Source organism: Thermomonas haemolytica, assembly GCF_004346265.1.
In the GTDB taxonomy this organism is placed as follows: Bacteria; Pseudomonadota; Gammaproteobacteria; order Xanthomonadales; family Xanthomonadaceae; genus Thermomonas; species Thermomonas haemolytica.
On record NZ_SMAP01000001.1, the window covers coordinates 277,463 to 334,257 of the forward strand.

The window sequence follows — 56,795 nt, forward strand, 5'->3', positions numbered from 1 at the left end:
CACGTCGTCGCGCACCACGCGCTGCACCCGCAGGCGGCGGCCGATGCGGCTGAACAGCCGGTCCAGCCACACCGCGCGGGTGCCGCCGGTCATGCGCGCGTAGATCAGCTCGTTGCCCATGAGGGCCAGCCCGATGCCGGTGGCGTCGTGCAGGGCGCGCAGGGCATCCAGCGCGGCCACGCTCAGGTGTTGGGCCTCATCGATCACCAGCAGGCCCTCGCTGCCCTGCAGCCGCGCCACCAGCTCGCGCTGCATGCGCGCGCCACCGCCCGGCAGCTCGCGGAAGCCCAGCGCCAGGCAGACTTCCTCCAGCGCGGTGGTGACGCCGGCGGTGGCCGGGGTCATGGTGGCGATCCAGATGTTCGGGAAGCGCGCGGCGTACTCACGCGCGGCCGTGGTCTTGCCGACCCCGGCGCCGCCGTAGATCACCGCCACGTCGCCGGCCATGTGCGCATAGGCCAGCGCGGCCAGGATGCGCTCGGCGGTGGGGGTGGACACCCAGCCCGGGGCCTGCGGCATCACCGGCTGCGCGCGCTGCTGCGACAGCCGCGCCAGCCACTGCGCCAGCCGCACCGTCATCTTGCGCGGGTTGGCGGCGTAGGTGCCGCCCAGCAGCTGGGCCAGGCTGCTCTGGCTGATGCCCGCCTCGCGCGCCACCTGCGCCTGGCTCAGGCCGCGGCGGCCGATCTCGTCGCGGACGCGCGCGATCACCGCCTCCGGGGACTCCATCGCAATCACGTTGTCGTTCGTGCTGTCGTTCATGTACCCTTTCTCCTCGCGTTGAAGGGCCGTCATGGCCCGGTTGCACCGCCCGCCCCGGGGGCATCCGGGGCGGGTGATTTCTTCAGTCGATCGCCTTCAGCGGCCGGGGCCGCGCGGCCAGTACGGCCAGCACGGCGCGGTCGGCGGCGGCCACGTAGTCCTCGGTCCCGGTGGCGGCCAACGCGGCCGCACTCCGGCGCCCCGCGCGCTTTCGCCCATGCACCAGCTGCACGGCGGCGGGTGCGGGCGGCTCGGTATGCGGGCTGTCCTGCACCGGCAGGCGGGCCACCGCCTCCAGCGCCTCCATCCGCACCGTGGCGTCGCGCAGCTCGCGCGCGGCGCGCTGGCGCTGGCGATGCGCGCGGGCGTGTTCGCGCGCGGTATCGAGGTCGTCGAAGCGGGCGCTGGTGCGCTCGGCGGCGCCGACGTAGGCGCCCTCCAGCGTGTACACGTGCACCGGCTGGTCCAGCCGGTCCGGGTCGAAGCGCACCACCACGTGCTGCCCGGCCAGGGCGCTGACCGCCTCGCCGAAGTAGGCGTTGCCGGCGATCACCACGTAGCCCTCGCGGCGCACCTTCAGCCCCTCGGCCGCCAGCAGCCACAGCCGGCGCTGTTCGGGGCTGGCGCGGCGGATCACGCTGGCGGCATAGCTGGCGTTGAACACGTCATCGAAGCTGCGGCCGCGCGCGGTCGCGCTGCGGCGGTCGGGGCGGGCGTTGTGCGCGGCGATGCCGGCGTCCACCAGCCGCACGAACTCATCCCACGCCAGCGCCCGGCTGCCGTAGTTGGCCGGCTTGGCCAATGGACTGTTGCCGGTGTAGGCCCCGGCGGCCGCAGGGTGCTTGCTGATGCCCTCGCACAGGTCGCGGAAGGCGCGCTCGATCGGCTTGGCCTGGCCGTGGTAGGGCGTGGTCCAGTGCACCTGCACGCCCAGCTGCGGAAACAGACCGATCGGGTCTTCCTCGCGGATGCGGAAGCGGAAGCGGGTCTTGCTGCCGCCGGTCAGCAGCTTGGCGGCGAACTCGCGGCCGTTGTCCAGGTAGGCGTGGCCGGGGATGCCGTAGCGCTCCACCACCTCGCCGAAGGTGGTCTGCACCAGGTGGCTGGAGAGCGTCTCCGCCACCCGCCAGGCGAGGATCTTCCCGCTGTAGATGTCCTGCCAGGCCACCAGCACCGGGCGGCCGACCGCCCCGCTGGGCAGCTGCACGCGCAGGTCGAAGATGTGGCCGTCGGCATTCACCGCTTCCAGCGCGTGCAGGTGGTCCTTGGTGCGGGTGATGTGCGGCAGGCGGCGCGCCAGCGCCTCGCGGCCCTCGCGCGCCAGCACCCGCACCTGCCACGGCAGCGCCTCGATCCGGCGGGCCAGGGTGGCGTAGCTGGGCACCGTCCAGCCGTGGTTGGGCGCCACCTCGCGCAGGCGGCGCACGCAGGCCCACAGGGCCGGCTGCTCCGGGCGCAGGTAGTCGGATTTCAGGACCTCCCAGGCCTCGGGGCTGATCTCGGCCTCATGGCCGCTGCCCTGGTGGCGGGGCGCCAGCAGTGGCAGGTAGTCGGCCGGCGCGGCGTGGTCCACGCCGGGGCAGCTGCCGCCGCCGTACCACCACCGGCGCAGGGTGGCCTCGGGCAGGCCGTGGGCCTGTGCGGCCTCGCGGATGGCCTGGCGCGCGCGCAGGCCGCTGTCGATCAGACGGCGCACTGTCTGCACCGGCACCAGCCGGCGCCGGGCTTCGGCCTTCACCGTTTCCGGGCGGCCGTCGAACCTGCGCCACAGCGCCGCGCTCGCCTCCGGGCTCAGCGGGGCAGCAGGTGCACGGTGGGCGCGTGTGCCAGCCGCGATGTGGCCCACAGCACCGCCATCGCCTCCGCCTCCTGCCGGTAGCGCACCGGCGCGATCGCGGGCGCGCCGAGCCGGACGGCGATCTCGCTCCACTGGACGTGGTAGCGCACCGGCGTCGCCGGACGGCCGTTGCCCGTCCGCAGGATGGTGGCGATCAGCACCGGGCCGGCCAGGATGTGGGAGATGGCTTTCATGGGTGGACTCCTGGGTGAGGTGGAGGATCAGCCGGGCTTGCACGTCGGCGGGCAGGTCGGCCAGCCGGTACACCCGCCGCCGTCCGCCCCGGCAGGGGAGGTCGGTGTGGGGCCAGGATTCGCGGACTGCGCGCTTGTTCGCGCCTCTGACTGAGATGTGCAGCGCTCTGGCCACGTCCACGATTGTGTAATCGGTCATTCCACCACCCCGTCCTTGAGGCCCAGGAGGACCGCTGCCCTGTGCGCGGTGCCGCGCCGACCGCGAATGCGGCCGCGCATCAGTTCATAGACGATCCGCTCGGAGATGCCGTGCTGCTGCGCCCAGCCCCGGATCGTCCATCCATGCCGGTCGAACTCACGCCTGACCTCGGCGATGGTCAGCGTGCGTTGGTTCCTCTGTTGGGGTATCTTCGGTGCGACATCGTTCAGCATGGTGCGAACAATGCGCTCAATTGTGGAAATTGTCAACCACGATCGTGGAAGTTTTTTTTGGTTCCAGCTTCCAGTTCCCGCTGCCCAGCCTCATCCGGCGAAAAAATCATGCGAAACAAGTACTTATAGAAAGCTGGAACTCATTGCGTGGGCGATCTGGCAGTTCCAGCTTTCCCACCGAAAGCTGGAACTGGAAACGCATGAACATCCCTGACCGCCTCCGTGCCCTGCGTGACTGTCTCGGCCTCACGCAGGTCCAGATGGCGGAGCGTATCGGGCTGCCAAAGCGGACGATCGTCGGATATGAGAACGGCGAGCGCGAGCCTGGATCAGCGGCCCTCGCCGCCTACGCCCGCACTGGCGTCAACATGAACTGGCTGCTCACTGGCGATGGTGAGATGTTCCACCGCAAAGCGGAGCCGAAGCCAGAAACATCGCAGGAACAGGCGTTTGCGGGCTTTCTGCCGCCCGACCACCCCCATGCCAGGCGCTGGGCCGCGCTGATCCAGCTGGTCGAGGAAGAGCCGGATGAGGCCCGCCGCGACTCAATCCTCTCCGATCTGCTGACGCGCGCTCAGGAGGCGGCGGAGCTAGCGCAGCTCAGGCGCGTCGTGCAGGCGCTGGCGCGCGATCGCAAGGCCGGCTGATCGTCTTTGCGGCCGCTTCAAACTCCACTTGAACACTCAAGCGCGCCGGCCTGAGTGTCTCAAATCAGCTGCGAAAAAGCGCCTCCAGCGCCGATTTCCGGCTTCATCGCTTCTCACCGGTTTGAGACACCTAGATCATCGCAACCCATTGCCTGCACTGAAATTTCCCGCCTGATCCCGGCTCTTCCCGGGTGTCTCAAATCAAGTGATCACCCACAACGGCCGCACGCGGTTTTGGCTTCGCCCGCTGCTATCTGGAGACCCTGACCGGCATGGACGCGGCGATGCGCCTGTACGAACGCAGCGGCTTTACCCGCATCGACGCCCCGCTGGGCGCCACCGGGCACGGCGGCTGCAACCGCTTCTACCTGCTGGACCTCGCTTCGGCATAGCCCGCGTCGGGTCTGCCGCCGGGGGCTGCTTGCGGCTCGATGCGAACATCCTGTTCGATGTCGCCGACGTGCGCCATCCATGGCGCACTCTGCGCAGCCCCCGGCGGCAGACCCGACGCTCATCGCAATTGGCTAAAATCGCGGTTTTCCGCCCGCAGGATTCCCCATGCAACTCGCTTCCGTTCGCGCCGTGGTCACTGGCGGCGTCTCCGGCCTCGGCCTGGCCGTGGCCCGGCACCTGGTCGCCCAGGGCGGCAAGGTCGCCCTGTTCGACCTCAATGACGAAAAGGGCGCGGCCGCGGTCGCCGAGCTCGGCGAGGCCAATGCCCGCTACTTCAACACCAACGTTACCGACGAAGCCCAGGTCGATGCCAACGTCGGCGCCGCGCAGGCTTTCCTCGGCGGGCTGAACGCCTGCATCAACTGCGCCGGCATCCTCGGCTCCAACCGGGTGCTGGGCAAGACCGGCCCGATGCCGCTGGCGCAGTTCCAGGGCACCGTGATGGTGAACCTGGTCGGCAGCTTCAACGTGGCCAAGGCCTGCGCCGACCGCATGCAGCACAACGCCGCCGGCGACGACGGCGAGCGCGGCGTGATCGTCAACACCGCCTCGGTGGCGGCTTACGAGGGCCAGATCGGCCAGGCCGCTTACTCCGCCAGCAAGGCCGGCGTGATCGGCATGACCCTGCCGATGGCGCGCGAGCTGGCGCGCTTCGGCATCCGCGTGATGACCATCGCCCCGGGCGTGTTCTGGACCCCGATGGTGGACGGCATGCCGGAGGACGTGCAGAAGTCGCTGGCGGCGACCATCCCGTTCCCGTCGCGGCTGGGCAAGCCGGAGGAGTTCGCGGAGCTGGTGGCCTGCATCCTCACCACCGGCTACCTCAACGGCGAGACCATCCGCCTGGACGGCGCCACCCGCCTGGCGCCGAAGTGACCACTTTCCCGCGGGAGCGGATCTCACCGCTCCCCTGCGCTCTTCCGCCCATGGAAGAGGAGAGAACCGCATGAAGGCTTACGACATCAAGAAAGGCAACGTCGTCGAACACAACGGCGGCGTGTACCAGATCCGCGACATCGAGCGCAGCAGCCCGCAGGGCCGCGGCGGCAACGTGCGCTACCGCTTCACCATGTACGCCATTCCCGGCGGCAGCAAGCTGGATGCGAGCTTCGATGCCGATGACGATCTGCGCGAAGTGGATCTGGTGCGCCGGGCCTGCACTTACTCCTACCGCGATGGCGATGCCTTCGTGTTCCTCGACGACGAGGACTACACCCCGTACACGCTGGATGCCGACGCGGTGGGCGACGCCGCCGGCTACATCGTGGACGACCTCACCGGCATCTACGTGCAGCTGATCGAGGACGCCCCGGTGGCGATCCAGCTGCCGCAATCGGTCGCCATCGAGGTGATCGACACCCCGCCGGAACTGAAGGGCGGCACCGCCACCAAGCGCCCGAAGCCGGCCCGGCTTTCCACCGGCATCGAGATCATGGTGCCGGAGTACATCGGCAACGGCGAGAAGGTGTGGGTGAACACCACCACCGGCGAGTTCGCCGGCCGCGCCGATTGATCCCCGGCCGTGATCCCCGCACGCGCGGGGATCACGGGTGGAACCGCATGCCCGGACACCTCTCCCCCGTCGCCCTTGCCGGCCACGGCATCCGCCTGGAGCCGCTGGCGCGCGAGCATGTCGCCGCCTTGCAGGACGCGGTGGACGACGGCGACGTCGGCGCACTGGCCTACGTCAGCGTGCCGCCGCGCGAAGGCATGGCGGCCTGGGTGGAGCACGCGCTGGACATGCGCGAGGCCGGCCGTGAGCTGCCGTTCGCCATCCTCGCCGGCGACCGCGTGGTCGGCAGCACGCGCTTCTACGATATCGACCTGTCGGTGCCGACGCTGGCGATCGGCTACACCTTCCTCGCCGCCTCGGTCTGGCGCACCCATGTCAACACCGCAAGCAAGCGGTTGCTGCTGGGCCACGCCTTCGACACCCTCGGTGCGCAGTCGGTGCATTTCCACACCAGCCACCTCAACCTGCGCTCGCAGGCGGCGATCGAACGGCTGGGCGCGCGCAAGGACGGCATCCTGCGCGCGCACAAGCGGCACAAGGACGGCAGCCTGCGCGACACCCATTCCTATTCGATCCTCGCCGCCGAATGGCCGGCGATCCGCGCCCGGCTGGACGCCCGCCTGGCCGCGGGTTGAGCGCAGGGCGCCGGTTCAGTCCAGCAGCTTCCCGGGGTTCATCACCCCGTTCGGGTCCAGCGCGGCCTTGATGCCGCGCATCAGGGCGATCTCCGCCGGGCTGCGCGTGCACCACAGGTAGGGCTTCTTCACCAGGCCGATGCCGTGCTCGGCGGAGATGCTGCCGCCGTGCCGCTGCAGCACCTCGGCCAGCAGCTTGGTGACGCGCTCGCAGTCGGCCACGAAGTCGGCCTGCGCCGCGGCCTCGGGCTTGAGGATGTTGATGTGCAGGTTGCCATCGCCGATGTGGCCGAACCAGACCACCTCGAACTGCGGGTACTCGCGCGCCAGCAACGCCTGCGCCTCGGCGAGGAAGGCCGGCATCGCCGCGATCCGCACCGACACGTCGTTCTTGTAGGGCACGTGCTTGGCCAGGCTCTCGGTGATGCCCTCGCGCAGCCGCCACAGCTGGGCCGCCTGCGCCTCGTTGGCGGCAATCACGCCGTCGCTGGCCAGCCCGTCCTGCACGCACTGTTCGAACGCCGCCAGCGCCGCGGCCTCGCTGGCCTCGTCGGCGGCGAATTCGGTGACGACGTAGAAGGGATGGAGCTCGTCGAACGGTGCCTGCGCGCCGTGGGCCAGCACATGCTTCAGCGCAATATCGGTGAAGAACTCGAACGCCTGCAGCGGAAGCCGGCGGCGGAAGGCCGCGAACACCTGCATCAGCGCCTCGAATGAGGGCAAGGCCAGCAGCATCACATTGGTCGGCGGCGGCGGGTCGGTGAGCCGCAGCACCGCCTCCACCACGATCCCGAGCGTGCCTTCCGAGGCGATCGCCAGGTGGCGCAGGTCGTAGCCGCTGGAATCCTTCACCAGCGCGCGCCCCAGCCGCAGCACCTCGCCGCTGCCGGTGACGAAGGTGAGCCCGGCAATCCAGTCGCGGGTAGTGCCGTAGCGCACCACGCGGATGCCGCCGGCATTGGTGGCGATGTTGCCGCCGATGGTGCAGGACCCGCGTGCGGCGAAATCCACCGGGTAGTACAGCCCGTGCGCGCGTGCCGCTTCCTGCGCAGCTTGCAGCGGGATGCCGGCCTGCACGGTGAGGGTGCGGTCCACCGGATCGAAGCCCAGCACCTGGTGCATGCGCTCGAGGCTGACCACCAGCTCGCCGTTGGCGGCGACCGCCCCACCCGACAGCCCGGTGCGCCCGCCCGAGGGCACCAGCGCCACGCCCTCGGCATTCGCCCAGCGCACCACCGCCTGCACCTCCTCGACGCTGCCCGGCAGCGCGATCGCCAGCGGCGCCGGGGTCCAGCGCCGGGTCCAGTCGCGGCCGTAGTGCGCAAGGTCGGCGGGATCGGTGAGCAGGCGCAGGCCCGGCAGGGCGGCGCGCAGCGAGGCAAGGCGGGCGTCGGTCATGACAGGGCGCAGGGCCATCTGGACAGGGCCGGAACATAGCATGCCGCAGCGCAGCAACGCGGGTGGATTCTGGCTATAGTCGACGCTCGTTTCCCCATCGCCGCACCCGCACGCCGCCATGCCGCCGAAGAAGAAAACCTCGTTCCCGAAACAGGACATCCGCGTGCTGCTGCTGGAAGGCATCAGCGCCAGCGCGGTGGAGGCCTTCCGCGCGGCCGGCTACACCCAGATCGAAGCCCACCCCAAGGCGCTGCCGGAAGACAAACTCAAGGAACGCATCGCCCAGGCGCACATCCTCGGCATCCGCTCGCGCACGCAACTGACCGCCGAGGTGCTGGCCGAGGCCCGGCGCCTGATCGCGGTCGGCTGCTTCTGCATCGGCACCAACCAGGTGGACCTGGACGCGGCCGAGTTGGCCGGCATCCCGGTGTTCAACGCGCCCTATTCCAACACCCGCAGCGTGGCCGAACTGGTGGTGGCGCAGGCGGTGATGCTGATGCGCGGGATCCCGGAGAAGAACGCGAAGTGCCACCGCGGGATCTGGGACAAATCCGCCGCCGGCAGCCACGAGGTGCGCGGCAAGACGCTGGGGATCATCGGCTACGGCCACATCGGCACCCAGGTCGGCGTGCTGGCCGAGGCGCTGGGCATGCGCGTGATCTTCCACGACATCCAGACCAAGCTGGCGCTGGGCAATGCGCAGCCAGCCGCCGGGCTGGACGACCTGCTCGCGTGCGCCGACGTGGTGACCCTGCACGTGCCGGAGACCCCGGCGACGCAGTGGATGATCGATTCCGAAAAGCTGGGCCTGATGAAACCCGGCGCGCACCTCATCAACGCCTCGCGCGGCAGCGTGGTGGTGATCGATGCGCTGGTCGCGGCGCTGGGCGCAGGCCATCTGGCCGGGGCCGCGGTGGACGTGTTCCCGGTCGAGCCGGAGGCCAACGGGCCCGGCTTCGAATCGCGCCTGCGCGGCTTCGACAACGTGCTGCTGACCCCGCACGTGGGCGGCAGCACGCTGGAGGCGCAGGACAACATCGGCACCGAGGTGGCCGCCAAGCTGATCCGCTACAGCGACAACGGCAGCACGCTCTCCGCAGTCAATTTCCCCGAGGTGGCGCTGCCGGAGCACGCCGGCAGCCGGCGCTTCCTGCACATCCACCGCAACGTGCCGGGCATGCTCTCGCAGGTCAACGAGGTGTTCGGCCGGCATGCGCTCAACATCGACGGCCAGTTCCTGCGCACCCACCCGAAGGTGGGCTACGTGGTGATCGACGTGGCCGCCGACGAGGCGCAGGCCGCCGCGCTGCGCGAGGAGCTGGCGGCGATCCCGGGCACGCTGCGCGCGCGCGTGCTGTATTGAGACCCGCCGCGCGGCCTACCGCCGCGCCATCCACTTGCCCGCCATCCGGCGCAGCGAGGCATCGGCTTCGGGATCGGCCGCCAGCGCGTCGATGCGGCGCCAGGCGAGGTCCAGCGACTCGGGGCTGACCACGAAGTCCTCGCATTCGCCGGCATGCACCACGTAGCGCACGTCGTAATGCCAGTGGCCCGGCACGCCCTTGTGCTCGGGGATCCAGTGGCGGTCGAGGTCGAAGATGCCGGGCGCAAGCCGCAGCCCGGGCAGGCCGGATTCCTCCTCCGCCTCGCGCAGCGCGGCCTGGCCGAGGTCGCGCTCGCCATCCGCATGCCCGCCCAGTTGCAGCCACATCCCCAGCTTGCGGTGGTGGGTCAGCAGCACGCGCTCGCCGGCGCGATCCACCAGCCAGCACGAGGCGGTGAAATGCCCGGCCAGGCGCTCGCGCCGGAACGGATCCTGCGGGTCGTCCAGCAACGCGCGGAACAGGGCCAGCGTGTCCTGCTCGTCCGGATGGCGGCGGGCGTAGGCATCGAAATCGGCGGCAAGCGCGGCGTCCGCGTTGGGCATGGGCGGTGTTCCCGGTCAGGAGGATGAATGGGCGGCATTATCCCGCGCCATGACCGCAGGCGCTTGTGCCGGCGCCCCCCGAGCGTATAAGGTCGGCGGCTTGTGACTGCCCCTCGCGGCCGTCATCCATGCACCAGCTAGAAAGGGGAGCCACCTGATGCTGTTCCAGCGAGTCAAGCCGCTCGACAAGATCCTCGAGACCGCCGAAAAGAAATCCCTCACCCGCCAGCTGGGTGCGTTCCAGCTGACCATGCTCGGGATCGGCGCCATCATCGGCACCGGCATCTTCGTGCTGACTGCCGCGGCGGCGCAGAAAGCCGGCCCCGGCATGATGTGGAGCTTCGTGATCGCCGGCGCGGTGTGCGCGGTGGCGGCGCTGTGCTATTCGGAAATCGCGGCGATGGTGCCGGTGTCCGGCTCCGCCTACACCTATACCTACGCGGTGATGGGCGAGATCCTGGCGTGGATGGTGGGCTGGGCGCTGATCCTGGAATACGCGGTGGCCGCCTCCGCGGTTTCGGTCGGCTGGTCCGGCTACTTCATGGGCCTGGTGAAAAGCGCGACCGGGTTCGAGCTCCCCGCGGCGCTGGCCGCAGGCCCGGCGTGGTCGTTCGCCAACGGCATGCCCCACGTCGATTTCAGCCACGGCGTGTTCAACCTGCCGGCGGTGGTGATCGCGCTGGCGGTCACCGGCCTGCTGGTGATCGGCACCACCGAGAGCGCGCGTGTCAACGCGATCCTGGTGGCGATCAAGATCACCGCGCTGACCGCGTTCATCGCGCTGACCCTGCCGGTCATCAACGGCGCGCACTTCGAACCCTTCGCGCCCAACGGCTGGTTCGGGCATGGCAACGGCTCGGGCCTCGGCATCGTCGGCGCCGCCGCCTCGATCTTCTTCGCCTACGTCGGCTTCGACGCGGTCTCCACCGCGGCCGAGGAAACCAAGAACCCGCAGCGGAACGTCCCGATCGGCCTGATCGGCAGCCTGGCGGTGTGCACCATCTTCTACCTGCTGGTGGCCGCGGGCGCGGTCGGCGCGATCGGCGCCCAACCGACGGCCGTGGGCGTGCAGCCCGGCACGCCGGAGTTCGTCGCCCAGTGCCAGGCGCTGCTGGCGCAGGGCCAGCAGCCGCTGGTCTGCTCGAACGAGGCGCTGGCGCACGTGTTGCGCATGCTGAACCACCCGCGCGTGGGCGACATGGTCGGCCTGGCCGCCAACCTGGCCCTGCCCTCGGTGATCCTGATGATGCTGTACGGGCAGACCCGCATCTTCTTCGTGATGGCGCGCGACGGCCTGCTGCCCGAGACCCTGTCGGACGTGCATCCCAAGTGGAAGACCCCGCACAAGGTCACCATCATCACCGGCCTGTTCGTGGCGATCGCCGCGGCCCTGTTCCCGGTGGGCCAGCTGGCCGACATCTCCAACTCCGGCACCCTGTTCGCCTTCTTCATGGTGGCGCTGGCGGTGCTGATCCTGCGCATCAAGGATCCGAAGCGGCACCGCCCGTTCCGCACTCCGCTGGTGTGGATCGTGGCCCCGCTGGCCGCGGCGGGCACCGTGTTCCTGTTCGTCAACCTGCCGTTCGAGGCGAAGATGGTGCTGCCGGTCTGGGGCGGCATCGGCCTGGTGCTGTACTTCATCTACGGCTTCCGCAAGAGCCACCTCGGCCGCGGTGCGGTGGAAGTGCACGAAGTCGATGCCGGCCTGCCGCCGAAGCCGGTCCCGCCGATCAAGGATTGACCGGCTCCGCCTTGGGCGGAGATCGAAAAAACGAACGGCGCCTTAGGGCGCCGTTCGTTTTGGACGCGGCGAAAACGCCGCAACCCTGCCCCGGGATCCAGCCCCTGTCAGGCCTTCTTGGCCCAGGCGCTGCACCAACCCTTGGCCGCCACGCTGTTCTTCGGGAACAGCTGGCAGGGGCCATAGGCCGCGCCGGCGGCCCCTTTGAAGAAATTGCAGTTGGCGCAGTGGCTTCCCGGCTTGAACGCCGGATGCTTGACGGTGGCCGCATCCTCGGCATACGCCAGCGCCTTGGCCGCAGGATCGGCCGGGGTCAGCTTCGGCAGGTCGGCCGCCTGGGCCGATAGGGTGCGCAGCACCAGCGGGGCCGCAGCGGCAGCCGCGGCGAGAGTGACGAAGCGGCGGCGGGAAAGATCGGTTGGCATGGCTAGACCTCGCAAAGGGAGAGAACCAGACGCAGGATATGCCGCCGATACGACGCAGACGCTGATCCGGATCAATCCGCCCCGGCCTTCATCTGGATTATCCTAAGTGGCTCCCTGCCCCATCCCGCCCCGCATGCACGACCACGAGCGCGCCGCCCGCCAGTCGCTGATCGACCACTGCCGGGCCATGAATGCCAGTGGCCTGTCCCTGCACAAATCCGGCAATGCCAGCCTGCGCTGGGGCGCGGGCCTGCTGATCACCCCCACCGGCCGCGCCTACGATCGCCTGCAGCCGGAGGATATCGTGTACCTGGAGGCGGACGGCACCTGCCCGCCGGGGCAGCTGATCCCGTCCAGCGAATGGCGCTTCCACGTCGACATCCTGGCCGCGTTCCCGGACATGAATGCGGTGGTGCACGTGCATTCCACCCATGCCACCGCGCTGGCCTGCCTGGGCCAGGGCATCCCGGCCTTCCACTACATGGTGGCGGTGGCCGGCGGCACCCACATCCCCTGCGCCGACTACGCCACCTTCGGCACCGCCGCGCTGTCGGACAACGTGCTGCGCGCACTGGACGGCGGCCTGCGCGCCTGCCTGATGGCCAACCACGGCCAGGTGGCGACCGGCCGCACCCTGGCCGAGGCCTATGCGCTGGCCGAGGAAGTGGAGAACCTGGCCCGCCAGTACCTGCTGGCGCGCAGCCTGGGCCCCACCCGCGACCTGCCGCCGGAGGAAATGGCCCTGGTGCTGGAGAAGTTCAAATATTACGGCCAGCAGCGCGGCACCGAGCGCGCCTGAGCGGCGTGGGCGCGCCCGGCACCGCGCACAACATCACCGTGGAAGCGCCCACGCGGGCGCTGGCCACCATCCGAATCGTCATTTGGCAGCCACGCCGCAGCCGCTACACTGCGCGCATGGACACCCCCGCCTTCGACCACACCCTGTTCGCCGGCTGCGCCGCGCAGATCATCCAGCACACCCGCGAACTGGCCGCACGCGGCTGGACGCCGGCCACCGCCGGCAATTTCTCGATCCGGATGAGCCCGGAACACGCCGCCATCACCATTTCCGGCAAGGACAAGGGGCGCCTGACCGAGGCCGACATCATGGTGGTGGACATGGCCAACAACCCGGTGGCCACCCACCACCGGCCGTCCGCCGAGGCCGCCCTGCACACCCACCTGTACCGCAAGTTCCCCGACGTGGGCGCGGTGCTGCACACCCACTCGCCCACCCAGACCATCGCCGGCCTGCTCTACGCCGACGAGGGCCGCGTGCGGCTGCGCGGCTACGAGCTGTTCAAGGCCCTGCGCGGGCACACCACCCACGAGATCGAAGTGGACCTGCCGGTGGTGCCGAACGCGCAGGACATGGACGTGCTGACCGCCAGCGTGGACGCCGTGCTGGAGCACCCCAACACCTGGGGCTACCTGATCGCCGGCCACGGCCTGTACGCCTGGGGCCGCGACATCAACGAAGCGCGCCGGCACCTGGACGCGTTCGAGTTCATGCTCGGCTGCGAGCTGGAAATGCGCCGCCTGGGCGCGCGCTGAGTTTCGAGGACGACTGCGATGAGCCGTTTGCGCATCTTCGACGACCACAGCCCCGACTCCCCGCTGCTGGCCACCACCGCGTTCGAGGCGATGGCGGCCGAGCTGGCGCGCATTGGCGTCCAGCTGGAACGCTGGCAGCCGGCGCATCCGGTCCAGCCGGGTGATCCGCCCGAGGCGATCATGGCCGCCTACCGTGCCGACATCGACCGCCTGGTGGCGCAACGCGGCTTTCAGAGCGTGGACGTGGTCAGCATCGCGCCCGACAATCCCAACCGCGAGGCGCTGCGCGCCAAGTTCCTCGACGAGCATTTCCACAAGGAAGACGAAGTGCGCTTCTTCGTGGCCGGCAGCGGGCTGTTCACCCTGCACGTGGGCGGCAAGGTGTACGAGGTGCTGTGCGAGGCCGGCGATTTGATTTCGGTGCCGGACGGGATGACCCACTGGTTCGACATGGGCCCGGCGCCCAGCTTCGTGGCGATCCGCTTCTTCACCACCCCGGACGGCTGGGTCGGCCACTTCACCGGCACCGACATCGCGCAGCGGTTCCCGCGCTACGAGTGAAGCCCCTCTCCCTACGGGAGAGGGGTGGGGGTGAGGGTACGGATTCCCGCACCACCCGCGATCCGCTGCCGCTCCCCATCTGCCCCGGGCCTTTCGTTCGCGGCGATGAATAACCCACCAAACCCGATGCAACCCGCGACCATCCTCACAGATATCGAAGGCACCACGTCCTCCATCGCGTTCGTGCGCGAGGTGCTGTTTCCGTACGCACGCGCGCGACTACCCGCGTTCATCCGCGAACACGGGCACGAACCCGAGGTACGCCGCTGGCTGGATGCAGTGGCCATCGAGATCGCCGCCGGCGCCTGCGACGACGCGGTGATCGCCGAGACCCTGCAGGGCTGGATCGACCAGGATCGCAAGCACACCGCGCTGAAGGCGCTGCAGGGCATGGTGTGGGAGGCCGGCTACAGCGACGGCGACTTCACCGCCCCGCTCTACCCCGACGTGCTGCCCGCGCTGCAGACCTGGCATGCGGCCGGGCACCGGCTGGCGGTGTATTCCTCCGGCTCGGTGCCGGCGCAGAAGCTGCTGTTCTCGCACACCGAGGCGGGCGACCTGACCCCGCTGTTCGCCGGGTTCTTCGACACCGAGGTCGGCGGCAAGCGCGAGGCCGCCAGCTACCGCGCGATCGCCGCGCGCCTCGGGCAGGCGCCGGACACGGTGCTGTTCCTGTCCGACGTGGTGGAGGAACTGGACGCCGCGCGCGCCGCCGGGATGCGCACCACCCTGCTCGACCGCGCGCAGGACTATCCGCAGCCGCGGCTGGGCGACGCCACCCATGGGCACCCACGCGCGGAATCGTTCGCACAGATCACGCCCTGAAGCCGCCCGCCGGCAATGCGGCCGTCCCCGTTCGTCCCGTTCGTGGCGCGCCTGTCGAACCACGGGCAGAGATGCAGACGAAGCGGAAACGCCGCGCGCCAGCGGGAAATGGACTCGCCTACGGCGCGGCCTCGTCGAGGCGATAGGTGGTGCTGGCCTGCACCGCACCGCGCCAGCGATCGAACGCGCGCACCTCGACGCGGTGCTCGCCCGCGGCAAGTTTGGTCGGCAGCGCGCCGCGCCAGAGATGTTGGGAAATCTCCGCTTCCGGCGAGCGATCGTAGCCGCGCAGCGCGGCGGCCTCGTCGTCGCGCCGGTTCTCGGCCTGCAGGCGCGGATCCGGCAGCAGCACCTTCTTCATCGGCATCCAGTCGCCGCCATCCACCCGGAACTCGACGCGGGTGGCCTCATCGCCCATGTACACGTTGGCGAACACGCCCCAGGCCGGATACGCCCCGCGCCGCAGCACCTTCGGCGCCCACAGGCCGATCTGGGCATCGTCGGGGTCGCGCGCGGCGTGCCAGGCCAGCGCATAGTCGCCGCCCGGCTTCAAGCTGAGCACCGCATAGCCGTTCGGGGTGCCGTCGGCCATGGTCGCGTCCGGGATCCCGGCGGCGTCCTTCACGCCCGACCAGTACGCCCCGCAGGCCGCGCCCAGGTTGAACTCATGCAGCGGCGATGCGCCCTGCCAGCCGTCGGCCGCGGTATGCCAGTAGTGGCGCTGGGTATGGGTGTGCGCGCTCAGCACCAGCACGTGCGGGAACGGTTGCAGCAGCGCGAACAGGCGGGCGCGGTCGGCATCGCGGAAGTTCTTCTTGCCAGGCTGGTCGAACAGGGGGATGTGCAGCGCCAGCACCAGCAGCCGGTCCTTGGGCAGGGTCGGCAGCCAGCGTTCGAGGAAGGCGAACTGGTCCTCGCGCAGGCCGCCGATGTAGGCCGGCGACTGGCCGGGCAGCGGAATCACGTCGTCCAGCACCACCACATTCGCCAGCTCCGCCTGCCGCGCCTGGGTGTCCGGGCCGATCGCCGCGCGGAACGCCGCCAGCGCGGCATCCGCATTCCCCGCCGCAAGGTCCAGGTCGTGGTTGCCCGGCGCATACATCCACGGCACCCCGAGCGACTCGGTGACCCGGCGCACCGCCGGCAGCAGCGCCGGCACGTCGTCCACCAGATCGCCCAGGGTCAGCCCCAGGCGCACCGGCAGGCGGCCCTGCAGCGGCTGCACGATGTCGCGGCGGAAGTAATCCACGTCGGCGTCCGATTTCACCTGCGGATCGCCCAGCACCAACACCTGCGCCTCGGCCCCGGCCAGCGCCGCCGGCGCGCGGCGATAGTCGATGCAGCCCGGGCCGCGCCAGCCATCCGCGGCGGGCAGCGCCTGCGGGGCTTCCACCACCACCGGGACGCAGGCGGGCCGGTCGCCACCGGCCTGCACGGCGGCGGCGGGGGGAAGGGCCGCCATCAGCGGCAGCAGGCAACACAGCAGAAGGCGCTTGCGCATGGCCCATTATGCGCAGGCCGCCGACGCCCGGCCAGCCGCGCCGCTGCACGGTGCCACCGCCGCTGCAGCCACGCCCGCCCTGTCCTAGAATGCCGGCATGGGGATGCATCGGGGGACATGGCGCAGGCGCGCCCGCATGTCGTGGCTGGCCGCGTTCGCGCTGCTGGCGCTACTGGGCTGTGCGTTCGCCAGCGCGGCGGCCACCCCGGCTGCGCTGCGGCTGGCACCCGGTGATTCCAGCTTCCCGCTTTCGCCCAGCCTGACCTACTGGCACGACACCCAGGCCAGCGCCGGGGTGGAACAGGCCTTCCGGCGCGCCGAGGCCGGCGCGTTCGCGCCGCTGCCGGGCGGCAACCCCGCGTTCGGCTTCCAGAGCGGCGCCTACTGGTTCTACCTACCGATCGAGAACGAGCAGCCCGACGAGCCGCGCTGGCTGCTGGTGCAGGAATACGCGCTCAGCGACAGCCTCGACCTGTACCTGCGCTATCCCGACGGCCACATCGAGCACCAATCGGGCGGCGACCACGCGCCATTCGAGGACCGCTTCGTGCGCTACCGGCACCCGAACTTCCGGGTGGACCTGCCGGCCGGCCAGCGGGTGGAGCTGCTGCTGCGGGTGCAGAGCGAGAGCTCGATGCAGGTGCCGCTGGTGCTGTATTCGCCCAAGGCCTTCGCCGAGCTGATGCGCGATGCGCAGTTCTCCAACGGGCTGTACTACGGCATCGTGCTGGCGCTGCTCTGCTACAACCTGGTGCTGTGGCTGACCCTGCGCGACGCCAGCTACTTCTGGTACCTGCTGCACACCGCCGCGTTCGGGCTGGTGCTGTTCACCCTCAACGGCTACGGCTTCGAGTACCTGTGGTCGAACTCGGCCTGGCTGGCGGATGCGTCGGTGCCGCTGTCGATCTGCCTGGCGCTGATCGGGATGCAGCTGTTCTCGCGCAGCTTCCTCGACCTGCCGCAGCGCTGGCCCGCCGGCAACGTGGCCTGCCTATGCCTGGTTGGCTTCTTCGCCCTGCTCGGGCTGGCGTCGCTGTGGCTGCCCTACAGCGTGGCTACTCCGATTGCCTCGCGCGCGGTGCTAGTGGGCGTGCTCTGGATCATCACCGCCTCGCTGGTGATGATCTACCGCGGCTACCGCCCGGCGCGGCTGTTCCTGCTGGCGTGGGCGCTGTTCCTCACCGGCACCACCGCGTTCACCCTGCTCGCCTTCGGCATCCTGCCGCAGAACTTCTGGACCCAGAACGGCGTGCAGGTCGGCTCGGCGCTGGAACTGCTGCTGCTCTCGCTGGCGCTGGGCAACCGCTACGCCAGCCTGCGCGAGGAAAACATCCGGATCGTGCAGGAAACCAACGAGAAGCTGGAGCGCGGGCTGATCGACCGCACCCGCGAACTGCGCACCACCATGGCCCAGCTGGGCGAAGCCAATGTGCAGCTGCGCGAGTACAGCCGACGCGACCCGCTCACCGGCGCGTTCAACCGCCGCCACTTCCACGAGGCCCTGCGCGAGGCGATGCAGGCGCGCGGCAGCGGCGGCCAGCCGCTGGCGCTGCTGCTGCTGGACCTGGACCACTTCAAGCAGATCAACGACGCATACGGCCATCTGGCCGGCGACGACTGCCTGAACGCGGTGGCGCGCTGCCTGGAGGAGGTCGCGCAGGCGCGCGGCGGGCTGGCGGCGCGCTTCGGCGGCGAGGAGTTCGTGCTGGTGCTGCCGGGCGCCGACGCGCAGGCCGCGCTGCAGGCGGCGGAAGCGGTGCGCCTGCGCATCCAGCAGCAGTGCGTGGACAGCCAGGGCCACAGCATCCGGCTCAGCGCCAGCATCGGCGTGCATACCATCGATGGCGGGCAAACCGTGTCGCCGGAAGATGCGATCCGGCTGGCGGACGAGGCGCTGTACCGCGCCAAACGCGAGGGCCGCAACTGCGTGCGGCATTCGATCAGCGTCGCCTGATCCGCCGCGCGGCCGTCAGCCTCCCCGCGCGGCGAGCACGCGCCGGGCATCGTCCAGCCCCAGCCCGCGCGCGCGCAGCAGCACCAGCAGGTGATACAGCAGGTCCGCGGCCTCGCCCAGCAGCGCCGCGTCGTCCTGCGCCACCGCGGCCAGCGCGGTTTCCACGCCCTCCTCGCCGACCTTCTGCGCGATCCGGCGAATGCCGGCCTCGAACAGCCGTGTGGTGTAGCTGCCCTCCGGGCGCTCCTGCGCGCGGCGGGCGATGAGGGCATCCAGCGCGGACAGCACGTCGCCCGGCGCCTCCGGGAAACAGCTGGTGCGCCCGAGGTGGCAGGTCGGGCCGTGCGGACGCGCCTGCACCAGCAGGGTGTCGGCATCGCAATCGGCCTCCACCGACACCAGCGCCAGCACGTGGCCGGAGGACTCGCCCTTGGTCCACAGCCGCTGCTTGCTGCGGCTGTAGAAGGTCACCCGGCCGCTAGCCAGGGTGGCCTGCAATGCCGCGCGGTCCACGTAGCCCAGCATCAGCACGCGCAGGGTGTCGGCATCCTGCACGATGGCCGGCAGCAGGCCGCCCTGCTTGTCCCAGGCCAATGCCTCGATGTCCAGCGTGGTCGTCGTAGTCGTGTTCACAGCCGCACCTCGATCCCCTGCCCGCGCAGGAATTGCTTGAGCGCGGGGATCTCCACCGCGCCGGAATGGAACACGCTGGCCGCCAGTGCGGCATCCACGTCCGCGTCGCGGAAGGCCTGCGCGAAATGCGCGGGCGCACCGGCCCCGCCGGAGGCCACCAGCGGCACCTGGCAGACGGCGCGTGCCGCCTTGAGCTGTGCGATGTCGTAGCCGGCGCGCACGCCGTCGCTGCCCATGCAGTTCAGCACGATCTCGCCAGCGCCCAGGCGCTGCGCCTCCGCGATCCAGTCCAGGGTGCGCTTGCCCGGCGCGCGCATCGCATCCGGGCTGCCGGTGTGACTGCGCACGCGCCATTCGCCGTCGGCCTCGCGCACGGAATCGATGCCGACCACCACGCACTGCACGCCGAAGGCGTCGGCCAGTTCGGCGATCAGCGCCGGCCGCTCCAGCGCCGGGGTATTGATGGAAATCTTGTCGGCGCCGGCGTGCAGCACCGCGCGCGCATCCTCCACGCTGCGGATGCCGCCCGCCACGCAGAACGGGATGTCAATGAGCCGCGCCACCCGCTCCACCCAGCCGCGGTCCACGCGGCGCCCTTCCGGGCTGGCGGCGATGTCGTAGAACACCAGTTCGTCGGCGCCGGCATCGCGATAGCGCAGCGCCAGCTCGACGATGTCGCCCATGTCCACGTGGTCGCGAAAGCGCACGCCCTTGACCACGCGGCCGTCGCGCACGTCCAGGCAGGGAATCAGGCGGCGGCTCAGCATGCCAGCGCCTCCGCCAGCGCCAGCCGCCCGTCCAGCAGCGCCTTGCCCAGCACCGCGCCGGCGCAGCCGGCGGCGCGCGCCGCGGCCACGTCGGCGGCATCGCGCACCCCGCCGCTGGCCTGCACGCGCACGCCTGGATGGGCCGCGCACAGGCGGCGGTAGAGGTCGATGTTCGGCCCGGCCAGCATGCCGTCGCGGGCGATGTCGGTGCACAGCAGGTGCACCAGCCCGGCCTCCGCATAGCGCGCCAGCAGGCCCTCCAGCGTCTCGGAGGCGACCTGCGTCCAGCCGTGCACCGGCAGGCGCCACGTGCCCGTCGCGTCCTGCCGCGCGTCCAGCGCGACGGTGATGCGCTCGCTGCCGAACCTCGCCAGCCAGCCCATCACGGTGTCGGGCGCGGTCACTGCGAGCGAGCCCACCACCACGCGCGCCGCGCCGGCCTCCAGCAGCGCCGCCACGTCGGCCTCGCTGCGCACGCCACCGCCGGTCTGCACCTGCAATCCGGTCTCGGTCCGGATCTGACGCAGCAGTGGGTACAGCGTGTAGCCGCCGGCCTTGGCGGCGTCCAGATCGACCAGATGCAGCCACGCCGCCCCGTCCTCGGCATAGCACTGCGCGAACGCCAGCGGGTCGTCGCCGTAGCGGGTTTCGTTGGCGTAATCGCCCTGGCGCAGGCGCACCACCTTGCCGGCGCGGATGTCGAGGGCGGGATAGACGGTGAAGCTCATGCGGGCATCCAGCGCAGGAAGTTGTCGAGCAGGCGCGCGCCGACACTGGCGGAACGCTCGGGGTGGAACTGGGCGCCGGCGATACGGCCACGCGCGACCACCGCGGCGAAACGCTCGCCGTGGGTGCATGCGGCGATGCAGTCGGCGGTCACCGGCGCCGCGTAGCCGTGCACGAAATAGGCGCTGGCACCCGCCGCGATGCCCTCCAGCAGCGGCGAGGGCGCGACCATCTCCAGCGTATTCCAGCCCATGTGCGGCACGCGCAGTCCGGGGCCACCCTGCAGCTTGCGCACGCGCCCGGGCAGCAGGCCGAGGCAGGCCACGTCACCCTCCTCGGAGCGTTCAAACAGCAATTGCATGCCCACGCAAATGCCCAGCAACGGCACCTCCAGACGCGGCAGTACTTCAATAAAGCCGCGCTCGCGCAGCAGCGCCATCGCGGGCGCCGCGGCGCCGACGCCCGGCAGCAGCACGCGCGGCATGCCGCGCAGGCCGTCGGCATCGCGCACGACCCGCGGGGCCGCGCCCAGCCGTTCCAGCGCATAGCAGACGGAGCCGAAGTTGGCCCCGCCGGCATCGATGACCGCCACCTCCATCACAGCACGCCCTTGGTGGACGGCAGCTCCGCGCCCTCGCGGCGGACCGCCTGCCGCAGCGCGCGCGCCACGGCCTTGAAACAGGCCTCCACCTGGTGGTGGTCGTTCTCACCACGCACCTGCAGGTGCAGGTTCAGTCCTGCCGCATCGCACAGCGAGCGGAAGAAATGCGGCACCAGCTCGGTGGGCAGGTCGCCCACGCGCTCGCGGCGGAAGGCGCCGGTGAACACGAAGTACGGCCGCCCGCTGCAATCCAGCGCAGCGCTGGCCAAACTTTCGTCCATCGGCAGGGTGAAGCCGTAGCGGCCGATGCCGCGCTTGTCGCCCAGTGCCTCGCGCAGCGCCTGGCCCAGCGCCAGCGCGGTGTCCTCGACGGTGTGGTGCTCGTCGATATGCAGGTCGCCCTCGGCGCGGATGGTGAGCGCAAAGCCGCCGTGTTTTCCGAGCTGCTCGAGCATGTGGTCGAAGAAGGCCAGCCCGGTGGCGACCTGCGGCTCGGCCGCGCGGTCCAGGTCCACCTCCACGCGGATCTTCGTTTCCTTCGTGTTGCGCACCACCGTCGCCTGGCGCGGTGCATCCGCCAACGCGTGCGCGATGCCGGCCCAGTCCCACTCGCCGCCGAACTGCGCGGTGGCGAGCTGAAAGCCGCGGATGCGCAGATTCGCCGCGAACTCCATGTCGGTTGGACGGTCGCCCACCATCGCGCTGCGCGCCCAGTCGATGCTGCGGTCCTGCAGGTAGGCGGTGAGCATGCCGATGCCGGGCTTGCGGTTGGGGCTGTGGTCGGAAGGCAGGCTGCAGTCGATCAGCTCGTCGCGGAACACGATGCCCTGGCTTTCGAACACCTGCCGCATCAGCGCGTGCGGGCCGTCGAACGCCGCGCGCGGGAACGCGTCGCTGCCGAGGCCGTCCTGGTTGCTGACGATCACGAACTCGTAGCCGGCATCGCGCAGCTTGAGCAGCGCGGGAATGACGCCGCGCACGAAGCGCAGCTTCTCGTAGGCATCGATCTGGAAATCCGCCGGCTCCTCGATCAGGGTGCCGTCGCGGTCCACGAACAGGATCGGACGCAGGCTCATGCGGCGGCCTCCACTGGCAGCCGATCCAGCGCCGCCAGCACCCGCCGGCATTCCTCCGCGGTGCCCACGCTGATGCGCAGGGCATCGCCCAGCTGCGGCAGCGCGCGCATGTCGCGCACCACCACCCCGGCAGCGAGCAGCGCGGCAAACGCGGCACCGGCATCGGCAAACCGCACCAGCAGGAAATTACCGGCCGAGGGATACACCCGCCGCACCTGCGGCAGCCGGCGCAGGCCGTCGGCTAGCCGCGCGCGCGCTTCGCGCACCGCCTCCATACGGCTGCGGGTCAGCGCCAGCGCCTCCGGCGCCAGCGCCGCCAGCGCGGCCTCCACCACCGGCTGCGGCACCGGGTATGGCGCCTGGCAGCGGCGCAGCGCCTCGATCAGTGCCGGCGCGCCCAGCACGCAGCCCACCCGCGCCGCGGCCAGCGCGTGCGCCTTGGACAGGGTGCGCAGCACCGCGAGGTTGTCGTGGTCGGCCAGCAGCGTGCTGGCCGAGGGCGCATCCGCGTATTCGAGATAGGCCTCGTCCACCACCACCAGGCAGCGCCCGCGCAGGCGCGCGGCCAGCGCGGCGATGGCATCGCGCGCCAGCAGTTCGCCCGACGGATTGCCGGGCGTGCACAGGAACAGCAGACTTGCCCCGCTCTCCAGCGCGGCATCGCCCATCGCGTCCAAATCCGCCCGCAAACCGTCCGGTGCGTCCACCAGCGGCATCTCGACCACACCGGCGCCGTGCAGTCGCGCGCACACCGCATACATGCCGAACACCGGCGGGGCGATCACGATGCGGCCGCGCCCCGGCGCGCAGAACGCGCGCACCAGCAGGTCGATGCCTTCGTCGCTGCCGCGCCCGATCAGCAGCTGCGCCGGCGCAACGCCATAGAGCTGCGCCAGCCGCGCACGCAGCGCCTCCGGCTGCGGTGCCGGGTAGCGGCGCAGGGCCGCGCCCGGGTCGGACGGGTTGGCCCAGGCCGATTCATTGGCGTTGAGCCAGATCGTGCCGGACAGCGCCTCGCTGCGCGCCGACTTGTAGCCGCCGAAGTCGCGCAGGTCTTCACGCAATAGCGCGTTCACCGTGGTGCTCATGCTGCCTGCTCCAATCGCAGTTCGACCGCGCGCGCGTGCGCCTGCAGGCCTTCCGCATGCGCGAGGATGGCCGCGCACGGACCGGCGTTGGCAATCCCGGTGCGGCTGGCTTCCTGCACGGTGATGGCTTTCTGGAAGCTGGCCACGGACAGCCCGCTCCATGCGCGCGCCGCACCGCCGGTAGGCAGGACATGGTTGCTGCCGCTGCAGTAGTCGCCCAGTGCCTCCGGCGTCCAGTCGCCGAGGAAGATGCTGCCGGCGCTGTCGATGCGGTCCAGCCAGGCGCGCGGCTCGCGCACGGCCAGGATCAAATGCTCCGGTGCGTACGCATTGCTGATGGCGATGGCCTGCTCGATGTCGCGCACCCGCACCAGCCGCGAGGACTCCAGCGCGCGGCGGGCGATGGCCGCGCGCGGCAGCGTGGTCAGCTGGGCTTCGACTTCCGCCGCCACCGCCTCCAGCAGCAAGTCGCTATCGGTCAGCAGCAGTACCTGCGAATCCGGCCCGTGTTCGGCCTGCGACAGCAGATCGGCGGCGACGAACGCGGCATTCGCGCCGCTATCTGCGATCACCAACACTTCCGAGGGGCCGGCCGGCATGTCGATGGCGATCCCGCCCGGGCGCTGCGCGGCCTGGCGCTTGGCTTCATCCACCCAGGCATTGCCCGGGCCGAACAGCTTGTCGCAGCGCGGCACGCTCGCCGTGCCCAGCGCCATCGCGGCGATCGCCTGCGCGCCGCCGAGCTTGAACACGCGCACGCCCGGTGCCTGCCGCGCCGCCAGCAGCACCGCCGGATCGGCGCTGCCGTCGGCCCGCGGCGGCGTGCACAGCACCACCTCGGCGCAGCCGGCCAGCCGCGCCGGCACGCACAGCATCAGCGCGGTCGAAGGCAGCGGCGCGCTACCCGCGGGCACGTACAGCCCGACCCGGCGGATCGGCCGCTGCACGCGCTGGCAGGTCAGACCCGGCGCGGTTTCCACTGCATACGGCGACGCGATGCCGGCGCGGTGGAAGGCCTCGATCCGCGCGGCCGCCTCGGCGATCGCCGCCTGCACGTCGGCGGGCACCGCGTCAGCGGCGCGCGCGAACTCGTCCGCACCCACCTCGAAATCCTCGAGCGCCACGCCGTCGAACCGCGCGGTGAAATCGCGCAGGGCATCGTCGCCGCGTTCCGCGACCGCCTCGAAGACCGCCTGCACGCCGGCGCGCACGGTGTTGGACACCGCCTGCACCGGCCGCTGCAGCACGGCCGCGCGCGTGGGCTCATCCAGCTGGTTCCAGTCGATGCGCTTCATGCCAGCATCCGCTCCACCGGCAACACCATCAGCCCGCGCGCACCGGCGCGCTTGAGGTCTTCCAGCCGCTGCCAGGTCATCGCGCCGTGGCACAGCGCCTGCAGCGCCAGGGTCTCGCTGCCGTCCACCGGGCACATGGTCGGCGGCTCCGCATCCGGCAGCAGCTGCAGCACCTGCGGCAGCGCCTCGCGCGGGGCCTGGAACAGCAGCAGCTTGCTGTCGCGGATGCGCAGCACGCCGTCCATGCGCCGCAGCAGCAGGTCGGCCAGCTCGGCGCGCACGTCGCCGAACGGCTGCACCGGCCCGGCCAGCACCGCCTCGCTCTGCAGGATGTCCAGCACCGGCTTGAGCTGGTTGGCGGCCAGGGTGGCGCCGCTGGACACCAGGTCGCAGATGGCATCGGCCTGGCCGAGGCGCGGCGCGATTTCCACCGAGCCGCTGAGCACCACGATGTCGGCCTCCACCTGCTGCTGGCGCAACCAGGCGCGCAGCTGGTTGGGATAGGTGGTGGCGATGCGCTTTCCGGCCAGCTGCGCCGGGCCTTGCCAGTCCCAGCCGTCGGGCACCGCGATCGACAGCCGGCAGCCGCCGAAGCCGAGCGCGCGCCATTCGCGGAACACCGGCGGCAGGCCGGCCTCGCTGCGCTCGCCGGCCTGTTCCAGCAGCACGTTGCGGCCGACCACGCCGAGATCGCACACGCCGTCGGCGATCAGGCCGGGGATGTCGTCGTCGCGCACCAGCAGCAGGTCCACCGGCAGCGACTCGCCGTAGCAGAACAGGCGGTCGCGGCTTTCGCGCCAGCTCAGGCCGGCGGAGGCCAGCAAGGCACGGGCCGGCTCGCTGAGGCGACCGGATTTCTGGATGGCGATGCGCAGACGGTCGCGCACCGCCGGAGTGGCGGGAGGGCTCATGGCGGGGCTGTTCAGTGGGAGTCGTTGGAAAGGCCGAGGCGGCGGGCGGCGGTCTGGTAGCCGCCGGTCCCGCGCTCCAGGCAGCGGGCGACGCGGCCGATGGTGGTGACGCTGACCTTGGTGCGTTCGTGGATCTCGCGGTAAGGCATGCCCTGCAATAGCTGCGGCACCACCCGCCAGCGGTCGCCCATCGCCTCCAGCTCGGCCGGCGTGCACAGGTCCTCGAGGAACGCACGCACCTCGGCCGCGCCCTGCAGCGACGCCAACGCATAGGCCAGCGCGTCGATGGCGACGGCGGCATCGTAGGGCGGCAGGGGCTCGGGGCGTTGCTTCATCGGAAGGCCATCGAAAGATCTGGACTGCGGGATCCCGCCGGGGCGGGACGGGCTTGGGCTGTTGCGCCGGGCTTGCTTCGGGCTTGCTCCGGGCAGGGAAATCGAATGCACTAATGTATTAACGCGCTAATACATTAATTGACGAAAAAGGGCGCGTCAACCGCGCCCTGCTTGTCCCGTGCGTCCGGCTGGGGTGGCGTTCAGCCGGCAGCGCCCCATGGACGCCCTTGCCGGCCGAAGCACCGCCTATCCTTCCGCCAACGCGCGCCGCGCGGCGGCCAGCAGGCTGCCGTCGGCCACCATCGCCACCGCCGCCGCGACCTCGCCGTCCAGCGCGCGGTCGCGGTCCAGGTAGGGAATGCGCGCGCGCAGCGCCGCATGCGCGGCCGCCACTGCCCGCCCCGGGCGGAACTCCGGCGCCGCGGCCAGCTGTGCGCGCAGGGCGTCCACCTCGGCCAGGAAGCCATCGCGCTCGGGCGCGCCCGGCAGCGGGCCGCCCGCCACCTTGGCGGCGAACGCCTCGGCGTCCACCCGGCCGGCCAACGCGCGCGCCGCGTTGATCATGTCGCGCCGCAGGTCCAGCGCCTGCGCGGCGGTGAACAGCTCCAGCGCCAGCACCTTGCCGAGGTCGCTGGCCATCGCGAGCACGTGGCGCGCCTCGTTGGCACCCATCGAGACATGGTCCTCGGCGTTCGCAGAGGTGGGGATGGAATAAACCGAGGCCGGCATCGCCCGGCTGGCCAGGTCGTTGACGATCGCCGCCGCGGTGTACTGCACGATCATGTGGCCCGACTCGGTGCCGTCCTCGTTGCCGATCAGGAACGGCGGCAGGCCGTCGTTGGTGGCCGGGTCCACCAGCTTGTTGAGACGGCGCTCGCTGATCGAGGCCAGCACCGGGATCGCCGCCTTCAGGTAGCTCATCGCCAGCGCCAGCGGCATGCCGTGGAAATGGCCGGCGGAAATCACCTGCTCTTCCACGTGCGCGGCATCCACCTTGTCGGGGAACACCAGCGGGTTGTCGGTGACCGCGTTCAGCTCGACGTCCAGCACGCGCTTGGCCTGCTCCAGCGCATCGCGCACCGCGCCGTGCACCTGCGGGATGCAGCGCAGCGAGTAGCTGTCCTGCGGCTGGTGCTTCTTGCCGCCGCGGAACGGCAGGAAACGCTGGTAGAACTTCTCGCGGCCGTGGCGCTGGGTGAACGGCACCCAGTCCCAGCCGATGTCGAAGCCCAGCGCCTGCGCGGCCGGCGTGTCCCAGCTGGCCGGCAGCCAAGGCCGGAACTTCGGCACCAGGTGGTAGGCGATGTCGGACAGGGTGGAACCATCGAGCAGGCGCAGCAGGTGCGCGGCGGTGGCTACCTGCCCCGGATGCGGGCGCAGCGCGTGGACCTCCGGCGCGAACGCACCCAGGCGGCCGGCGAAGGCATCCAGGGTCATCGCCGCGGCGAGGTCGGCGGTGTCGAGCAGGTCCTCGAGCTGCTGCACCGCCAGCACGCCGGTCGCCAGCATCTGCGCGGTGCCGTTGTTCAGCGCCAGACCTTCCTTGTAGGACAGTTCGACCGGCTGCAGGCCCTTGCGCGCCAGCGCATCCGCGCCGGGCATGCGCTGGCCATCGACGAAGGCCTCGCCACCGCCGAGCAGGACGATGGCCAGGTGCGATAGCGGCGCCAAGTCGCCGGAAGCGCCCACCGAGCCCAGCTGCGGCACCACCGGCACGATCCCGGCATTGAGCATCGCCGCCAGCGCCTGCAGCGTCTGCACGCGGATGCCGGAATGCCCGCGCAGCAGCGTGTTGATGCGGATGCACAGCATTGCCCGCACCACTTCCGGCGCGAACGGCTCGCCGACGCAGACGGCGTGGGTGACGATCAGGTTGCGCTGCAGTTCGATGTGCGGCGAAACCCCGGACGGCGCCGCGCCCGGCAATTCGTCGCGCAGGCGGTGCGCGCCCAGCAGCTTGTCGGCGTTGCTGCCGAAACCGGTGGAGACGCCGTAGATCGGCTCCTGCTTCTCCACCTGCGCGGCCAGGAAATCGGCGGCGTGCGCCACCCGCTGCAGCGCCGCCTCCTCCAGCTCGACGCCGGCGCCGCGCGCCACCGCCACCAGCTGCGCGCGCGTCAGCGAAAGCCCGTCGAGGCGGACCGTGGCCGTCATCGCGCGCCCCCCGCCCCGCTGCGCAGCTGCTCGCGCTCCACCAGCAGCGCCGCCGCCAGCTCGGGCTCGGCAACCTCGAACTGCTCGCCGCGACGCAGGTCCTTCACCGCCACCACGCCGCGCGCGGCCTCGTCCTCGCCGCGCAGGACGACGAAGCGGATGCCGGCCTTGTCGGCATATTCCATCTGCTTCTTCAGCTTGCGCGGCTCCAGCTGGGTCTCCACGTTCAATCCGGCGGCACGCAGCCGCTGCGACAGCGCCAGCGCGTGCTCCAGCCCGGCGTCGTCCAGCAGCGCCACCAGCACGTCCACGGAACTGTCGGCGGTCTGCACCAGCCCGGCGTCCTTCAGCTGGAAGAACAGGCGGGTCAGGCCGATGGAGATGCCCACGCCCGGCAGCTTCGACTTGGTGTAGTGCCCGGCCAGGTTCTCGTAGCGCCCGCCCGAACAGATCGAGCCGATCTGCGGATACGCGTTCAGCGTGGTCTCGTAGACCACGCCGGTGTAGTAGTCCAGCCCGCGCGCAATGGAAAGATTCAGCGCATAGCGCGACTCCGCCACGCCCAGCGCCTTCATCTGGTTGAGGATGTCGCGCAGCTCCGCGCGGCCCTCCTCGAACAGCGGCGTGCCGGCGCCCAGCGCGTCGAGCTTGGCCAGCGCGTCGGCATGCCCGTGCGAGCGCACTTGCGAGAACGCCATCAGGCGATCGATGACGTCGGCGGCCAGGCCGAAGCCCTCGCCCGCCAGGGTCGCGCGCACGGCATCGCCGCCGCGCTTGTCCAGCTTGTCCAGCTCGCGCAGCACCAGCATCTGCGCCTCACCGATGATGCCAAGCCCCTCGAAATAGCCGCGCAGCAGCTTGCGGTGGTTGAGCTGGATGGTGAACTCGCCGATCGCCATGCGCTCGAACACGGCCGCGATCACCGCCGGCAGCTCGGCATCGAAGCGCGGCGACAGCGTGTCCTTGCCGATCACGTCGATGTCGCACTGGTAGAACTCGCGGAAGCGCCCACGCTGGGCGCGCTCGCCGCGGTACACGCGCTGCATCTGGTAGCGGCGGAAAGGGAAGGCAAGCTCGTGCTCGTGTTCGGCCACGTAGCGCGCCAGCGGCACGGTCAGGTCGAAGCGCAGCGCCAGCTCGGGCAAGCCCTCGCCGCCCTTCTCCAGCGCGCCGGTGGACTGCACGAAATAGACCTGGCGCTCGGTCTCGCCGCCGGACTTGGTCAGCAGCACCTCCGAGAGCTCCATCACCGGGGTCTCCACCGGCAGGAAGCCGAAACGCTCGAAGGTCTGGCGGATGATGTCCAGCATGCGCTGGAACGCGATCTGGTCGCGCGGCAGCAGTTCCATCACCCCGGCGGGGGTACGCGGCTTGATCAAGGCAAGGCTCCGGGAAGGTCGCGGAAAGCCGCTAGTTTAGCGGGCACGGCCACCTTCCCGCCGCCGCCGGCAGCGACCGGCACCGGGAAAATCACGCCCACCCCCTTGCCGTCGACGCGGCATGCCCCTAGAATGCGCGGCTCTGCCGTCGGGGTGTAGCTCAGCCTGGTAGAGCGCTACGTTCGGGACGTAGAAGTCGCAGGTTCAAATCCTGTCTCCCCGACCAACTCCCATCCCGGATGGGACACGAAAAACCGCCGCAAGGCGGTTTTTTCATGCCCGTGGCATGGCCCGCCTCCCGGCCGGCACGACACCGGCATGACCCGCTACCGCCCGCTTTTGCGTTGCCTGAAGGCAACCGCAGCGCAGGCATCCCCGTGCAGGCATCCCCTTCCGTTCCTCCCCGGCTGTACCGCGCCTCGCTGCTGCGCCAGTGGACCTTGCGCGTGGTGGTGCCGCTGGCGCTGGCCACGGTGGTCGCATTCGCGCTGCTGGCCTATGCGGCATGGCCGGAAGGCGCGCCGCCGCTGGCGCTCTGGCGCGGCGGGCTGTTGCTGCTGGCGGCCTTGGCCTGGGTGGTGGCCCTGAGCTGGGGCATCGCCATGCGCGTGGCCAAGCCGCTGGCGGAGCTCACCGAGGCCGTGGAACGGCTCGGGTGCGGCGAGTGTGTGTACCTGCAACCAGCAGCGCAAGGCGGCGCGATTGCACGCCTGCAGGCCGGCATCAACCAGGCGTCGCAGGCCCTGGCCAGTGCCCGCAACCGGATGCAGAGCGAGCTGGGACGCACCAGCATCGAGCTGGCGGACAAGCACGCCAAGCTGGAAGCCGCCAGCCGTGCGCGCTCGCGGCTACTGGCCGCCGCCAGCCACGACCTGCGCCAGCCCCTGTATGCGCTGACCCTGTTCTCTTCCACCCTGCGCGCCGGCGAGACCGACCCCGTGCGGCTGGAGCGGATCCGCCACATCGAGGAATGCGTGGCCTCGCTGGACCAGCTGTTCTCGGAACTGCTGGACCTGTCCCGGCTGGAAGCCGGCAGCATGCGTGCGCAGCCGGTCGCCGTGCGGCTGGATGAGGTGTTCGACGAGGCCAGCCGCAACTTCCGCATGCTGGCCGAGTCCCGCGGCCTGCGGCTGGTGCTGCGCAAGACCGATGCCTGGGTGTACTGCGACCGCACGATGCTGGCGCGCATCCTCAACAACCTGATCAGCAACGCGCTGCGCTATACCGACAGCGGCGGCGTGCTGGTTGGCGTGCGCCACCAGAATGATGGGCGGGTCCGCATCGATGTCTGGGACACCGGCTGCGGGATCGCCCCGGAGCACCAGCAGCGGGTGTTCGAGGAGTTCTACCAGGTGCGCTCGCCGGCGGGACGCACCGGCGAGGGCGCGCGCGGCCTGGGACTGGGGCTGGCCACGGTACGCCGGCTGGTCGATCTCATCGGCGGTCGCATCGCGCTGGCATCGCGGCCCGGCAAGGGCACCCGGGTCGCGCTCTGGCTGGACGCCTGTGCACCGGCGCAGCGCACTCCTGCTCCTGCACTCGACATGCCTCTGGACATCAGTGGTCTGCGCGTACTGGCCATCGACGACGAGCCCGGCATCCTGCAGGGCCTGCGCACCCTGCTCGCGGAATGGGGCTGCGACGTGCGCGCGGCCGCCAGCCCGGCCGAGGCGCTGGAACAGTTGCGCGGCTGGTTCGGCCCGCCCGACCTGGTGATCAGCGATCTCCACCTGGGCGATGGGCCGGACGGACTGGAAGCCCTGCAGGCGATCGCCCGCCAGCTTGGCGAAGACCCGCACCGGCCCAGCTTCGCCCGCCTGCTGGTGACCGGCGAAACCCGGCGCGACCGGGTGGACGCGATCGCCGCCCGCCAGATCCCGGTGCTGTTCAAGCCGGTCCAGCCGCCGCGCCTGCGTGAAGCCATGCTGGCCGCGGTGCTGGCGGCGCGCGCACGCCGCGATACGCCCCTTACGGAGCACGCATGAGTCAGGCCTTCAGCTACGACGCGGTGGAATACCCGGCGCACGTCTATCCCCAGCTGCATCCGTCGCGGCTGGCCGCGATCGCCCGCCTGCACGGCGTGGAGGCGGCCTCCCCGACCGGCTGCCGGCTGCTGGAAGTCGGCTGCGGCGACGGGCTGCAGTTGCTCACCCTGGCGCTGGCCTATCCAGGCGCGCGCTTCGTCGGGATCGACCTGTCGGCCACGGCCATCGCCCGCGGCGAAGCGCTGCGTCAGGCGCTGGGGCTGGACAACCTGCAGCTCGTCGCAGGCGACCTGCTGGCCTGGTCGCCTGCCCCGCCCGGGTTCGACTACGTGATCGCCCACGGCTTCTACTCCTGGGTGCCGGAGGCTGTGCGCCAGCGCCTGCTGGAAGTGTGCCGCGACCACCTCGCCCCCGCCGGCATCGCCTGCATCAGCTACAACGCCCTGCCCGGCTGCCATCTGCGGCGGATGCTGTGGGACGTGCTGAAGTTCCATGCCGGCGCCAGCCCCGACCCGGCCACGCGCATCGCGCGCGCACAGGAATGCCTGCAGCTGCTGCAGGCCGGCCTGCCCGCCGACAACCGCTATTCCACCGCGCTGGCCGGCGAGATCGAGGAATTGCAGGACCGGCTCAACCCCAGCGTGCTGTTCCATGACGACCTGGCCGAGCTCAACCAGCCGTTCACCCTGGACGCCTTCATTCGCGAGGCACGCGCGCACGGGCTGGAGTTCGTGGCGGAAGCCTCCTACCACGAGATGTCGCTGCGCAACGCCGGCGAAGCCGTGCGTCCACTGCTGGAAACCCTCGCAGCCGACGACGTGGTCAGCAAGGAGCAATACCTGGACTACCTCACTGGCCGCCGCTTCCGCCAGACCCTGCTGTGCCGGGGCGAAGCCGCGCCCGCGCCGCAGCCGCGCGCCTCCGAAGTGGAACGATTGGAGCTGGTCTCGGCCCTGATGCCGGACGCAGTTACGCCCGACGCGCAGGGCGCGCTGCGTTTCTCGCGCCCCGGCAGTGGCGGCGTGCGGACCGACCATCCGGTCATGCAGGCCCTGTTGAAACTTGCTGGGCCGCGCCATCCTCAGCCACAGCCGTTGCCTGCGCTGCTCGACGAGGCGCGCGCGGCCGCCGGCAGCCAGCAACCGCGCGAAGCCGACCTGGAGACCGCTTGCCGCTTCCTGTTGCGCGCATTCGAAGTCGGAATCGTGGAACTGCACTGCGATGCACCGCGCTTCGCGGCGGACGCCGGTCCGCGCCCATTGGCCAGCCCGCTGGCACGTCTGCAGGCACAGGCCGGGGCCAGCCTGGTCGCCAGCCTGCGTCCAAGCATGGTCAGCCTGGACGACGCCTACAGCCGCGCGCTGCTGGCGCTGCTGGACGGGCAGCGCGACCGCGCGGCGCTGCTGGACGCACTGCGCCCGCTATTGGAAGCGAATACCGGCGACGGTCGCAAAGCGCAGTCGCAGCATGCGCAGGAACTGGAAACCACCCTGCAGGGCATGGCCTCGCTGGGCCTGCTGTGCGCGACCGCGTGAGCCCATCCCATCCGCAAGCACCAGCGCATCGACGCATGCAGATGCCCACCGGCACGCGTGCACGATCGGATGCGAAGCCCGTTGACCGGCGCCCGACACATCGCAGGCGCCTCGCGGGACCAGCCGCGACCCGCCCGCATCAGCGCACGATGTAAGTCTGGGTATTGAGCTGCAGCACCGCGTCGAACTGGACCTTCTCGTTGTCTTCGCCCAGCTCCATCAATGCATCCACCCGGAAGCGCAGGGCGCGATCCAGCTCCTTCTGCGGTTCCAGGGTCACGCGCACCCGGGTCAGGCGCGACTCGTGCAGCGCAATGGCCTGTTCCAGCGCGCGCCGGATGCGGTCGCGATCGTGCGGGCTGAGCAGGCTGTATGACGAAAAATCCGGGATGCCGTACGTCAGCGAGGAGCCACGGCATTCCTTGAAGACCTCCGGGATCAGCCGAGCCCCTTCCGAGCGCGTATTGAGCAGCGCCTCCAGGTCGCGAGAGACCTCATTGCGCATCTCCAGCATCGATGGCCGGCGCCCCCCGTCTTCCGGGAGGGCGTCGGCCACCAGCCGATTGATCAAGCCGCGCATGGCCCGCGCCCCGACCCCGGCTCAACCCGCCGCCGCGTCACGCGGCGGTGTTCTTGGCGCGGTCCACGGTGACCACGGTATTGCCCTCCAGGCTGCCCTTGTCGCCCTGCTTCTTGTACTCCCACTTGAACTTGGTGGGCGACAGGGTGAGGGTTTCGTAGAACTCGCCGTCCTGGCCACCGCTGATCGCCAGCCCGGTGACGTAGATCTTCTCGAAATCGTAGGTCTGGTAATCCTGCTGGCCGGCCGAACCGCCGGCCTTGCGGAAAATCACCTTGCCCTTGGCGATGTGCTCGCCGGTCGCGGCGAACTTGGCCAGCACCGGCGAGGCAAGGTCCACCTTCTTGGTGACGGTGAAGTCGCTGAACACCGCCTTGCCGACGCCGCCACCACCGCCGGTGGCCATGTTGGAGGCACTATGCACGCCCCACTGGAAGCTTTGGATCTCGATCTTGTCCTTGTGCTTGGCGTCGGTGGACTCGCCCTTCACGCCGTCGAGCTCCAGGAACCCGTCAACTGTTGCCATGGCTGTTTCTCCTGACTATGGGAATGGAATAGGAAATGGGGAATCGGGAATGGATTGGCTGGATTTACCGCGGGAACCGGGTCAGCGCGCCGACTTGGGCAGCTCGGCCACCAGCCGCAGCGAGACGCTCAGCTCGTCCAGCTGGTAATGCGGCCGCAGGAACGCGACCGACTTGTAGGCGCCCGGCTTGCCCGGCACCTCGGCCACCTCGATCCGCGCTTCGCGCAGCGGGTACATCGCCTTGGATTCCTGCGAGGCGTTGTCGTCCAGCAGCACGTACTGCGAGATCCAGTTGTTGAGGAACAGCTCGACGCTGGACTTGCTGGCGAAGCTGCCGATCTTGTCGCGCATCATCGACTTCAGGTAATGCGCGATGCGGCTCACCGCGAAGATGTACTGCAGCTGCGAGGACAGCCGCGCATTGGCGTTGGCGGCGTCGGTGTTGTACTCCTTGGCCTTCTGCACCGACTGGGTGGAGAAGAACGCCGCGTAGTCGGTGCCCTTGCAGTGCACCAGCGGGATCAGCCCCAGGTCGGCCAGTTCCTTCTCTCGGCGATCGGTGATGGCGATCTCGGTGGGGCACTTCAGCGCCACCTCGCCGTCATCGGTGGCGAAGGTGTGGGTGGGCAGGCCCTCGACCAGGCCGCCGCCCTCCACGCCGCGGATGGCGGCGCACCAGCCGTACTTGGCGAACGCATCGGTCACCTTGCTGCCGAGGGCGTAGGCGGCGTTCATCCACAGGTACTTGTTGTGCTCGGTGCCGTCGGTGCGCTCGACGAAGTTGAAGGCCTCCACCGGCGCGGTATCCGGGCCGTACGGCAGGCGCCCCAGCACGTGCGGCAGGGTCAGGCCGACGTAGCGCGAGTCCTCGGAGGCGCGGAAGCTCTTCCACTTCGCGTACTCCACGGTATCGAAGATCTTGGCCAGGTCGCGCGGGCCGGAAAGCTCGGTGAAGTCGTCGAAGCCCAGCAACTCCGGCGAAGCTGCGCTCAGGAACGGCGCATGCGCCGCCGCGCACACGTGGGAGATCTCCTCGAGCAGGTACATGTCCTCGGGATGGCGGCCGAACTCGAAATCACCGATCAGGGTCGCGAACGGCGCGCCGCCGAAGGTGCCGTACTCCTCCTCATAGAGCTTCTTGAACAGCGTGCTCTGGTCGAAATCGGCGGCGTTCTTGAAGTCCTTGACCAGCTCTCTCTTGGTGGTGTTGAACACCTTGATCTTCAGGTTGGTGCCGGTCTCGGAGTTCTCCACCAGGTACTTCAGGCCGCGCCAGCTGCCCTCCAGCTGCTGGAACTCGGGCGCATGCATCACCGCCGAGAGTTGCTCGGACAGCACCCGGTCGATCTCGGCGATGCGCGCATCCAACGCGCCGATGGCGTCCTTGGAGACGGTCATCGCACCCTCGCTGACCTGCGCCACCAGCTCCGCGATCAGGTCGCGGGCGCGGGTGCGCTCGCTGTCGGAGCGCGCGATCTTGCTCTGGGTGAGGATCTGGTCCAGCAGGCCGCCCTCGGCGGCGTCCGCGGTCGCGGCCGGAGCCGCCAGGGTTTCGGTATTGGCCATGTGTGCTGATCTCGCTGGCTGGTCGTGGTCGGATGCCCTGGCGGGCGATCACTCGTCGGATTTCGCACCGACTTCCCTGCCCAGCTGGGCGATCTTGTCGGTGTTCTGCAGGACTTCGTTGAGCAGGTCCTCGAACTTGTCGTTACCGGCGGCCTTGTTGCGCAGGTCGGCCAGCTTCTGGCGCGCCTCCAGCAGCTTGCGCAGCGGCTCGATCTGGTTCACCACGCGCTCGGGGGAGAAATCCTCCAGGCTGCGGAAGGTGAGCTCCACGCTGAGCTTGGAGCCGTCCTCGGCCAGCTTGTTGTCCACTTGCATCTGCACGCGCGGCTTCATGCCCTTGAGCACGTCGTCGAAGTTGTCCTTGTCCACGTTGACGAACTTGCGGTCCTTCAGCTTGCCCAGCGGCTCCGCCGGCTGCCCGCTGAAATTGCCGACCACGCCGGCAACGAACGGGAGTTCCTTCTTCTCGATGGCATCGCCCACCTCGACGTCGTAGGTGAGCTGCACGCGCGGGGCGCGCACGCGATCGAGCTTGTGCTGGGTGCTTTCCTTCTTGGCCATGGGAGTCCCCGGACGCGTTGGTGGATGCGGGTGGCAGGACCGGAACGACACCGCATGGGTAGGTCTTTCCGGGATGTGCCAGCGAGTCTAGGAAGCCGCCTGCAATCGCAACATCCCTCGGACGGCCAGACTTCGGCATATGCCGTTCGGCGTGGACCGATGCAGCGATCCGCGGGCCGGCACTGCTTCATTCGCTGGGCGACAGGCCCACGCGCTCGCGGATCGAGGACAGCGTGCTCTGGTCGCGCACCACCTCCTCCAGCCACTGCTCCAGCGGCATGTTGGCCCAAGCCACCGCGCGCTCCAGCAGGTAGGCCACCGGGCTATGCGGCTCGGTGCGGCGGAAGAACCCGGCGATCTCCCCGAGCGCGCGCAGGGCGGCATCCTTGGAGGCCAGGCTGGAAGCATTCAAGTCGAGCGCCGTGGCTCCCGATGCAGCGACGCCCTGGACCACCCCCGTCTCGCCCGCGGCAGGCTCGCCATCGACCGCTGCGACCCCGCCCAGGCCCTTGGCGCTGGCCAGCCGCGTATACACGGTCTGGATCTTCTTCAGTGCATCGTCAATCGCGGCCAGGCTGGGCGCCTCACGGCCCAATCGCGCGTCGCTAACCGCCGCCAGCCGCGCGAACGACTCGCGCGCTGCCTGCACCTGCTCGAGCCGCTCGCGCAGCATCGCCTCGGGCACCCCCTGCATGCGCGCATCGAAGGTCTCGCCATTGATGCGGCCCTCGTCCAGGGCGGCCTGATAGGCCTCGGCGTTCTGGCGGCCGAGGTTGTCCACCTCGCGCGAATCGATCCAACCGGCCAGGGTCAGCGGTGCCTGCGGATCGTCGTTGAGGCGCACGCCCAGCAGCGCCTTGCTGCCCCAGGCGGCGAACCACGCCAGCTTGCCGGCGCGCTCCTCCAGGTCGCCATCCTCGGCACGCGGGTACAGCCCATCCCAATAGGTCTCCAGCAGGCCGGTGAGCAGGTCGAAGCCGTCACGCGCACCTTCCAGCCCATGCCGCGCGATCAGCGCCTCGCCCAGCCAGACCGCGGCCTGCAAATCTTTGCTGATCCGCCGCAACACGTCCTCGGACAGCGACTGGGCTTCCCGCCAGTCGGCCACCTTCAGCTCCGTCTGCCAATCCCCCTGGGCCAGGTTGGGATCGTCCGCGCGGCGTGCCTCGCGGATGCGGTCGAACAGATCGGAGAAGCTGGCATCGCTGCCGGCAGGGTCGCCGCCCGGGATGGGCGCAAGCAGTTCATTCACGTCGATGGCCATGGGGCCTCCTGTTGGTTGGGTTCAATCGAGGATGACGGCGGGCACTTCCGCGCGCGCATTGCTTGCGCCGAGATAGCGCTGCATCTCGTCGGACAGCTCCACCTTCAGGAACACCCGCGCGCCGCGAAAGCCAAGCTGCGCCAGGCGCTGGCGCAACGGCGCCCACTGCGCGGGGCTGTAGCTGGACTGGAAATCCTCCAGCGTGTAGGCGTGCGCGCCGGTCGCGAAGTCCTTGATCAGCACGGTGAATCCTTCCGCGCCGGCATAGGTGCGCACCAGCACCACCTCCTCGGGACTGGAGGCGGCGGCATGCATCTGGCTGGTGGCGGGATCGAATTCCTGGACCGCGGCGCTCGCATCCGGGGGCACTGCGACCGGGATGCGGATGCGCGCCTGCAGGCAGCTCGAAGGCGACCAGAACACCTGCGCGGTGGCGTCCGCCAGCGACGGACCGGCGGAACTCGCGCGGTACACGCGTTCGCGGCACTCCACCTCGAACACGGTGCCGGATTCGCCCTCGTCGAGCGCCCCGAGCTGGCTGGGTTGCAGGGTGAAGCTTCCCGCCAGGAACGGAGCGACGTTGCCCAGCACGGGCTGGAACCGCCGCTCGGCCGCCAGCATCCCCTGGTATGCGGACGACAGCGGCATGGCGACGCCGGCCACCTTCACCGGCAGGCGTTCCTTTTCGGTAATGAAAGGCTTGAGCCAGTCGTTGATGAAGGCCGCCAGCTTGCCCTGCGGGCCATACAGCGCATCCACCTGCTGCTCCGGCGGCAATGCCGCCAGCGGCGTCACCACGCTCTCGCGCCAGCGCGCCTGCACGTACTGGCCGGCCCGGTGCACGGTGAGGAACAGCAGCAGGCGCGATGGCCCCTGCACCACCGACCAGGCGGCCAGGTCGTCGCCCTTGAACGCGGTGGCATACCGTTCGGGCGGCTTGTCCACGGCATCCAGCAGGCGGGTGTAGTCGCTGGCCGGCGGCTTGTCGGCCTTGCCCTTGCCGGCGAACAGGTCGGAGGCAAGCTGGTACACATCCTCGCCGGAGCCTTCCGCCTGCAGCCGCAGGTAGGCGCGCGCATAGTCGGGGCGCTGGCCTGCCAACACGTCGAACTGGGTCTCACGCATCGCCAGCAGCCATACCGGCGGCGGGATGCGCTCGCCGCCGAAACGGAACCCGTCCGCCACGAAGCGCCCGAACGGACGCCAGGAAGAAAGCCAGCCGGCCTTCATCTGCGCCCAGGTCGCGGCCCAGCGCGCCGCGAGCGGCCAGTCGAACGGCAACTCGTACAGGTTGCGCTGGGCTGAAGCGAAAAAAAGCGTGTACGGGTCCTCCTTGCCGCCCGCGCGCGCCAGCAGGTCGCCGTAGCGCCCGCGCCACAGCCCAAGACCGTCGCCGAAGCGCGCCTGGAAGCGCGCCCACTGCGAGAAATAGTCGTGGAAGTAGGCATCGCGCAGGTCGTCGATACGGGATGCGCGGTCCGGGGCCTGCCGGCGCAGGGTGGCCAGCATCGGCTGCACCACGCCCTCCCAGGCATCGCGGGTATAGGCGCGGGAGATGCCTGCCGCAGGGCCGCCGTCGGTGCCCACCACAGTGCCCTGCGGCAGCCAGAAGGTCGCCAGATCGATGCCGTTCCCGCGCGCATCCGCCCACTGCCGCAAATCGGCCGCCCGCGGGCTATAGCCCGCCAGCAGCTTGTTCAGCAGGCCCTCCAGACGGGCGCGCTCGGCCTCACGGACGTTTTTTTTTTGCCACCGCAGGTAGCCGAGGTAGGTGGCGAACAGGGCGTCGGCGTTGTCGCGGTCGCGTCGGGTATCGTTGTTGGCGCTCACGAAAGGGGCGAACAGCCTTGAGCGCGCATCGAAGCTGACATTGTTGGGCAGCTCGCGCTCGCGGCAGCCATTGCCACTGCCCGTACAGACATCCAGCAGGCGCAGGCGCTGGCTGAGCGCAAGCAGATGTTCGATCCCGGCCCGGCGCTGGTCGATGTCGGTCGCCAGCATCTGGTCCTCGGGCGCCAGGATCAGGTTGGCGAAATCCTCCACCACCCGCTGCTTGAGCCGGTCGATGTCGGCGTCCGCACGGCGCACCCCGAAACTCAGCCAGCTCTCGCCCTGCGCGGCCTCCAGCTCTTCGATCGTGCGCCCGCAGCTGGCCACCCACTCGATGCGCCCGGTGGAGGTGCGGTCGGCCACGTCGGCGCAGGCGCTGCGGGTCTGCGCCAGCAGCGCGGCATCGTCGCGGTGTGCGACCTTCAGGCCATAGGCGAACGAGGCCGACAGGCCCAGCATCGCCAGCACGCCCACCCCGGCGATCGCCATCCGCCCGGCATTGCCGCGAAAGCTGCTGCCGGCCAGCGGCTGGTCGCTGGGCAGGAAGCGGGTGAACAGGTCGGCGACGAACGCCCCGCCGCGATGGGCGGCATCCGCGGCGCCGGCGAAGTACAGGCCGCGCCAGCGCGGGGTGCGCTGGAACGGATTGTCTTCCAGCATCAGCCCCACGAACTGTGCCAACCCACTGCGCGCCCCCCCCAGGGACTCGATGAAATCGAACACCGCGCGCCGCTGCGCCGGGGTGTGCTGGGCGCGCAGCAGGGTCATGCGCAGCGCGTGCAGGCGGTCCTCGATCGGCTGCATCACCTCGTCGATGCGCCCGCTGCTGGCCGCGCTGACCACCTCGTTCTCGGCAAAGCGGTGCCCCAGCGCCTGCGCGAATGCCTCCTGCGGCAGGCTGGCGCGCAGCTGGGCATAGCCCGGCAGCCGGTCCAGGCCACTCACCACGAAATACACCGGCATCTGCACCTGCAGATGCTCCATCGCCTCGTCCACCAGCCGGCGCAGGCGGGTGGCGGTGTCCTTCAGCGCCTCGGCCGGCCCCAGCAGGGTCTGCGCCGATACCGCCACCACGATGCCGTTGAGCGGCAGCTTCTCACGCTCGTCGGCCAGCTTCATCAGTGCCTGGTACCAGAGCCCACGCTCCAGCCGCGCGCCGGGATCGCAAACCAGGCGTGGGTGGGTCTCGATGGCGATCATCGATTTGAAGAACCACCAGCGCCAGACCTCGTCCGCCTCCATCTCCGGCTTGTCCGGCGCAGGGAATGGCGACACCTCGCTGCCGGCGCGCAACAGGCCGGCCACGTCGGCCGTGGCATCGCCGATGAACAAGACCCACGGGATGCGATACAGCGGGTTGCGTCCCTGCGCGATTTCCGGCGAGCGCGCGATGATGCGCTTGGCCTCGTCGATGGCGGCGGTCATCTTCGCCACCGGCTCGCGCTCTTCCTCCGGATTACCCGGACCGAGGTCGCCGATGCGCTTGCGGGTGCGGCCCTTCAGCGAGGCCTTGCGCTGGCCGGCCATGAACCACCACAGCACCACCACGGCGACCACGCACAGCCCCAGTACCTGCCAGAACCGCATCGGCAACTGCGGCAGGATCGCCAGCGCCAGGAACACCAGACCGGCCAGCACCAGTGCCAGCAGCAACGTCACTACGATCCAACGCAGCCACGGCGTGCGCGCAGCATCCGAGCCGCGCGAATACAGCGAGCCGATCCGCGCGAACACGCTGCCGATCGACGAGAACAGGTTTTCCACGAAACTCAGCGGGCTCATTGGGCAGGCTCCTGCGAGGGCACCGCGTCCGCCGGCATGGCGCAGGCCATCATCGCCTGCGACTTCCGCGCAGGATCGGTCTCGGGCTCGGTTTGCATGAACAGGTGCGCGGCCAGCAATTGCGGATTGCCGCGGTTGGCTTCCAGCATCTGGCGCAGTTTTGGCAGGTACTCCTGCGCGGGCTGCACCTCGGGCAGGGTCTCCTGATACAGCGGGCGCGGCGAGGCGACCACGGTGATCATTTCCTGCCCGAACGGCGGACAGATGGTCCAGGTCCGGTTCGGCGTGGCGCCGACCTCGAACTGCTCCAGCGCATGCAGCAGCCGCCCGCTGCCGGGTTCGCCGGCGTTTGGATAGATGTGCGCCACGTCGCCATTGACGGTGTAGTAATCGACGTACAGGTAGCCGTCGTAATTGGGTTGCTGGAGCTTGACGATCACGTTCTCGCCTTCCAAGAAGCGATCGGAGTGGCCGACGCTGGGAGTGATGACCAGGTGCTGCCCGCTGTCGTCATTGCGCGCCTTGTACGGCGCCAGCAGCCGCACGACCTCGCAATGCGGCCAGATCCGCAGCTGCAGCTGGGCATCCACCGACTTCACCCCCTCGATCGCCGCCAGTTGCTGGCGGATGGCGGCCATGTCCTCGGTGCTCTTGGCATATCCGCTGATCTTGACCGCTCCGCGGTCTTCGTCGACGTCGGCAGTGAGATCGGCACAATCGGCATTGAACTTCGCCACCACCTGCTGCACCGGCACCGACAGCAGCGGCTTGGGCGCCGCCAGCAGGATCCACAGCAGATAGACCAGGGGAATCAGCAGCGCCACCAGCGCGCCGATGCCGAGCAGTGCCCGGTCCCACTGGCGCGGAAGCTTCGGACCGGCGGGATCGGGAACACCGTAAGGTTGCGGCGTGATTTTTTCCTCGCGCAGGGTATGCACCGGCGCCGGCGCGATCGGCAGCTGGCGCGCGTGCAGTTCCTTGAGCTTGCCGAGCTCGCCGGTATCGCCGGTCTCGTAGTAATATTGACCGACGAACCCGCACAGCAAGGCGTGGTAGTACACCTCGCGCACCTCGTCCTGCTCCTGCTTGAGCGCGGACAGATGGCTGAAGAACTCGTTGCCGGCATTGTTGGTGGTGAACATCGCCACCTGTAGCGGGGGCACCCCGCTGGTCAGCCAGGCCGGGTTGCGGGCCATGATCTCGTCGATCCAGGCCACCACTGCGAACGCGGCATCATCCACCTGCTCCGGGCGCTTGCCATCGGCCAGCGCCGCGCTGCGCGCGCGCTCGATCAGCTCGCGCGCACGCGCGGTGACGCTGGCCGCGGCATCGCCGGCCTGGCCGGCGGCCACCTGTTCGTCCAGCGCCAGGCCGAAGGCGAACACCGGGGAAAAATGGTGCAGCAACCGGGCCATGGGTCACTCCTGTCCCGCGACCGGGTACAGCTTGATGACGGTCGAATCCGGCGGCAGGTCGGAGAACACCGCGATGTTGCGGCCGTTCTTGATCATCTGCCAGAACGGATGGGTGGTATCGACCAGGAAATACGTGGTGTTCGGGCTCTTCTGCGGCAGCTCTTCGGGCGGCACCGGCAGCAGGTCGATCTTCAGGCCGAACAGCGCCGCCGACAGCAGCCGCGGCATCTCGTCCAGCGAGGCGATCTTGCCGGTGCGCGACAGCCGCGCGAACAGGTCGGCCCCCTTCTGCTCGGACTCGAAGGCGAGATAGAAGCGCGTCTTGTCGCTCTCGAACAGGTTGGCCGGGAGGTCGGCGCGGTAGAAGCGTCCGTCGTAGGCCAGGGTGATGCCGACCTCGGCGCCGACGGTGAGCGCCTTGATCAGGGCCTCGGCACGGTCGAAACCAAGCCGGAAGCAGCGCCGCAGGTTCTCGTGGTCGTACTCCGGCAATTCGGTATCGCGCGGGCTGCCGGCCAACTCGCCGAAATAGCCGATGTCCTCGGAGAACACCGAGAACTCCGCGACCAGCCGGCGCAGGTCCTGGTACATCGCGTAGGCACCGACCGTCCCCAGCCGCGCATGCTCCTGGAACAGCGGGATGTAGCGGGCGAAAGTCTGCATCATGGCGACCCGCATCACCTCCTGCGCACTGGTGGACGCCGCGCGGATGCCGCGCTGGCGCTTGATCGCGGCGAAATCCTGGCCGCGCGAGATCAGCAGGTCGCGCAGGGCGCGGGTCCAGCGCGCGAGGTTGTGCGAGGCCGTGATGGCGGTGACCGGTGGGATGTAATCGCTGGAAAGCTTGAACTTGCCCGGACCGGCCGGCAGCAGCTCGGCGAATTTGTAGCCGTCGGCACCGCGCACGATCGCCTCGGCATTCTCGTCCTGGCCGGTGATGATGTTGGCCTGGTACAGCAGGAAATCGATCTCCGCTTCCGGCGCCTGCGGGTCGAACGGGTCGGCCAGGCTCTCGCTGGCCAGCACGTGCCGCGCCTGCATGCGCCCAGAGTCGTTACGGCCCAGACCCTGCAGGGTGCACTCGGGATCGAACACCAGCCACAGCGGGATCGGGTCGTTGCCGGTCACCCGCAGATCCGCGATGTTGCGCTGGGGCACGCGCATATTGCCGGCGCCGCCATCGGCACTGCCACCGTGCAGCCGTTCGCCCCGGCGCGTCACCAGCACGCAGTGCTCGACATCCACTACCCCGCTGGCGAGCGCATCCTCGCGCAGGCGTAGCGCCTCGAACCCCCACGGAAACGGCGTCATCCGCAGGTGCAGCGCGTGCCTGCACGCCTGGTCCCAGGCGTCCTGCGCCTGCAAATGCTGCGGGCTCAGAAACGCCCCCTGCCCCCAATGGACCTGCCGGTCGCCGCGCATCGCGAATGCCATTCGTCCTGCCCCCTCGTGATCCCGTCGCTCACCAACAACGCAAATCGGCGCCTACAGCGGCACCGCCTCGACCGTGTAGCCATCCCGGCGCAGGCGCGCGATCAGTCCATCCGGACCGACCAGATGCACCGCCCCCACCGCCACGAACCCACCGCCGTCCTGAAACAGCGTTTCCAGCGGGCCGATCCAGCGCGCATTGCGCTCCTCCAGCAGGCACAGCCGCGCGCGCTGCTCGACTGCTCGTGCCGGGGCGTCCAGCCCATCCATGCGATCGATGCTGGCCAGCCAGGCATCGAGGTTGCGACTGCGATAGAACGCCATCGCCTCGGCCGACTCGATCCGTAGCACCCACGACTTGCGCAGGCGCTCCGCCAGCACCTGCGCATGCTCCGCGGCCGGCACGCAGTCCAGTGCCTGCAGCTGCTCCTGCAGTGTCTCCAGATGCAGCATGCGCTTGCCCGCGGCGGCGGCCATGCGCTGCAGGCGCGCGTCCATGCTGGCCTCGCCGGCGTTCTCGCCGCGCGCCTCCAGTAGCGCCAGCACCGCCCACGGCTTCATCCGCTGCAGGTCCTGGCGCGGCACCGCCGGCAGCAGGGCCTGCGCCAATGCCAGCGCCTCCTTGCCAATCAGCGATTCCAGTGGCGTCTCCACCGGCAGCCAGCGGTAGCCGTCGTAGTCCGGCCGCCACGGTGAATCCACGTCCACCTCGTTGGCGAAGGCCTCCGCTCCCTCCAGCAGCGGCGCGAGCACGGCGTAGTCGATGCCCTGCTCCTGCGGCGTGCCGAAATGGATGGTGCCGAGCAGGTAGCTGGGCGCAGGCGCCGTGAGTTCTGTGCGATCGGCCATCTCCGCGGGCAACGGCGCGGCCGCCGGCGGCGTCACCTTGAACAGCACCCCGCGCTCGCGCACCGCCGGAAGAAAAGGGGATGGCGGTGGCGACACCGGCGGCGCCTGCACCTCCTGCGCCGCATCCGCCTGCATCTGCGCCGGCGATGACAGCGACGGCCGTGGCGCCTGCTGCACCGCATCCTGCGCCAATGCCGATCCCGGGCCGCAGGCGAACGCCACGCCGGCGAGGACGTACGTGGCGGCGCGCATGCGGAGGGCTGCGGTCATCGTCATGGGTGGATCGGGCAGGCGCTGCCGGGACGGCATGCGTGGCGGCATTCTTGGATGCGGTCCGCCGCGCGGCCATATGGCGTAGGAGCTATGCCGTAGGGACGAGCGCGGTGGATTGCTGTCCGCTCGCGCCGGCTTCTATCGTGGAATGCGTAGGACAGGCACGGATGGCAACCGACCATCCGCGGGGGATGCCACGCCGCCGCAACGCGCGGCACTTGCACGCAGGTGGCCATGTGAAAGTACTGCTGGCGGATGACCACCGCCTGATCATCGAAGGCGTGAAGCTCAAGCTGGCGGAACTCGATCCGGCGGTGGAAGTCGTAGTCGCGATGCGCCAAGACGAACTCGAGCAGGCGCTGGCCGAGCACCGCGACAGCCTCGACCTCGCGCTGCTGGATATCAGCATGCCCGGCACCCACGGCCATGCGCACATCGCGCGCCTACGCGAGGCGGCGCCCGCGCTGCCGATCATCGTGCTGTCCGGCACCGAGGACGTGGCACTGATGCGCACGCTGATGGAACTGGGCGTGCAGGGCTTCATCCCCAAGGCCTACTCCCCGGAGGTGATGCTCTCGGCGATCCGGCTGGTGCTGGCCGGTGGCATCTACGTACCTCCCTTGCTGCTGGCCAGCGCCCAGGCGCAGGGCTGGCAGCCGGGCGATGCGCGCCTGCAGCAGGCCACGACCGGCGCTGCGGCGGCGCCCGCGGCAGCCGGAACACCTTCGCTGGACGGCCTGCGCCGGCTGCTGACCGAACGCCAGATCGACGTGATGCGGCTGCTGTCGCAGGGCAAGCCGAACAAGCTGATCGCGCGCGACCTCGGCATCAGCGAGGGCACGGTCAAGATCCACCTGGCGGCGATCTTCCGCGCGCTGAACGTGCGCAACCGGGTGGAGGCGGTGGTGGCCTCGCGCCGCTTGCAGGGGCTCTGAGCACCCGGCAGGCCACACGCACTGGCCGCCATAGTGCATCCGCCGTATTGCCGCCTCGCGGGCACCGGCGCAGCCTGTCCGCGATCACGCGGCAGCCTGCCGTGGAGGCACCCCATGACCGCTTTCACGCCGTCCCGTCCTTCTCGCACCCGCCCCGGCCGCCTGCGCAGCCTGCTGCTGGCCGGCGGCATCGCCCTCGCCACCCTGGCCTCCGCGCAAAGCGCGCTGCCACCGCCGGAAGCCCCCACCAATCCGGCGCTCGGGCCCGCCTTCGCCACCCGCAACGCCGCCTACGTGCCGGTGCTGCTGGAGGAAATCCCGGGCTGGGACGAGGAGAACCTCGGCGAGTTGCAGGCCAGCTTCGCCACCAACTGCAAGGCCATGCAGAAGCGCAGCGCCTGGGCGCCGCTATGCGCGCGGATGGCGCGCCTGCCGAAGGACGATGCCGCGCTGCGCCAGTTCCTGCAGGAGGAGTTCTATGCCTACCAGATGCTCACCCCCACCCGCAGTGCCACCGGAAAACTGACCGGCTACTTCGAGCCGCTGATCGCCGGCGCGCTGCGCCGCGAAGGCGCCTACCGCTATCCGGTGTACGGCGTTCCCTCCGACATGTACATGGTCGATGCGCGCACCGTGGCCGGACAGCCCACGCGCTGGCTGAAGGCCAGCGACGGCCTGCTGGCGGGTGCCGAAGCCGGCGACCCCGGCGCACGCGAATACCGGATCGAGCTGGCCGGGGCGGTTCCGAACCCGCGCGACAAGCGCTACCGGGTACGGATCGAGGGCGACGCGGTGAAGCCCTACTACACCCGCCAGCAGATCGACGCCAACGGCATCGATGCACCGGTGCTGGCCTGGGTGGCCGACCCCTACAAGCTCTATTCGATGCAGATCCAGGGCTCCGGCAAGATCCAGCTGAAGGACGGTGGGTTGATCCGGCTGGCGTATGCCGAGCAGAACGGACAGCCGTTCATGCCCAACGCCACCCGCGGCGATACCGACGCGATGCTGCTGGCGATCAAGGCGCGTGGACTCGAAGCGCCGCTGGAGGTAGAAGTCCCTGGCGGCACCCGCGGCATGAAGAAGTCCGGTGGCAATTCGGCGGTGGATGCGGAAGTAGCACGCATCGTGGCCGCGCTGCAGGGAGGCCAGGTGGCTCCCTCCGCGACGGCGCCCGCCAGCAGGCCAGCGGCCCAGCGCCCCAAGCATGCCGTCGCCAAGTCCCGGCCGGCGGCGGGCGCGACCGCCGCGCCGCGGGTCGATTCGGCCGAGGTCGAGGCGATGATCCAGCTGCTACTGCATGCGCCGGTGGCGGATGAGACCTACACAGCGCCGACCGAAGCCGGCACGGGCATCACCGAAGCGATCGGCGCGACCGCCGCAACCACCGGTTCGCCTGCGCCGCGGCCTGCGGGTGCGGCCGCGCCGGCCAGCACGGGCGGCAGCGCGCGGCTGGATTTTTCCGACTATGCCGGCAGCGCGGGCAAGCCGGCCGGGCAGGCCCAGGGCAGCGGCACCGGCGTCCCCGCGACCGGCATCCCCGACCCCAGCTACGTGTTCTTCCGGCGCATCGCCGATGGCCCGGAAGGCCCGATCGGCGCGCTCGGCGTGCCGCTCAGCGCCGGCCGTTCGATCGCGGTCGATCCGCGCGCCACCCCGCTCGGCGCCCCGGTCTTCATCGAAGGCACCCAGCCCGGCAGCGACGCGCCGATGCGGCGACTGGTGTTCGCGCAGGACACCGGCGGCGCGATCCGCGGTAGCGTGCGCGGCGATTTCTTCTGGGGCTTCGGCGACAAGGCCGGGAAGATGGCGCTGGCCACCAACCAGCCGGTGCGGATGTGGCTGCTGCTGCCGAAGGCGGTCGCAGGCAGCGCCGCCGCCAGCGGCATCAAGACCCGCGGGCATGCCGCCCTACGCGACTGCGCGGTGCCCGACGACGAGCTGTGCGTGGAGGAGTGATGGCGCGTCGCCGGAGGGCATAGGCCATCCGGCGAATGGGCGCGGCCACGGGCGCTGCCTAGCCTGTGCCCTGGTCCGGCGCGCGCGGTGCGCGGTCCGGCATCTGCCGCGGATGCGCCATGCTCGACGAGCTGCTGCCGTACTACGAAAACGAGTTGACCTACCTGCGGCGGCTGTCGAAGGAGTTCGCCGCGCGCTACCCGAAGATCGCCGGGCGCCTGCAGATGGAAGGCGAAGTCTGCGAAGACCCGCACGTGGAGCGGATGATCGAGTCATTCTCGTTCCTCACCGCGCGCATCCACAAGAAGCTGGACGACGAGTTCCCGCAGATCACCGAGGCGATGCTGTCGGTGCTGTATCCGCACTTCCTGCGCCCGGTGCCCTCGATGTCGATCGCACAGCTGCAGCTGGCGCCGGGAGCGGACATTGCCGAGATGCAGGAACTACCGCGCCACAGCGAGCTGCTGACCCGCCCGGTGCAGGGCTTGCCGGTGCGCTACCGCACCGCCTATCCGGTGCAGGTGTGGCCGATCCGGGTCGCCGCCGCGCAACTGGAGGCCGCCGAGCGCTCGGCGTTCGCGGTCACCCGCAGCGATACCGTGGCCACCCTGCGCCTGCGCATCGAAGCCAGTGGGCAGGTCCCACTGGCGAAACTGCCGATCGAACGCCTGCGCCTGTACCTGGATGGCGAGAGCCCGCTGGTGCATGCACTGCACGAGCTGCTGCTGAACTCGGTGGCCAGCATCACCCTGCGCGCGCCCGAGGACGCGCCGCAGGTGGCCCCGCTGCGACTTCCCGCCGACGCCCTGCGTCCCGTCGGGTTCGAGGACGAGGATGCGCTGCTGGACTACGACCCGCGCTCGTTCCTCGGCTACCGGCTGCTGCAGGAATATTTCGTGCTGCCCGAAAAATTCCTGTTCGTGGACCTGGCCAACCTCGACCTCTCGCGCTTCGACCGCGCCGTGGAAGTGGCCATCGAGTTCCGTCCGTTCGGCCGCCCGGAGCGCCTGCAGCGCCTGGAGCAAACCGTCGATGCGGATACCTTCCGCCTGTTCTGCACGCCGGTGGTGAACCTGTTCAGGCAGCAGGGCGAGCCGATCCGGATCTCGCAGGAACGCCATGAATACCCGGTCATCCCCGACGTGCGCCGTCCGCTGGGGATGGAGGTGTACTCGGTGGACTGGGTGCGCAAGTTCAGCCGCACCCCCGGCGGCAGCGACTCGGTGGAGTTCCATCCCGCCTACTCGGTGCGGCACGGACTGCACGACGACGGCAACGGCCATTTCTGGTACCTGCAGCGGCGCCCCTCGCTGCTGCCGAACGACGACGGCTCGGACGTGATGCTGAGCCTGGTGGACCGCGACATGAACCCGCGCGCGCCCGGGGTGGACACGCTCTCCATCGGCCTGACCTGCACCAACCGCGACCTGCCATCGCAACTGCCGTTCGGTGGCGAAGACAGCCTGCTGCAACCCGAGCAGGGCGGCGTGATCGCCAGCGCACGCCTGCTGAAGAAGCCCAGCGCCACCTGGCGCGCGCCGATGCGCCAGGCCAACCAGTGGCGCCTGATCTCGCACCTGTCGCTCAACCATCTGTCGATCGTGGAGGGCGGACGCGAGGCGCTGCTGGAGATCCTGAACCTCTACAACTTCGCGGACAGCGGCACCCTGCGCAAGCAGATCGCCGGCATCACCGACGTGCGCGGCGAGCCCTCGGTGACCCGGATCGGGCGCGCGCCGCGCCAGGCCTTCGTGCGCGGCACCGAGATCACGCTGACGTTCGACGAGAACCAGTACGTCGGCTCCGGGGTGTACCTGATGGCCTGCGTGCTGGACCGCTTCTTCAGCCTGTACTGCACCGCCAATTCCTACACCCGCCTGAGCGTGCGCAGCGAGCAGCGCGAGGACTGGCTGGTGCGCTTCCCGCCGCGCAGCGGGAGCCTGCCGCTGGTATGAGCGACCCACGCGCCACCGCCACCGATCCGGACCCGATGCAGCCGGCGCTGGAGCGCCTGCACGCGCAGCCCGGCCGGTTCGGCTTCTTCCAGGCGGTGCGCCTGCTCTACGGCGTGCACGGCTTCGACGGCCGCGGCAGCGGCGCGCGTCCCGGCCCGCTACGCTTCACCACCCCGGCCTCGCTGGCGTTCCCACCCTCGGAATTGGCCGCGATCACCGACGCCGATGGCCAGCAGCAGGTGTGCGTGAACTTCCTCGGCCTCACCGGCCCCTCCGGCGTCTTGCCGCGGCATTACACCGAGCTGCTGATCGCGCGCCGTCTCAACCGCGACCGTGCCGCGCAGGACTTCCTGGACCTGTTCAACCATCGCCTGGTGGCGCTGTTCTGGCTGGCCTGGGCCAAGCACCGGCCCGAAATCGGGCGCCAGTTCGGGTTCCACAACTCGGTGCTGCGCTACCTGGAGCACATCGTCGGCCTCGGCACGCCGGCCCTGCAAGCGCGGCTGCACCCCTCCCCGCGCGCCACCCGCCAGGGCCGGCCGCTGCCGGGCGCGGCGATGCTGTACTTCTCGGGGCTGATCGCGCAGCGCCCGCACGGCGAACATGCGATCGCGCAGGTGGTGTCCGCAGTGGTGGATGCACCGGTGCAGGCCAATGGCTGTCTGGGCACCTGGCAACGGATCGCGCCGGAGGCGCGCACCCGCCTGGGCCGCGCCAACCACGCGCTGGGCGCCGGTGGCGTGCTGGGCGCCCGCTACTGGGACCGCCAGACCACCCTGCGCCTCACCATCGGCCCGCTGCGGCGCGAGCGCTTCAACGCCTTGCTGCCGCGCGGCCCGCGCCTGGCCGACGTGATCGAGCTGTGCCGCTTCCTCACCGGGCTGGCGCTGGACCTGCGCGTACGGCTGTCGCTGCGCGCCGACCAGGTGCCGCCGCTGCGACTGGGCGAACGCGGCGAAGACCGCCCGCAGCTGGGCTGGAACACCTGGCTGCGCGGCCGCCGCAGCCAACGCCCCACCACCGAGACCGAATTCCACTTTTCCGCTATGGGAGGCCAGTCATGGCACTGAACCTGCGCGCGCTGATCGCACGATTGAACCCCACCGTACGCGGCGCCATGGAGGGCGCGGCCGGCCTGTGCATGTCGCGCGGGCAGTACGAAGTCGAAATCGAACACCTGCTGGCCAAGCTGCTGGAGGTGGAGAACTCCGACCTGCGCCGCATCCTGCGCCACTTCGAGATCGCGCCGGACGCGCTGGAGCGCGAGCTGGGCAAGGCGATGGACGGCTTCAAGACCGGCAACCAGCGTACCCCGGCGCTGTCCGCGCTGATCCCGCGGCTGTTCGAAGCCGCCTGGGGCTGGGCCTCGATCGAGTACGGCGAGGCCCGTATCCGCAGCGGGCATGTCCTGATCGCGCTGCTGGCGGACGCCGAGCTGCGGCGGCTGGTGGCCGCCAGCGCGCGCTCGCTGGAGAAGATCAACCTGGAGACGCTCACCCAGAACTTCCACGCCCTGTGCGACGGCTCCAGCGAGGCGCGCGAGGCGCGCGCCCTGGGCGATGCGGCGGCCTCTTCCGCCGGTGATGGCGGCGCGCCGGGACAGGCAGGCGGCGGCGGGCGACCGAGCAAGACCCCGAACCTCGACCAGTACTGCATCAACCTCACCCAGCGCGCGCGCGAGGGCAAGCTGGACCCGGTGCTGGGCCGCGACGCCGAGATCCGCCTGATGGTGGACGTGCTCACCCGCCGCCGCCAGAACAACCCGATCCTCACCGGCGAGGCCGGGGTCGGCAAGACCGCGGTGGTCGAAGGCCTGGCGCTGCGGATCGCCGCCGACGACGTGCCGCCGCAGCTGAAGGGCGTGGAGCTGCTCTCGCTCGACCTCGGCCTGCTGCAGGCCGGGGCCAGCGTCAAGGGCGAATTCGAGAACCGGCTCAAGGGCGTGATCGAGGAGGTCAAGTCCAGCCCGGTGCCGATCATCATGTTCATCGACGAGGCGCACACCCTGATCGGCGCCGGTGGCACCGCCGGTCAGAACGACGCCGCCAACCTGCTCAAGCCGGCGCTGGCGCGCGGCGAGATGCGCACGATCGCGGCCACCACCTGGAGCGAGTACAAGAAGTACTTCGAGAAGGACCCCGCCCTGACCCGCCGCTTCCAGGTGGTGAAGGTGGACGAGCCGGACGATGCCAAGGCGGTGGCGATGCTGCGCGGGGTCGGGCGCGCGATGGCGGCGCACCACAAGGTGCGCATCCTCGACGAGGCGATCGTGGAAGCGGTGAAGCTGAGCTCACGCTTCATCCCCGGCCGCCAGCTGCCGGACAAGGCGGTGAGCGTGCTCGATACCGCCTGCGCCAAGGTGGCGATCGGCCAGAACGCGACCCCGGCGCGGATCGAGGATGCACGCAAGCATCTGGAGATCCTGCGCACCGAGCAGGCCCAACTGGAGCAGGAACAGGCCGGCGGCGCCGATCACGGCAAGCGCCTGGCGGAGATCGCCGCGGACATCGCGGCGACCGCCGCCGCACTGGCCGCCGACGAGGCGCGCTTCGCCAAGGAGCAGGAACTGGTGGCGCGCTACAACGCCGCGCTGGACCGGATCGAGGCGCTGGCCGCGGACGACCCCGCGCGCGCCGAGGTGCGCGCCGAACTGGAGACCATCCGCACCGAACTGAAGGAGCTCCAGGGCTTCGAGCCCATGGTGCTGCCGGTGGTGGATGCTGCGGCGGTGGCGCAGATCATCGCCGGCTGGACCGGGATTCCGGTCGGGCGGATGGTGGCCGACGAGATCCAGACCGTGCTGCGCCTGAAGGAATCGCTGGAGGAACGGGTGATCGGCCAGAGCCACGCGCTGGAGGCGATCGCCCAGCGCGTGCGCACCTCGCGCGCGAACCTCGAGGACCCGGACAAGCCCAAGGGCGTGTTCCTGCTGGTCGGCACCTCCGGCGTGGGCAAGACCGAGACCGCGATCGCGCTGGCGGATGCCCTGTACGGCGGCGAGCGCAGCATGATCACCATCAACATGAGCGAGTACCAGGAGGCGCACACGGTCTCCAGCCTCAAGGGCAGCCCGCCCGGCTACGTCGGCTACGGCGAGGGCGGCGTGCTGACCGAGGCGGTGCGCCGGCGTCCGTATTCGGTAGTGCTGCTGGACGAGATCGAGAAGGCGCATCCGGACGTGCTGGAGCTGTTCTTCCAGGTATTCGACAAGGGCCGCATGGAGGATGGCGAGGGCCGCGAGATCGACTTCCGCAATACCCTCATCATCCTCACTTCGAACGCCGGCACCGACCTGGTGATGGAGGCCTGCCGCGGCGATGGCGAACTGCCGAGCGTGGAATCGCTCAACGAGCTGCTGAAGCCGGAGCTCAACCGGGTATTCAAGCCCGCCTTCCTCGGCCGCACCGCGGTCATCCCCTACTACCCGCTGAAGGACGAGAACCTGCGCAAGATCGTGCGCCTGAAGCTCAACAAGATCGGCAAGCGGATCAAGGCCAACCACGGCGCCACCTTCGAGTACGACGATGCCGTGGTGGATGCGATCACGGCGCGCTGCACCGAAGTGGATTCCGGTGCCCGCAACATCGACAACATCCTCACCGGCACCGTCCTGCCAGAAGTCTCCGGACACGTACTGGAACGCATGGCCGAAGGCGGCGCGATCACGGCGATCCGGCTGGGCAGCGGCAGCGACGGCCGCTTCACCTACGCGGTGTCCTGAGCACGTGAATAGGCCCTTCGCCCTAGCCGGGACGGATGCCCCCCGGCGCGGAATAGCACTTCGGGGGAATGTCGCAGCGCGCGGCCAACTCCGAGGATAGGCAGCGCAACCCGCCGGTTTTCGCCATGTCCGGATTCTCCACCGCCAACCGCATGTTCTTCCTCAGCCTGCCCGGATACGGGGAGGATGCGCTGCTGGTCGAGGAAATGCAGGGCGACGAGTCGGTGTCGGCGCTGTTCCAGTTCCGGCTGTCGCTACTGTCCTACGACCCGGAGATCGACCCGGAGAAGATCGTCGGCAAGGGCGGCGTGCTGCGCATCGAGACCCAGGACGACGAGCGCCACTGGAATGGCTATGTCTCGCGCTTCTCGCACACCGGCATCGTGCGGGCATCAGACAGCGGCCACCAGGACCTTTACGGCTACGAATGCGACCTCGTGCCGTGGTTCTGGTTCCTCACCCAGCACGAGGACTGCCGCATCTTCCAGGGCAAGTCGGTGCCCGACATCATCGAGACCATCTTCGCGGAGTTCCACTACAGCGACTACCGGCTCGAACTGGACGGCCAGTACCCGCCGCTGGACTACTGCACGCAGTACAACGAGACCAGCTTCGCCTTCATCTCGCGCCTGCTGGAGCGGGAAGGCATCCACTACTACTTCCGCCACGACGATCACGACGAGAGCCGGCACCTGCTGGTCCTCACCGACAACAAGCACGGCAACCGCCAGATGCGGCCGGATTCGCTCGTCTTCCGCAGCGACGCGCAAGCCAACGAGATCGATGCCGTCCTGGAAATCGCCTGCGACCGCCAGATGCGCACGCGCAAGGCCACCCTGGCCGACTGGGACTATCTGAAAGTCAGCGTACTGAGCGAGGAGACGCCGAGCGTGCTGAAACTCGGCACCGACATCGAGCTGGAGCGCTACCGCTATCCCGGCGGCTTCGACACGCAGGGCGCAACCCCTGCGGGCAGCCACCTGGCCGACATCGTGATGGAAGTCGAGGAATCCAGCCACCTGCGCTACCGCGGACGCAGCAACGTGCGCACGCTCACGCCCGGTCACGTGTTCACCCTGGAGGACCATCCCCAGGACGAATTCAACCGCGAGTTCCTGGTGCTGTCGGTCCACCACCACGGCCACAACAACCTGCTGCGCGATGGCGGCGAGGCGCGTTATGAAAACCGCTTCACCCTGCAGCCGCACACCAGCGTGTACCGGGCGCCGCAGTCCACGCCGCGCGCGCAGGCGCGCGGACCGCAGACCGCGATCGTGGTCGGCCCTGCCGGAAACGAGGTCTATACCGACGCCCACGGCCGCATCAAGGTGCGCTTCCATTGGGACCGCAAGGTCCCCGGGCGCAGCACCAACACCCAGGACGACAAGGCCTCGTGCTGGATCCGGGTGGCGCAGCTCTGGGCCGGCAACGGCTACGGCACCATGTTCGTGCCGCGGGTGGGCATGGAGGTGGTGGTCGATTTCCTCGAGGGCGACCCCGACCGCCCGCTGGTGGTGGGCTGCGTCTACAACGGCAAGGCGGTGCCCCCGCTGAACCTGCCGGACGAGGCCACGCGCTCGACCATCAAGACCCTGTCCTCGAAGGGCGGCGGCGGTTTCAACGAACTGCGCTTCGAGGACAAGAAGGGCAGCGAGGAAATCTTCCTGCACGCGCAGAAGGACCTGCAACTGCGCACCGGCAACAACCGCACGGAGGCGATCGCCGCCCATTCCTCGCTGAGCGTGGGCAAGAACCGCCTGGAGAGCATCGGAGAAAACGCCGACCTGACCATCGGCAAGAACCAGACGCTGTCGATCGGCAGCAACCGCGCCCAGACCATCGGCCAGGACGACTACCTGACCGTCGGCACCGCCCAGCACACCAGCGTCGGCACCGACATGGCGGTCACCACCGGCACCAACTTCGAGGTGAATGCGGGCGTCAACGCTGCCCTCACCACGGGCGTGAACATCGATCTCAAGGCCGGCGTGAACCTGGTGGCCGAGGCTGGCGCCATGATCAGCCTGAAGGCCGGCAGCAGCTCGATCGTGCTCGGCCCCGCCGGCATCTTCATCACCGGCAGCATGGTGATGATCAACTCCGGCGGCAGTGCGCTCTCCGCGCAGAAAGCCAAGAAGGCGGAGAAGGCCGACAAGCCGAAGGCGCCGGAGGAGGCCGCCAAATCCAGCGCCGGCAAGGTCAACGACCCGACCCAGCAGCTGCAGGCCAAGGCGCTGCGCAGCGCCGCCCGCCAGGGCCAACCGTTCTGCGCCGAGTGCGAAGCCGCACGCCGCGCGCTGGCCGCCCTGCGCGGCGGCTGAATGCAGCCCCGCGACCATCGCAAGGAGCCGCACATGTCCGCCCCTCGCCCGCTTCTGCGTATTGAACCGATGCATGGGAACGCCATCGCGCCGCGGGGGGCGGACGATGGATCGGCGGGGACTCCCCGGGGCATTGCATCAATCGGGATTCTTTACGTGATTGGCCAGGGACAGTACGAACAGCTGCAACGGATGGTATTCGGGCAGGAAGGGCAGTGCCCGGTGTTCGCGGTGCTCGACGGCGCCATCGTGGATGACCTGCCCCCGCTGCTGCAGCGGCATGCACCGGATGCAATGTGCCTGTTTTCGGGCGATCTCGACCCGATGCTGGCGGCGGCCGCGCCCTACCTGCTGATGCTTACTCCCGGCAGCGGCGGCGCGCAGCTGGCCCTACGCGACGGTTGGAACTCGCACTGGGGCATCGTGCTGGTGACCGACCCCGGCACCCAGGCGCATGCGCTGCGCGCGCACCTGCGCCGGATCCTGCGGGTGGCCACCCCGGGTGGCGACTCCATGCTGTTCCGCTTCTATGATCCGCGCGCCTTCCGCAGCGTGGTGCCGAGCTTCGACGCGGAGCAGCGCAAGGCGTTCTTCGGTCCGATCCGTGGCTGCTTCGTGGAAAGCCGCGATGGCCAGGGCGTGCTGTATTTCACGCGCGATGGCGAGATCGCTCCCCGCGTGCTGCCGCTGGCGGCGGCGGCCTGAAGGAATCGGCCATGCTCCAGCTCGACCGCAAGCAGATGGCGACCGTGGGCGAAACCCAACTGCGCAGCAACTTGGCCGATTTCCTCAACCGCCACCTCGGCGGCAAGGCGCCGCTGCCGCTGGACGAACTGGATGCGGAGCTGGACGCGGTGATCGCGCACTGCCGGAAAGCCGGGCTGCGCAGCCAGCGGGCAGTGGCGGCCTACGCGCTGGCCTGTTCGCTGTTCGGCAACGAGCGGGTCGCCAACGACCCCTCGATCATCGGCATCCTGGCCGAT

General features: G+C 69.9%; 49 protein-coding genes and 1 tRNA gene (2 of these 50 running past the window's edge). 22 read left to right on the plus strand and 28 right to left on the minus strand.

Features of this window, described 5'->3' with window-relative positions:
* From EDC34_RS01355 to EDC34_RS01365, 4 genes are all read right to left on the minus strand, one after another.
* Window positions 1-762, minus strand: partial view of an AAA family ATPase gene (locus EDC34_RS01355; protein WP_114959051.1) — the 5' portion only. Its footprint begins 201 nt before the window's first position; the window shows 762 of its 963 coding nt (coding positions 1-762); the start codon lies at window positions 760-762; its stop codon lies beyond the left edge, outside the window.
* An 82-nt stretch (window positions 763-844) separates the two neighbouring features.
* Window positions 845-2,500: a transposase domain-containing protein gene (locus EDC34_RS01360; RefSeq protein WP_162797646.1), complete on the minus strand. Its 1,656-nt coding sequence runs from the start codon at window positions 2,498-2,500 to the stop codon at window positions 845-847.
* A gap of 53 nt (window positions 2,501-2,553) precedes the next feature.
* Window positions 2,554-2,793 (minus strand): hypothetical protein, encoded by a 240-nt coding sequence (locus EDC34_RS12175; RefSeq protein WP_162797647.1) that lies wholly within the window; start codon window positions 2,791-2,793, stop codon window positions 2,554-2,556.
* A gap of 195 nt (window positions 2,794-2,988) precedes the next feature.
* A complete protein-coding gene (locus EDC34_RS01365) occupies window positions 2,989-3,225 on the minus strand; it encodes a helix-turn-helix domain-containing protein (RefSeq protein WP_114959053.1) in 237 nt (78 codons plus the stop codon).
* Between the two features lie 29 nt (window positions 3,226-3,254).
* Here EDC34_RS01365 and EDC34_RS01370 point away from each other — a divergent pair, with 29 nt between their 5' ends.
* The 4 genes from EDC34_RS01370 (at window position 3,255) to EDC34_RS01390 (ending at window position 6,473) form a co-directional block, all read left to right on the plus strand.
* On the plus strand, window positions 3,255-3,872 hold the full coding sequence (locus EDC34_RS01370; RefSeq protein WP_205388021.1) for a helix-turn-helix domain-containing protein: 618 nt from the start codon (window positions 3,255-3,257) through the stop codon (window positions 3,870-3,872).
* 558 nt (window positions 3,873-4,430) lie between these two features.
* The gene (locus tag EDC34_RS01380; protein WP_114959055.1) at window positions 4,431-5,201 is read left to right on the plus strand and encodes an SDR family NAD(P)-dependent oxidoreductase; all 771 of its coding nucleotides are present in this window, start codon (window positions 4,431-4,433) and stop codon (window positions 5,199-5,201) included.
* A 70-nt stretch (window positions 5,202-5,271) separates the two neighbouring features.
* Window positions 5,272-5,838 carry an elongation factor P-like protein YeiP gene (gene yeiP, locus EDC34_RS01385; protein ID WP_114959056.1) on the plus strand — a complete coding sequence of 189 codons (567 nt, stop codon included), beginning with the start codon at window positions 5,272-5,274 and terminating at the stop codon, window positions 5,836-5,838.
* Between the two features lie 47 nt (window positions 5,839-5,885).
* A complete protein-coding gene (locus EDC34_RS01390; protein ID WP_114959057.1) occupies window positions 5,886-6,473 on the plus strand; it encodes a GNAT family N-acetyltransferase in 588 nt (195 codons plus the stop codon).
* A gap of 15 nt (window positions 6,474-6,488) precedes the next feature.
* Here the strand turns inward: EDC34_RS01390 and EDC34_RS01395 are convergent, their stop codons facing one another.
* The gene (locus EDC34_RS01395; RefSeq protein WP_114959267.1) at window positions 6,489-7,871 is read right to left on the minus strand and encodes an FAD-binding oxidoreductase; all 1,383 of its coding nucleotides are present in this window, start codon (window positions 7,869-7,871) and stop codon (window positions 6,489-6,491) included.
* Between the two features lie 118 nt (window positions 7,872-7,989).
* On the opposite strand from EDC34_RS01395, the gene serA reads away from it, so the two are divergent.
* Window positions 7,990-9,234 (plus strand): phosphoglycerate dehydrogenase, encoded by a 1,245-nt coding sequence (gene serA, locus EDC34_RS01400; protein ID WP_114959058.1) that lies wholly within the window; start codon window positions 7,990-7,992, stop codon window positions 9,232-9,234.
* A 15-nt stretch (window positions 9,235-9,249) separates the two neighbouring features.
* Here the strand turns inward: serA and EDC34_RS01405 are convergent, their stop codons facing one another.
* Window positions 9,250-9,798, minus strand: a complete 549-nt coding sequence (locus tag EDC34_RS01405; RefSeq protein ID WP_114959059.1) for an NUDIX hydrolase — start codon at window positions 9,796-9,798, stop codon at window positions 9,250-9,252.
* Between the two features lie 157 nt (window positions 9,799-9,955).
* Between EDC34_RS01405 and EDC34_RS01410 the strand changes: the two genes are divergently transcribed.
* Complete coding sequence (locus EDC34_RS01410; protein WP_114959060.1) at window positions 9,956-11,539, plus strand: amino acid permease; 1,584 nt, start codon at window positions 9,956-9,958, stop codon at window positions 11,537-11,539.
* 107 nt (window positions 11,540-11,646) lie between these two features.
* Here the strand turns inward: EDC34_RS01410 and EDC34_RS01415 are convergent, their stop codons facing one another.
* The gene (locus EDC34_RS01415; RefSeq protein ID WP_114959061.1) at window positions 11,647-11,964 is read right to left on the minus strand and encodes a high-potential iron-sulfur protein; all 318 of its coding nucleotides are present in this window, start codon (window positions 11,962-11,964) and stop codon (window positions 11,647-11,649) included.
* Window positions 11,965-12,097: 133 nt separating this feature from the next.
* Between EDC34_RS01415 and EDC34_RS01420 the strand changes: the two genes are divergently transcribed.
* From EDC34_RS01420 to mtnC, 4 genes are all read left to right on the plus strand, one after another.
* Window positions 12,098-12,763, plus strand: a complete 666-nt coding sequence (locus tag EDC34_RS01420; protein ID WP_114959062.1) for a class II aldolase/adducin family protein — start codon at window positions 12,098-12,100, stop codon at window positions 12,761-12,763.
* Window positions 12,764-12,879: 116 nt separating this feature from the next.
* Window positions 12,880-13,518: a methylthioribulose 1-phosphate dehydratase gene (locus tag EDC34_RS01425; protein WP_114959268.1), complete on the plus strand. Its 639-nt coding sequence runs from the start codon at window positions 12,880-12,882 to the stop codon at window positions 13,516-13,518.
* A gap of 18 nt (window positions 13,519-13,536) precedes the next feature.
* Entirely contained in the window at window positions 13,537-14,079 is a 543-nt protein-coding gene (locus EDC34_RS01430; RefSeq protein ID WP_114959063.1) for a 1,2-dihydroxy-3-keto-5-methylthiopentene dioxygenase, read from the plus strand.
* Window positions 14,080-14,205: 126 nt separating this feature from the next.
* Window positions 14,206-14,904: an acireductone synthase gene (gene mtnC, locus EDC34_RS01435; RefSeq protein ID WP_114959064.1), complete on the plus strand. Its 699-nt coding sequence runs from the start codon at window positions 14,206-14,208 to the stop codon at window positions 14,902-14,904.
* A 118-nt stretch (window positions 14,905-15,022) separates the two neighbouring features.
* On the opposite strand, the gene EDC34_RS01440 is transcribed toward mtnC, so the two are convergent.
* A complete protein-coding gene (locus EDC34_RS01440; RefSeq protein ID WP_114959065.1) occupies window positions 15,023-16,405 on the minus strand; it encodes a calcineurin-like phosphoesterase C-terminal domain-containing protein in 1,383 nt (460 codons plus the stop codon).
* A 136-nt stretch (window positions 16,406-16,541) separates the two neighbouring features.
* Between EDC34_RS01440 and EDC34_RS01445 the strand changes: the two genes are divergently transcribed.
* On the plus strand, window positions 16,542-18,359 hold the full coding sequence (locus EDC34_RS01445; RefSeq protein ID WP_162797648.1) for a sensor domain-containing diguanylate cyclase: 1,818 nt from the start codon (window positions 16,542-16,544) through the stop codon (window positions 18,357-18,359).
* Window positions 18,360-18,374: 15 nt separating this feature from the next.
* Here the strand turns inward: EDC34_RS01445 and hisIE are convergent, their stop codons facing one another.
* The 11 genes from hisIE to hisS form a co-directional block, all read right to left on the minus strand.
* The gene (gene hisIE / locus EDC34_RS01450; protein ID WP_114959067.1) at window positions 18,375-18,992 is read right to left on the minus strand and encodes a bifunctional phosphoribosyl-AMP cyclohydrolase/phosphoribosyl-ATP diphosphatase HisIE; all 618 of its coding nucleotides are present in this window, start codon (window positions 18,990-18,992) and stop codon (window positions 18,375-18,377) included.
* Window positions 18,989-19,759 carry an imidazole glycerol phosphate synthase subunit HisF gene (gene hisF / locus EDC34_RS01455; RefSeq protein WP_114959068.1) on the minus strand — a complete coding sequence of 257 codons (771 nt, stop codon included), beginning with the start codon at window positions 19,757-19,759 and terminating at the stop codon, window positions 18,989-18,991. Before hisF ends, hisIE begins: the two co-directional genes overlap by 4 nt.
* Window positions 19,753-20,487 (minus strand): 1-(5-phosphoribosyl)-5-[(5-phosphoribosylamino)methylideneamino]imidazole-4-carboxamide isomerase, encoded by a 735-nt coding sequence (gene hisA, locus EDC34_RS01460; RefSeq protein ID WP_114959069.1) that lies wholly within the window; start codon window positions 20,485-20,487, stop codon window positions 19,753-19,755. The genes hisF and hisA overlap by 7 nt, the downstream gene beginning before the upstream one ends.
* Complete coding sequence (hisH, locus tag EDC34_RS01465) at window positions 20,484-21,086, minus strand: imidazole glycerol phosphate synthase subunit HisH (RefSeq protein ID WP_114959070.1); 603 nt, start codon at window positions 21,084-21,086, stop codon at window positions 20,484-20,486. Before hisH ends, hisA begins: the two co-directional genes overlap by 4 nt.
* Entirely contained in the window at window positions 21,083-22,156 is a 1,074-nt protein-coding gene (gene hisB, locus EDC34_RS01470) for a bifunctional histidinol-phosphatase/imidazoleglycerol-phosphate dehydratase HisB (protein WP_114959269.1), read from the minus strand. Before hisB ends, hisH begins: the two co-directional genes overlap by 4 nt.
* Window positions 22,157-22,158: 2 nt before the next feature.
* Window positions 22,159-23,250, minus strand: a complete 1,092-nt coding sequence (hisC, locus tag EDC34_RS01475; protein WP_114959071.1) for a histidinol-phosphate transaminase — start codon at window positions 23,248-23,250, stop codon at window positions 22,159-22,161.
* On the minus strand, window positions 23,247-24,545 hold the full coding sequence (gene hisD, locus EDC34_RS01480) for a histidinol dehydrogenase (RefSeq protein WP_114959072.1): 1,299 nt from the start codon (window positions 24,543-24,545) through the stop codon (window positions 23,247-23,249). Before hisD ends, hisC begins: the two co-directional genes overlap by 4 nt.
* Entirely contained in the window at window positions 24,542-25,456 is a 915-nt protein-coding gene (gene hisG, locus EDC34_RS01485; protein WP_114959073.1) for an ATP phosphoribosyltransferase, read from the minus strand. Before hisG ends, hisD begins: the two co-directional genes overlap by 4 nt.
* Before the next feature lie 11 nt (window positions 25,457-25,467).
* On the minus strand, window positions 25,468-25,791 hold the full coding sequence (locus EDC34_RS01490) for a YerC/YecD family TrpR-related protein (protein WP_114959074.1): 324 nt from the start codon (window positions 25,789-25,791) through the stop codon (window positions 25,468-25,470).
* 246 nt (window positions 25,792-26,037) lie between these two features.
* Window positions 26,038-27,945: an HAL/PAL/TAL family ammonia-lyase gene (locus EDC34_RS01495; protein ID WP_114959075.1), complete on the minus strand. Its 1,908-nt coding sequence runs from the start codon at window positions 27,943-27,945 to the stop codon at window positions 26,038-26,040.
* On the minus strand, window positions 27,942-29,324 hold the full coding sequence (hisS, locus tag EDC34_RS01500; RefSeq protein ID WP_114959076.1) for a histidine--tRNA ligase: 1,383 nt from the start codon (window positions 29,322-29,324) through the stop codon (window positions 27,942-27,944). The genes EDC34_RS01495 and hisS overlap by 4 nt, the downstream gene beginning before the upstream one ends.
* 149 nt (window positions 29,325-29,473) lie before the next feature.
* On the opposite strand from hisS, the gene EDC34_RS01505 reads away from it, so the two are divergent.
* The 3 genes from EDC34_RS01505 (at window position 29,474) to EDC34_RS01515 (ending at window position 32,844) form a co-directional block, all read left to right on the plus strand.
* Window positions 29,474-29,550, plus strand: a tRNA-Pro gene (locus EDC34_RS01505).
* A gap of 151 nt (window positions 29,551-29,701) precedes the next feature.
* Window positions 29,702-31,309: an ATP-binding response regulator gene (locus tag EDC34_RS01510; RefSeq protein ID WP_114959077.1), complete on the plus strand. Its 1,608-nt coding sequence runs from the start codon at window positions 29,702-29,704 to the stop codon at window positions 31,307-31,309.
* Window positions 31,306-32,844, plus strand: coding sequence for a methyltransferase regulatory domain-containing protein (locus EDC34_RS01515; protein ID WP_114959078.1), 1,539 nt, complete (start codon window positions 31,306-31,308; stop codon window positions 32,842-32,844). The genes EDC34_RS01510 and EDC34_RS01515 overlap by 4 nt, the downstream gene beginning before the upstream one ends.
* Window positions 32,845-32,983: 139 nt before the next feature.
* On the opposite strand, the gene tssE is transcribed toward EDC34_RS01515, so the two are convergent.
* From tssE to EDC34_RS01560, 9 genes are all read right to left on the minus strand, one after another.
* The gene (gene tssE / locus EDC34_RS01520) at window positions 32,984-33,424 is read right to left on the minus strand and encodes a type VI secretion system baseplate subunit TssE (protein WP_114959079.1); all 441 of its coding nucleotides are present in this window, start codon (window positions 33,422-33,424) and stop codon (window positions 32,984-32,986) included.
* Between the two features lie 37 nt (window positions 33,425-33,461).
* Complete coding sequence (locus EDC34_RS01525; protein WP_114959080.1) at window positions 33,462-33,950, minus strand: Hcp family type VI secretion system effector; 489 nt, start codon at window positions 33,948-33,950, stop codon at window positions 33,462-33,464.
* An 81-nt stretch (window positions 33,951-34,031) separates the two neighbouring features.
* Window positions 34,032-35,516 carry a type VI secretion system contractile sheath large subunit gene (tssC, locus tag EDC34_RS01530; protein ID WP_114959081.1) on the minus strand — a complete coding sequence of 495 codons (1,485 nt, stop codon included), beginning with the start codon at window positions 35,514-35,516 and terminating at the stop codon, window positions 34,032-34,034.
* A 48-nt stretch (window positions 35,517-35,564) separates the two neighbouring features.
* Window positions 35,565-36,077: a type VI secretion system contractile sheath small subunit gene (tssB, locus tag EDC34_RS01535; protein WP_114959082.1), complete on the minus strand. Its 513-nt coding sequence runs from the start codon at window positions 36,075-36,077 to the stop codon at window positions 35,565-35,567.
* A 187-nt stretch (window positions 36,078-36,264) separates the two neighbouring features.
* Entirely contained in the window at window positions 36,265-37,341 is a 1,077-nt protein-coding gene (tssA, locus tag EDC34_RS01540; protein ID WP_114959083.1) for a type VI secretion system protein TssA, read from the minus strand.
* A gap of 21 nt (window positions 37,342-37,362) precedes the next feature.
* Window positions 37,363-40,953 (minus strand): type VI secretion protein IcmF/TssM N-terminal domain-containing protein, encoded by a 3,591-nt coding sequence (locus EDC34_RS01545; RefSeq protein WP_114959084.1) that lies wholly within the window; start codon window positions 40,951-40,953, stop codon window positions 37,363-37,365.
* Window positions 40,950-42,368: a DotU family type IV/VI secretion system protein gene (locus EDC34_RS01550; protein ID WP_114959085.1), complete on the minus strand. Its 1,419-nt coding sequence runs from the start codon at window positions 42,366-42,368 to the stop codon at window positions 40,950-40,952. Before EDC34_RS01550 ends, EDC34_RS01545 begins: the two co-directional genes overlap by 4 nt.
* Before the next feature lie 3 nt (window positions 42,369-42,371).
* Window positions 42,372-43,802 (minus strand): type VI secretion system baseplate subunit TssK, encoded by a 1,431-nt coding sequence (gene tssK / locus EDC34_RS01555; RefSeq protein ID WP_114959086.1) that lies wholly within the window; start codon window positions 43,800-43,802, stop codon window positions 42,372-42,374.
* Between the two features lie 51 nt (window positions 43,803-43,853).
* Window positions 43,854-44,918, minus strand: a complete 1,065-nt coding sequence (locus EDC34_RS01560; RefSeq protein ID WP_162797649.1) for a TraB/GumN family protein — start codon at window positions 44,916-44,918, stop codon at window positions 43,854-43,856.
* A 239-nt stretch (window positions 44,919-45,157) separates the two neighbouring features.
* Here EDC34_RS01560 and EDC34_RS01565 point away from each other — a divergent pair, with 239 nt between their 5' ends.
* From EDC34_RS01565 to EDC34_RS01600, 8 genes are all read left to right on the plus strand, one after another.
* A complete protein-coding gene (locus EDC34_RS01565) occupies window positions 45,158-45,856 on the plus strand; it encodes a response regulator (protein ID WP_114959270.1) in 699 nt (232 codons plus the stop codon).
* A gap of 114 nt (window positions 45,857-45,970) precedes the next feature.
* The gene (locus tag EDC34_RS12260) at window positions 45,971-47,815 is read left to right on the plus strand and encodes an MltA domain-containing protein (protein WP_114959088.1); all 1,845 of its coding nucleotides are present in this window, start codon (window positions 45,971-45,973) and stop codon (window positions 47,813-47,815) included.
* Window positions 47,816-47,934: 119 nt separating this feature from the next.
* The gene (gene tssF, locus EDC34_RS01575; protein WP_114959089.1) at window positions 47,935-49,770 is read left to right on the plus strand and encodes a type VI secretion system baseplate subunit TssF; all 1,836 of its coding nucleotides are present in this window, start codon (window positions 47,935-47,937) and stop codon (window positions 49,768-49,770) included.
* A complete protein-coding gene (gene tssG, locus EDC34_RS01580; RefSeq protein WP_114959090.1) occupies window positions 49,767-50,840 on the plus strand; it encodes a type VI secretion system baseplate subunit TssG in 1,074 nt (357 codons plus the stop codon). Before tssF ends, tssG begins: the two co-directional genes overlap by 4 nt.
* Window positions 50,831-53,491 carry a type VI secretion system ATPase TssH gene (gene tssH / locus EDC34_RS01585; RefSeq protein ID WP_205388023.1) on the plus strand — a complete coding sequence of 887 codons (2,661 nt, stop codon included), beginning with the start codon at window positions 50,831-50,833 and terminating at the stop codon, window positions 53,489-53,491. The genes tssG and tssH overlap by 10 nt, the downstream gene beginning before the upstream one ends.
* 125 nt (window positions 53,492-53,616) lie before the next feature.
* Window positions 53,617-55,812 carry a type VI secretion system Vgr family protein gene (locus EDC34_RS01590; protein WP_162797650.1) on the plus strand — a complete coding sequence of 732 codons (2,196 nt, stop codon included), beginning with the start codon at window positions 53,617-53,619 and terminating at the stop codon, window positions 55,810-55,812.
* 156 nt (window positions 55,813-55,968) lie between these two features.
* Entirely contained in the window at window positions 55,969-56,517 is a 549-nt protein-coding gene (locus EDC34_RS01595) for a DUF4123 domain-containing protein (RefSeq protein WP_162797651.1), read from the plus strand.
* Window positions 56,518-56,528: 11 nt separating this feature from the next.
* Window positions 56,529-56,795, plus strand: partial view of a hypothetical protein gene (locus tag EDC34_RS01600; RefSeq protein ID WP_114959093.1) — the 5' portion only. Its footprint extends 90 nt past the window's final position; only the first 267 of its 357 coding nucleotides appear in the window; it begins with the start codon at window positions 56,529-56,531; the stop codon falls past the right edge of the window.

Excerpts from the sequence above, each read along its gene's own strand:
- hisD (WP_114959072.1), bottom strand. The coding sequence starts at position 24,545 with ATGAAGCGCATCGACTGGAACCAGCTGGATGAGCCCACGCGCGCGGCC.
- EDC34_RS01525 (WP_114959080.1), bottom strand. The coding sequence starts at position 33,950 with ATGGCAACAGTTGACGGGTTCCTGGAGCTCGACGGCGTGAAGGGCGAG.
- mtnC (WP_114959064.1), top strand. The coding sequence starts at position 14,206 with ATGCAACCCGCGACCATCCTCACAGATATCGAAGGCACCACGTCCTCC.
- tssC (WP_114959081.1), bottom strand. The coding sequence starts at position 35,516 with ATGGCCAATACCGAAACCCTGGCGGCTCCGGCCGCGACCGCGGACGCC.
- EDC34_RS01380 (WP_114959055.1), top strand. The coding sequence starts at position 4,431 with ATGCAACTCGCTTCCGTTCGCGCCGTGGTCACTGGCGGCGTCTCCGGC.
- EDC34_RS01420 (WP_114959062.1), top strand. The coding sequence starts at position 12,098 with ATGCACGACCACGAGCGCGCCGCCCGCCAGTCGCTGATCGACCACTGC.
- EDC34_RS01495 (WP_114959075.1), bottom strand. The coding sequence starts at position 27,945 with ATGACGGCCACGGTCCGCCTCGACGGGCTTTCGCTGACGCGCGCGCAG.
- EDC34_RS01545 (WP_114959084.1), bottom strand. The coding sequence starts at position 40,953 with ATGAGCCCGCTGAGTTTCGTGGAAAACCTGTTCTCGTCGATCGGCAGC.
- tssK (WP_114959086.1), bottom strand. The coding sequence starts at position 43,802 with ATGGCATTCGCGATGCGCGGCGACCGGCAGGTCCATTGGGGGCAGGGG.
- tssA (WP_114959083.1), bottom strand. The coding sequence starts at position 37,341 with ATGGCCATCGACGTGAATGAACTGCTTGCGCCCATCCCGGGCGGCGAC.
- hisG (WP_114959073.1), bottom strand. The coding sequence starts at position 25,456 with ATGAGCCCTCCCGCCACTCCGGCGGTGCGCGACCGTCTGCGCATCGCC.
- hisA (WP_114959069.1), bottom strand. The coding sequence starts at position 20,487 with ATGAGCTTCACCGTCTATCCCGCCCTCGACATCCGCGCCGGCAAGGTG.
- hisC (WP_114959071.1), bottom strand. The coding sequence starts at position 23,250 with ATGAGCACCACGGTGAACGCGCTATTGCGTGAAGACCTGCGCGACTTC.
- EDC34_RS01550 (WP_114959085.1), bottom strand. The coding sequence starts at position 42,368 with ATGGCCCGGTTGCTGCACCATTTTTCCCCGGTGTTCGCCTTCGGCCTG.
- EDC34_RS01445 (WP_162797648.1), top strand. The coding sequence starts at position 16,542 with ATGTCGTGGCTGGCCGCGTTCGCGCTGCTGGCGCTACTGGGCTGTGCG.
- EDC34_RS01415 (WP_114959061.1), bottom strand. The coding sequence starts at position 11,964 with ATGCCAACCGATCTTTCCCGCCGCCGCTTCGTCACTCTCGCCGCGGCT.
- EDC34_RS01390 (WP_114959057.1), top strand. The coding sequence starts at position 5,886 with ATGCCCGGACACCTCTCCCCCGTCGCCCTTGCCGGCCACGGCATCCGC.
- tssE (WP_114959079.1), bottom strand. The coding sequence starts at position 33,424 with ATGCGCGGCTTGATCAATCGGCTGGTGGCCGACGCCCTCCCGGAAGAC.
- EDC34_RS01490 (WP_114959074.1), bottom strand. The coding sequence starts at position 25,791 with ATGAAGCAACGCCCCGAGCCCCTGCCGCCCTACGATGCCGCCGTCGCC.
- tssH (WP_205388023.1), top strand. The coding sequence starts at position 50,831 with ATGGCACTGAACCTGCGCGCGCTGATCGCACGATTGAACCCCACCGTA.
- tssG (WP_114959090.1), top strand. The coding sequence starts at position 49,767 with ATGAGCGACCCACGCGCCACCGCCACCGATCCGGACCCGATGCAGCCG.
- EDC34_RS01590 (WP_162797650.1), top strand. The coding sequence starts at position 53,617 with ATGTCCGGATTCTCCACCGCCAACCGCATGTTCTTCCTCAGCCTGCCC.
- tssB (WP_114959082.1), bottom strand. The coding sequence starts at position 36,077 with ATGGCCAAGAAGGAAAGCACCCAGCACAAGCTCGATCGCGTGCGCGCC.
- serA (WP_114959058.1), top strand. The coding sequence starts at position 7,990 with ATGCCGCCGAAGAAGAAAACCTCGTTCCCGAAACAGGACATCCGCGTG.
- EDC34_RS12175 (WP_162797647.1), bottom strand. The coding sequence starts at position 2,793 with ATGAAAGCCATCTCCCACATCCTGGCCGGCCCGGTGCTGATCGCCACC.
- EDC34_RS01395 (WP_114959267.1), bottom strand. The coding sequence starts at position 7,871 with ATGACCGACGCCCGCCTTGCCTCGCTGCGCGCCGCCCTGCCGGGCCTG.
- EDC34_RS01405 (WP_114959059.1), bottom strand. The coding sequence starts at position 9,798 with ATGCCCAACGCGGACGCCGCGCTTGCCGCCGATTTCGATGCCTACGCC.
- EDC34_RS01430 (WP_114959063.1), top strand. The coding sequence starts at position 13,537 with ATGAGCCGTTTGCGCATCTTCGACGACCACAGCCCCGACTCCCCGCTG.
- EDC34_RS01410 (WP_114959060.1), top strand. The coding sequence starts at position 9,956 with ATGCTGTTCCAGCGAGTCAAGCCGCTCGACAAGATCCTCGAGACCGCC.
- EDC34_RS01560 (WP_162797649.1), bottom strand. The coding sequence starts at position 44,918 with ATGACCGCAGCCCTCCGCATGCGCGCCGCCACGTACGTCCTCGCCGGC.
- yeiP (WP_114959056.1), top strand. The coding sequence starts at position 5,272 with ATGAAGGCTTACGACATCAAGAAAGGCAACGTCGTCGAACACAACGGC.
- hisF (WP_114959068.1), bottom strand. The coding sequence starts at position 19,759 with ATGCTGAGCCGCCGCCTGATTCCCTGCCTGGACGTGCGCGACGGCCGC.
- EDC34_RS01365 (WP_114959053.1), bottom strand. The coding sequence starts at position 3,225 with ATGCTGAACGATGTCGCACCGAAGATACCCCAACAGAGGAACCAACGC.
- EDC34_RS01515 (WP_114959078.1), top strand. The coding sequence starts at position 31,306 with ATGAGTCAGGCCTTCAGCTACGACGCGGTGGAATACCCGGCGCACGTC.
- EDC34_RS12260 (WP_114959088.1), top strand. The coding sequence starts at position 45,971 with ATGACCGCTTTCACGCCGTCCCGTCCTTCTCGCACCCGCCCCGGCCGC.
- tssF (WP_114959089.1), top strand. The coding sequence starts at position 47,935 with ATGCTCGACGAGCTGCTGCCGTACTACGAAAACGAGTTGACCTACCTG.
- EDC34_RS01440 (WP_114959065.1), bottom strand. The coding sequence starts at position 16,405 with ATGCGCAAGCGCCTTCTGCTGTGTTGCCTGCTGCCGCTGATGGCGGCC.
- EDC34_RS01425 (WP_114959268.1), top strand. The coding sequence starts at position 12,880 with ATGGACACCCCCGCCTTCGACCACACCCTGTTCGCCGGCTGCGCCGCG.